The 56,602-nt window shown below is 74.7% G+C and carries 47 protein-coding genes and 3 pseudogenes (2 of these 50 running past the window's edge); 22 read left to right on the forward strand and 28 right to left on the reverse strand.

All coding sequences use genetic code 11. The features are described from left to right. The 10 genes from OG899_RS04605 to OG899_RS04650 all read right to left on the reverse strand — a co-directional run. Positions 1 to 452, reverse strand: the start of a protein-coding gene (locus tag OG899_RS04605) for a glycosyltransferase family 9 protein (RefSeq protein WP_168130893.1). 562 nt of this gene lie to the left of the window's left edge; only the first 452 of its 1,014 coding nucleotides appear in the window; its start codon is at positions 450 to 452; its stop codon lies beyond the left edge, outside the window. Continuing rightward, entirely contained in the window at positions 449 to 1,861 is a 1,413-nt protein-coding gene (rfaE2, locus tag OG899_RS04610; protein ID WP_125495966.1) for a D-glycero-beta-D-manno-heptose 1-phosphate adenylyltransferase, read from the reverse strand. Before rfaE2 ends, OG899_RS04605 begins: the two co-directional genes overlap by 4 nt. A gap of 1 nt (position 1,862) precedes the next feature. Continuing rightward, on the reverse strand, positions 1,863 to 2,447 hold the full coding sequence (locus OG899_RS04615) for an SIS domain-containing protein (RefSeq protein WP_125495965.1): 585 nt from the start codon (positions 2,445 to 2,447) through the stop codon (positions 1,863 to 1,865). A gap of 63 nt (positions 2,448 to 2,510) precedes the next feature. Then, on the reverse strand, positions 2,511 to 3,734 hold the full coding sequence (locus tag OG899_RS04620; RefSeq protein ID WP_125495964.1) for a glycosyltransferase: 1,224 nt from the start codon (positions 3,732 to 3,734) through the stop codon (positions 2,511 to 2,513). Continuing rightward, entirely contained in the window at positions 3,731 to 4,684 is a 954-nt protein-coding gene (locus OG899_RS04625; protein ID WP_406310911.1) for a glycosyltransferase, read from the reverse strand. Before OG899_RS04625 ends, OG899_RS04620 begins: the two co-directional genes overlap by 4 nt. Beyond that, on the reverse strand, positions 4,681 to 5,676 hold the full coding sequence (locus OG899_RS04630) for a glycosyltransferase family 9 protein (protein ID WP_406310912.1): 996 nt from the start codon (positions 5,674 to 5,676) through the stop codon (positions 4,681 to 4,683). The genes OG899_RS04625 and OG899_RS04630 overlap by 4 nt, the downstream gene beginning before the upstream one ends. Next, a complete protein-coding gene (locus tag OG899_RS04635; protein ID WP_251504206.1) occupies positions 5,673 to 6,290 on the reverse strand; it encodes an HAD family hydrolase in 618 nt (205 codons plus the stop codon). Before OG899_RS04635 ends, OG899_RS04630 begins: the two co-directional genes overlap by 4 nt. After that, positions 6,287 to 7,342, reverse strand: a complete 1,056-nt coding sequence (locus OG899_RS04640) for a glycosyltransferase family 2 protein (RefSeq protein ID WP_125495960.1) — start codon at positions 7,340 to 7,342, stop codon at positions 6,287 to 6,289. Before OG899_RS04640 ends, OG899_RS04635 begins: the two co-directional genes overlap by 4 nt. Continuing rightward, positions 7,339 to 8,976 (reverse strand): carbamoyltransferase C-terminal domain-containing protein, encoded by a 1,638-nt coding sequence (locus OG899_RS04645; protein ID WP_125495959.1) that lies wholly within the window; start codon positions 8,974 to 8,976, stop codon positions 7,339 to 7,341. The genes OG899_RS04640 and OG899_RS04645 overlap by 4 nt, the downstream gene beginning before the upstream one ends. A gap of 346 nt (positions 8,977 to 9,322) precedes the next feature. Beyond that, positions 9,323 to 10,285, reverse strand: a complete 963-nt coding sequence (locus tag OG899_RS04650) for a UDP-glucuronic acid decarboxylase family protein (protein ID WP_229813975.1) — start codon at positions 10,283 to 10,285, stop codon at positions 9,323 to 9,325. A 212-nt stretch (positions 10,286 to 10,497) separates the two neighbouring features. Here OG899_RS04650 and OG899_RS04655 point away from each other — a divergent pair, with 212 nt between their 5' ends. From OG899_RS04655 to OG899_RS04665, 3 genes are all read left to right on the forward strand, one after another. Next, a complete protein-coding gene (locus OG899_RS04655) occupies positions 10,498 to 11,262 on the forward strand; it encodes a polysaccharide deacetylase family protein (RefSeq protein ID WP_125496022.1) in 765 nt (254 codons plus the stop codon). Positions 11,263 to 11,347: 85 nt separating this feature from the next. Further along, a complete protein-coding gene (locus tag OG899_RS04660) occupies positions 11,348 to 11,788 on the forward strand; it encodes an SRPBCC family protein (RefSeq protein ID WP_125495957.1) in 441 nt (146 codons plus the stop codon). Between the two features lie 31 nt (positions 11,789 to 11,819). Further along, positions 11,820 to 12,626 carry a type 1 glutamine amidotransferase gene (locus tag OG899_RS04665; protein WP_125495956.1) on the forward strand — a complete coding sequence of 269 codons (807 nt, stop codon included), beginning with the start codon at positions 11,820 to 11,822 and terminating at the stop codon, positions 12,624 to 12,626. 84 nt (positions 12,627 to 12,710) lie between these two features. Here the strand turns inward: OG899_RS04665 and pucD are convergent, their stop codons facing one another. From pucD to OG899_RS04680, 3 genes are read right to left on the reverse strand one after another with little or no spacing between them, the layout of a single operon-like run. Beyond that, positions 12,711 to 15,140, reverse strand: a complete 2,430-nt coding sequence (gene pucD, locus OG899_RS04670) for a xanthine dehydrogenase subunit D (RefSeq protein ID WP_168130891.1) — start codon at positions 15,138 to 15,140, stop codon at positions 12,711 to 12,713. Next, positions 15,137 to 15,670 (reverse strand): (2Fe-2S)-binding protein, encoded by a 534-nt coding sequence (locus tag OG899_RS04675; RefSeq protein ID WP_125495954.1) that lies wholly within the window; start codon positions 15,668 to 15,670, stop codon positions 15,137 to 15,139. Before OG899_RS04675 ends, pucD begins: the two co-directional genes overlap by 4 nt. After that, positions 15,670 to 16,560 (reverse strand): xanthine dehydrogenase family protein subunit M, encoded by an 891-nt coding sequence (locus tag OG899_RS04680; RefSeq protein ID WP_168130890.1) that lies wholly within the window; start codon positions 16,558 to 16,560, stop codon positions 15,670 to 15,672. The genes OG899_RS04675 and OG899_RS04680 overlap by 1 nt, the downstream gene beginning before the upstream one ends. 398 nt (positions 16,561 to 16,958) lie before the next feature. Here OG899_RS04680 and OG899_RS04685 point away from each other — a divergent pair, with 398 nt between their 5' ends. Further along, on the forward strand, positions 16,959 to 18,659 hold the full coding sequence (locus OG899_RS04685; protein WP_406310913.1) for a PucR family transcriptional regulator: 1,701 nt from the start codon (positions 16,959 to 16,961) through the stop codon (positions 18,657 to 18,659). 306 nt (positions 18,660 to 18,965) lie between these two features. Then, complete coding sequence (locus OG899_RS04690) at positions 18,966 to 19,733, forward strand: hypothetical protein (RefSeq protein WP_125495951.1); 768 nt, start codon at positions 18,966 to 18,968, stop codon at positions 19,731 to 19,733. A gap of 51 nt (positions 19,734 to 19,784) precedes the next feature. On the opposite strand, the gene OG899_RS04695 is transcribed toward OG899_RS04690, so the two are convergent. Further along, positions 19,785 to 20,741: a DMT family transporter gene (locus OG899_RS04695; RefSeq protein WP_168130889.1), complete on the reverse strand. Its 957-nt coding sequence runs from the start codon at positions 20,739 to 20,741 to the stop codon at positions 19,785 to 19,787. A gap of 75 nt (positions 20,742 to 20,816) precedes the next feature. Between OG899_RS04695 and OG899_RS04700 the strand changes: the two genes are divergently transcribed. Further along, positions 20,817 to 21,431: a TetR/AcrR family transcriptional regulator gene (locus tag OG899_RS04700; RefSeq protein ID WP_125495949.1), complete on the forward strand. Its 615-nt coding sequence runs from the start codon at positions 20,817 to 20,819 to the stop codon at positions 21,429 to 21,431. Positions 21,432 to 21,491: 60 nt separating this feature from the next. On the opposite strand, the gene OG899_RS04705 is transcribed toward OG899_RS04700, so the two are convergent. Next, a complete protein-coding gene (locus OG899_RS04705) occupies positions 21,492 to 22,253 on the reverse strand; it encodes an SDR family oxidoreductase (protein WP_168130888.1) in 762 nt (253 codons plus the stop codon). A gap of 296 nt (positions 22,254 to 22,549) precedes the next feature. On the opposite strand from OG899_RS04705, the gene OG899_RS04710 reads away from it, so the two are divergent. Next, the gene (locus OG899_RS04710; RefSeq protein ID WP_168130887.1) at positions 22,550 to 23,479 is read left to right on the forward strand and encodes a helix-turn-helix domain-containing protein; all 930 of its coding nucleotides are present in this window, start codon (positions 22,550 to 22,552) and stop codon (positions 23,477 to 23,479) included. Here OG899_RS04710 and OG899_RS04715 read toward each other — a convergent pair. Continuing rightward, entirely contained in the window at positions 23,476 to 24,297 is an 822-nt protein-coding gene (locus tag OG899_RS04715) for a GntR family transcriptional regulator (protein ID WP_406310914.1), read from the reverse strand. The two genes, OG899_RS04710 and OG899_RS04715, sit on opposite strands and share 4 nt — an antisense overlap. A gap of 166 nt (positions 24,298 to 24,463) precedes the next feature. Here OG899_RS04715 and OG899_RS04720 point away from each other — a divergent pair, with 166 nt between their 5' ends. Together OG899_RS04720 and OG899_RS04725 are read left to right on the forward strand one after the other, a co-directional pair. Further along, positions 24,464 to 25,288 (forward strand): (2Fe-2S)-binding protein, encoded by an 825-nt coding sequence (locus OG899_RS04720; RefSeq protein WP_125495946.1) that lies wholly within the window; start codon positions 24,464 to 24,466, stop codon positions 25,286 to 25,288. 432 nt (positions 25,289 to 25,720) lie between these two features. Next, entirely contained in the window at positions 25,721 to 26,764 is a 1,044-nt protein-coding gene (locus tag OG899_RS04725) for a DUF2637 domain-containing protein (RefSeq protein WP_125495945.1), read from the forward strand. A gap of 162 nt (positions 26,765 to 26,926) precedes the next feature. On the opposite strand, the gene OG899_RS04730 is transcribed toward OG899_RS04725, so the two are convergent. Both OG899_RS04730 and OG899_RS04735 read right to left on the reverse strand, forming a co-directional pair. Further along, complete coding sequence (locus tag OG899_RS04730) at positions 26,927 to 27,415, reverse strand: ATP-binding protein (protein WP_125495944.1); 489 nt, start codon at positions 27,413 to 27,415, stop codon at positions 26,927 to 26,929. Positions 27,416 to 27,621: 206 nt separating this feature from the next. Then, the gene (locus OG899_RS04735) at positions 27,622 to 29,364 is read right to left on the reverse strand and encodes a pyruvate dehydrogenase (protein WP_125495943.1); all 1,743 of its coding nucleotides are present in this window, start codon (positions 29,362 to 29,364) and stop codon (positions 27,622 to 27,624) included. Between the two features lie 808 nt (positions 29,365 to 30,172). Between OG899_RS04735 and OG899_RS04740 the strand changes: the two genes are divergently transcribed. Beyond that, positions 30,173 to 31,189 carry a helix-turn-helix transcriptional regulator gene (locus OG899_RS04740; protein WP_168130886.1) on the forward strand — a complete coding sequence of 339 codons (1,017 nt, stop codon included), beginning with the start codon at positions 30,173 to 30,175 and terminating at the stop codon, positions 31,187 to 31,189. Between the two features lie 95 nt (positions 31,190 to 31,284). Here the strand turns inward: OG899_RS04740 and OG899_RS04745 are convergent, their stop codons facing one another. The 4 genes and pseudogenes from OG899_RS04745 to OG899_RS04760 all read right to left on the reverse strand — a co-directional run. After that, a complete protein-coding gene (locus OG899_RS04745; RefSeq protein ID WP_168130885.1) occupies positions 31,285 to 31,812 on the reverse strand; it encodes a methylated-DNA--[protein]-cysteine S-methyltransferase in 528 nt (175 codons plus the stop codon). Further along, complete coding sequence (locus OG899_RS04750; RefSeq protein ID WP_185867763.1) at positions 31,812 to 33,209, reverse strand: bifunctional transcriptional activator/DNA repair enzyme AdaA; 1,398 nt, start codon at positions 33,207 to 33,209, stop codon at positions 31,812 to 31,814. Before OG899_RS04750 ends, OG899_RS04745 begins: the two co-directional genes overlap by 1 nt. A gap of 66 nt (positions 33,210 to 33,275) precedes the next feature. Then, on the reverse strand, positions 33,276 to 34,400 hold the full coding sequence (gene rsgA / locus OG899_RS04755; RefSeq protein ID WP_168130906.1) for a ribosome small subunit-dependent GTPase A: 1,125 nt from the start codon (positions 34,398 to 34,400) through the stop codon (positions 33,276 to 33,278). Between the two features lie 410 nt (positions 34,401 to 34,810). Further along, positions 34,811 to 34,882: pseudogene (locus OG899_RS04760) on the reverse strand (hypothetical protein); the annotation flags it as partial. Between the two features lie 279 nt (positions 34,883 to 35,161). On the opposite strand from OG899_RS04760, the pseudogene OG899_RS04765 reads away from it, so the two are divergent. Beyond that, a pseudogene (locus tag OG899_RS04765) lies at positions 35,162 to 35,944 on the forward strand (GH12 family glycosyl hydrolase domain-containing protein); the annotation flags it as partial. 206 nt (positions 35,945 to 36,150) lie between these two features. Further along, entirely contained in the window at positions 36,151 to 37,236 is a 1,086-nt protein-coding gene (locus OG899_RS04770; RefSeq protein WP_125495940.1) for a lytic polysaccharide monooxygenase, read from the forward strand. Positions 37,237 to 37,328: 92 nt separating this feature from the next. On the opposite strand, the gene OG899_RS04775 is transcribed toward OG899_RS04770, so the two are convergent. Then, entirely contained in the window at positions 37,329 to 38,675 is a 1,347-nt protein-coding gene (locus tag OG899_RS04775) for a radical SAM protein (protein ID WP_125495939.1), read from the reverse strand. Between the two features lie 289 nt (positions 38,676 to 38,964). Between OG899_RS04775 and OG899_RS04780 the strand changes: the two genes are divergently transcribed. The 4 genes from OG899_RS04780 to OG899_RS04795 all read left to right on the forward strand — a co-directional run bounded on the left by OG899_RS04780 (position 38,965) and on the right by OG899_RS04795 (position 43,449). Then, positions 38,965 to 40,209 carry an FAD-binding protein gene (locus tag OG899_RS04780; protein WP_406310915.1) on the forward strand — a complete coding sequence of 415 codons (1,245 nt, stop codon included), beginning with the start codon at positions 38,965 to 38,967 and terminating at the stop codon, positions 40,207 to 40,209. Positions 40,210 to 40,419: 210 nt separating this feature from the next. Next, the gene (locus OG899_RS04785; protein ID WP_406310916.1) at positions 40,420 to 41,004 is read left to right on the forward strand and encodes a TetR/AcrR family transcriptional regulator; all 585 of its coding nucleotides are present in this window, start codon (positions 40,420 to 40,422) and stop codon (positions 41,002 to 41,004) included. Positions 41,005 to 41,209: 205 nt separating this feature from the next. Then, positions 41,210 to 42,616 (forward strand): hypothetical protein, encoded by a 1,407-nt coding sequence (locus OG899_RS04790; protein WP_406310917.1) that lies wholly within the window; start codon positions 41,210 to 41,212, stop codon positions 42,614 to 42,616. Positions 42,617 to 42,687: 71 nt separating this feature from the next. Continuing rightward, complete coding sequence (locus tag OG899_RS04795; RefSeq protein ID WP_125495935.1) at positions 42,688 to 43,449, forward strand: hypothetical protein; 762 nt, start codon at positions 42,688 to 42,690, stop codon at positions 43,447 to 43,449. Positions 43,450 to 43,534: 85 nt separating this feature from the next. Here OG899_RS04795 and OG899_RS04800 read toward each other — a convergent pair. After that, a pseudogene (locus OG899_RS04800) lies at positions 43,535 to 43,948 on the reverse strand (NUDIX hydrolase); the annotation flags it as partial. A 236-nt stretch (positions 43,949 to 44,184) separates the two neighbouring features. Between OG899_RS04800 and mmuM the strand changes: the two are divergent. After that, entirely contained in the window at positions 44,185 to 45,126 is a 942-nt protein-coding gene (gene mmuM, locus OG899_RS04805; RefSeq protein ID WP_125495933.1) for a homocysteine S-methyltransferase, read from the forward strand. 89 nt (positions 45,127 to 45,215) lie between these two features. Here the strand turns inward: mmuM and OG899_RS04810 are convergent, their stop codons facing one another. The 4 genes from OG899_RS04810 to OG899_RS04825 form a co-directional block, all read right to left on the reverse strand. Beyond that, the gene (locus OG899_RS04810; RefSeq protein ID WP_189343430.1) at positions 45,216 to 46,832 is read right to left on the reverse strand and encodes a carboxylesterase/lipase family protein; all 1,617 of its coding nucleotides are present in this window, start codon (positions 46,830 to 46,832) and stop codon (positions 45,216 to 45,218) included. A 276-nt stretch (positions 46,833 to 47,108) separates the two neighbouring features. Next, the gene (locus OG899_RS04815) at positions 47,109 to 47,333 is read right to left on the reverse strand and encodes a hypothetical protein (protein WP_229813972.1); all 225 of its coding nucleotides are present in this window, start codon (positions 47,331 to 47,333) and stop codon (positions 47,109 to 47,111) included. Positions 47,334 to 47,404: 71 nt separating this feature from the next. Then, positions 47,405 to 48,268, reverse strand: coding sequence for an oxaloacetate decarboxylase (locus OG899_RS04820; protein ID WP_125495932.1), 864 nt, complete (start codon positions 48,266 to 48,268; stop codon positions 47,405 to 47,407). A gap of 512 nt (positions 48,269 to 48,780) precedes the next feature. Then, the gene (locus OG899_RS04825) at positions 48,781 to 49,971 is read right to left on the reverse strand and encodes a YihY/virulence factor BrkB family protein (RefSeq protein WP_185867759.1); all 1,191 of its coding nucleotides are present in this window, start codon (positions 49,969 to 49,971) and stop codon (positions 48,781 to 48,783) included. 101 nt (positions 49,972 to 50,072) lie between these two features. Between OG899_RS04825 and OG899_RS04830 the strand changes: the two genes are divergently transcribed. The 5 genes from OG899_RS04830 to OG899_RS04850 form a co-directional block, all read left to right on the forward strand. Further along, on the forward strand, positions 50,073 to 51,707 hold the full coding sequence (locus OG899_RS04830; protein ID WP_125495931.1) for an acyl-CoA dehydrogenase family protein: 1,635 nt from the start codon (positions 50,073 to 50,075) through the stop codon (positions 51,705 to 51,707). Between the two features lie 319 nt (positions 51,708 to 52,026). Beyond that, positions 52,027 to 53,313 carry a GAF domain-containing protein gene (locus OG899_RS04835; RefSeq protein ID WP_229813970.1) on the forward strand — a complete coding sequence of 429 codons (1,287 nt, stop codon included), beginning with the start codon at positions 52,027 to 52,029 and terminating at the stop codon, positions 53,311 to 53,313. Between the two features lie 241 nt (positions 53,314 to 53,554). Beyond that, on the forward strand, positions 53,555 to 54,913 hold the full coding sequence (locus OG899_RS04840) for a hypothetical protein (RefSeq protein WP_125495929.1): 1,359 nt from the start codon (positions 53,555 to 53,557) through the stop codon (positions 54,911 to 54,913). A gap of 70 nt (positions 54,914 to 54,983) precedes the next feature. Next, entirely contained in the window at positions 54,984 to 55,556 is a 573-nt protein-coding gene (locus tag OG899_RS04845) for a GNAT family N-acetyltransferase (protein ID WP_125495928.1), read from the forward strand. A 388-nt stretch (positions 55,557 to 55,944) separates the two neighbouring features. Next, a protein-coding gene (locus tag OG899_RS04850; RefSeq protein WP_168130880.1) for a nitrite/sulfite reductase crosses the window boundary here: on the forward strand, positions 55,945 to 56,602 show its 5' end (the start). The gene runs 1,034 nt beyond the window's last position; only the first 658 of its 1,692 coding nucleotides appear in the window; the start codon lies at positions 55,945 to 55,947; its stop codon lies beyond the right edge, outside the window.

Consider the following 56,602-nt stretch of genomic DNA (forward strand, 5'->3'; position numbering starts at 1 on the left):
TGGAGGCCGTACCAGCGCAGCAGCCGGCACCAGCGGTCGCGTTCGTGCTCGTCGGCGTACCAGGGCGGGCCCGCGATGCCCGGGGTGCCGGGGTGGGCGAAGGCGAACAGCCGGCGCGGGTGCAGGGCGGCGAGCAGGCGGTGGCTGGGCGGGCCGTTGCCGTGCAGGTCGACGGCGACGTCCGGGGGCGGGCCGGTCCAGTGCAGGGTGCGCGGCACGGCGCGGCCGGGCGCGGCGGCGGGCAGCAGCCGGTCGACGGCGCCGGTGGCGGCGGCCGCCTCCCCCAGTTCGGCCGGTGCGGCGAGCACCACCCGGTGGCCGGGGAAGCCGCGGCACAGGGCGCGCAGCGCGGGCACGCCGGCGAGCAGGTCCCCGAGGCCGAGGGCGCGCAGCACCAGCACGGTGCGGGCGTGCTCCGGTGCCGTCGGTGCTGCCGGTGCCGTGCCGGTCATGACGCACCCCCGCCCGCGCGGGCCATCAGGGCGGTGGAGGAGCGGCCGTCGAGGTAGGGCAGCAGCACGGCCTGGCCGCCCCACTTCCTCAGCAGGGCCGCCTCGGGCAGGTCGGCGGCCGCGTAGTCCCCGCCCTTGACCCACACGTCCGGGCGGAGCCGGGACAGCAGCCGCTCGGGGGTGTCCTCGTCGAAGACGGCGACGGCGTCCACGCAGGACAGGGCGCGCAGCACACGGACCCGGTCGGCGAGCGGATTGACCGGCCGTCCCTCGCCCTTGCGACGGCGCACGGAGGCGTCGGAGTTGACGCACACCACGAGGCAGTCGCCGAGGCGCCGGGCCGCCTGGAGCAGGCCGACGTGTCCGGCGTGCAGCAGGTCGAAGCAGCCGCCCGCGGCGACGACGGTGCCGCCGGCCGCCCGGATGCGGGCGACGAGCGCCGCCGGGTCGTCGCAGGCCGGCGGTGCGGCGGGGGAACGCGGCGCACCACGGGTGCCGGCCAGGGCGCCCGCGCCGCCGGCGCCGACGAAGGCGGTCGCCTCACCGACCGCGCGTTCCACGGCCTCGCCGACCAGTGCGCCGTCGGCGAGCAGCCCGGCCGCGGTGGCCGCGAACCGGTCGCCCGCGCCGCAGGCGTCGCCGTGGTGGCCGGCGGGCGCGGGCACCAGCAGCGGGTGCTCCCCGTAGGACAGCAGGGCGCCGCGCGCACCGAGGGTGACGGCGACGGCGCCGGCCCGCCAGTGCCGCAGCAGGGCGGCGGCCTCCTCGGCGACGGCGCGCAACTCGGTGGCGGCCGAGGCGGCCTGGGGGGCCGTGCCGTCGGTCGCCCGGTCACCGGTCAGCGGTGCGGCGAAGGTGCGGGCCTCGGCACGGGCCGGGGTGACCAGGCGGGTGCCGGGCACCGGCGGGCCGCCGCGCGGGTGCGGGTCCCACACCACCGGGGTGCGCCCGCGCAGGTGCGGGCGCAGCACATCGACGGTGCCCCGGCCGTAGTCGGAGACGAGGACGGCGGGCGCGGCGGCGAGCACGGCGCGGGCGGCCGCGGTGGCCTCGCGGGCCCGGCCGTCCCCGCGGTCCAGGCGGGCCACGGGGCGGTCCTGGGCGAGGATGCGGGTCTTCTCCGGCAGGGCGCCGGTCATCGGCAGCGCGACCACCTCCAGCCAGGGCCGAAGCAGCCGGCGCAGGGTGCGGCCGGCCGGGCCGTCGTCCAGGCCGGTGATCAGGGTGACGTCGCGGCCGTCGCGGGCGGCCAGGTAGGCCGCCAGGGCGGCACCGCCGGGACGGGTGCGTTCGGTGCAGCCGGCGACCACCGGCACGGGTGCGTCCGGTGCGAGCCGGTCGGCGTGTCCGGTCAGGTCGCGGTCGAGCAGGGCGTCGCCGACCACGACCAGGGGAGACGTTCCCGCCATGTCACCTCCCGGTCCGCTCGAGGGCGGCGTCGAAGGCCGCGCAGATCATGTGCACCGCGACCAGGTGGAGTTCCTGCACGGTCGCGGTGGAGGACCCGGCCGCGCACAGCGCCTCGTCGCTGCCCGCGCTGAGCGGGTTGGGCGCGGGTCCGGTCAGCGCCCACACCCGCAGGCCGGCGGCGCGTCCGGCGTCGGCCGCGGACAGCAGGTTGGCGCTGGCGCCGCTGGTGGACAGCAGCATCAGCACGTCGCCGGGGCGGCCGTGGGCGCGCACCTGGCGGGCGAACACCTCGTGGACGCCGTAGTCGTTGGCGATGGCGGTGGTGGAGGAGGTGTCGGCGTGCAGGGCGATCGCTGAGTACGGCGGCCGGTCGTCGCGGTAGCGGCCGACGAGTTCGGCGGTCAGGTGCTGGGCCTGGGCCGCGCTGCCGCCGTTGCCGGCGGCCAGCAGCCGCCCGCCGCCGCCGAGGACGGCGGCCAGGTGCTCGCCCCAGCGCTGCGTGATGGGCGCGGACGCGCGGAAGCGGCCGAGGGCGAGCAGCAGTTCGTCGCAGTGTCCGGTGACGGCCGGTGACTCGACGCTCATGTTCGTCACCTCCGTGGGTCGGTGGGATGACGGGCGGTGCGCACGCGGGGCGGCGGTGGGCGCTCAGGCCACCTGCGGCCGCGGTGCGCTCTCGGCCGTCAGACGCCGGTAGACCTGCTCGACGCCGTCGGCGACGCGCGGCCAGGTGAAGCGGGCCAGGACCCGGGCGCGGCCCGCGCTGCCGCAGCGGCGGCGCATCCGGTCGCCGCCCAGCAGGTCGCGGACCGCGCGGGCGACCGCGTCCGGGTCGCCGGGGGTGACCAGGCGGCCGGTACGGCCGTCGGCGACGGAGTCGCGGTGGCCGCCGACGTCGGTGGCGACGACGGGCACCGCGCAGGCCATGGCCTCCAGCGGCACGATGCCGAACGGCTCGTACACCGGGGTGCACAGCACCAGGTCGGCGCTGCGCATCAGGGCGGGCATCCGGTCCGGGGCGACGGCGCCGAGCAGATGCACCCGGTCGCCGACACCGTGTTCCTCGGCGAGTGCCCTCAGCCGCCGGGCCTCGGGCTCGCCGTCCAGCTGTGCGGGCGGCGGGCCGCCGGCGACGAGGAGTTCGGTGTTCGGGATCCGGGTCAGGGCCCGGATCGCCAGGTCGTAGCCCTTGCGGGGGACCAGCCGGCCGCAGGCGAGCAGCCGGTGCCGTCGGGTGCGGCGGGGCGCGGGCGCGGCGGCGGGGTCGGCGCCGGGGTGGAAGCGGACGGGGTCGACGCCGCAGGGCACCACGGACATCCGGCGCGGGGAGACGCCCATCGCGGCGAGTTCGTGGACCTCGTCGGTGCAGGTGGCCAGGACCCGGTCGCAGGTGCGGCCGATCTGCCGTTCCACGGCGATGCGTTCGGGCGGGCTGGTGTCGGCGTCGCCCTGGTGCCGGCGCTTGACGGTGCCCAGGGCGTGGAAGGTCTGGACGACCGGGATGCCGTGCGGTCCCGCGCCGAGCAGGCAGGCCATGCCGGACATCCAGAAGTGGGCGTGCACCACGTCGGGCCGCTCACGGCGCCAGGCGCGCGCCAGGTACGCGCCGAAGTCGGGCATGTACGGGAACAGCTCGTCCTTGGGCAGCACCGTGGGCGGCCCGGCCGGCACATGCTCCACGACGCCGCCGCCGGGCAGCGGCACCCGGTCCGGCAGTGCGGCGTCGTCGCGCCGGGTGTACACGGTCACCTCGTGCCCGCGGCGCGCCAGTTCCTCGGTGAGCCGGGCGACGTAGACGTTCTGGCCGCCGGCGTCGACCCCGCCGATGACGGCGAGCGGGCTGGCGTGCTCGGACACCATGGCGATCCTCATCGGGTCACCTCCTTCAGCAGCCGCTCCCAGTCGTCCAGGAAGCGGGTGAGCCCGTAGCGGGCGAGCGCGGCGGCGCGTGCGCCCTCGCCGGCCGTGCGGGCGAGCAGCGGGTCGGCGACGAAGTCGCGGACGGCGTCGGTGAGGACGTCGACGCGGTTGGAGACCACCCCGGCGCCCGGCGGGACCGCCTCGACGACCTCGGTGGTGGCGAGCGCGACGACCGGCATGCCCAGGTGCATGGCCTCCAGCAGGGACAGCCCGAGGGAGGTCCAGCGCACCGGGTGGACGTACACGCGGCGGCGGGCCATGGCGCGGTGCAGGTCGCGCTGGACCAGTTCGTGGCTGCGGCACCGTTCGGGCGGCAGGCCGAGGTGGTCGGCCAGGCCGTCGGTGCGCATGCCGAACACGTCGAGGGGGGCGGCCCGGGCGAAGGCGGGCAGCAGGTCGGTACCGGTGGTGCGGCCGCGCCGGACCGGTTCGTTGACGACGACGGCGGCGTGCGGCAGTTCGCCGGTCCACAGCGGGCCGGGGTCGACGATGCCGTGCTCGATGACGACGGTCTCGGCGCCGCCCGCGTCCCACATCAGCCGGTTGAAGTGGGTGACGTGGACCAGCGGGATGTCGCCGGGCAGGTCGGCGACCGGGTGGCGGGTGTCGGGCACGTCGCCGTGCGGGGCGTTGTGCTCGAGGTACACCATCGGCGGGGTGCGGCCGAGCCAGCGCCGGACGAGGTCGTGTTCGTGGGGGCGTTGCAGGACGACGACGTCGATGCCGGCGTCGCGCAGCCGCTCCGGCGGGAGTTCGATCACCGACGCGGGCCAGTCGAAGGTGCGGGCGCGGCCGAGGCCGTCGGGTCCGCGGTCGGGGGTGACGGGCACGACGTAGGTGTGGGGGCCCTGGACGAACGCGGTGGTCCAGGAGCCGTGCACGTGCCAGATGAGGATCCTCATGCCGACATCACCTTCTCCACGGCGGCGAGCACGTCCTCGGCGGTCACCGACTCCAGGCAGGGGTGCCCGGGCACCGGGCAGATCCGGGCGCGGCTGTCCGCGCACGGGGCGTTCTGGTCGCCGAGCAGCACGTGCGGCACGCCGTAGGGCCGCCAGCGTTCGGCGGGCACGACCGGGGCGAACAGGGAGACGACCGGGGTGCCCACGGCGGCGGCCAGGTGGGCGGGGCCGGTGTTGCCGGTGACGACGGCGCGGGCCCCGGCGAGCACGCCGGCCAGCTCGGCGGCGTCGGTGCGGCCGCCGAGGTCGAGGGCCGGCTCTCCGGCGACGAGCGCGGTCAGGTCCCGCTCTCCCCTGCCGCCGGTGACCACCACGCGGTGCCCGGCGGCGGTCAGGGCGCGCACGGCCTCCTGGCAGCGGCGGGCGCTCCAGGCGCGGGCGGGGACGCTGGCGCCCGGGTGCAGCACGACGTACGGTTCGGGGCCGGTGAGCCGGGTGGTCGCGGGCGGGGGCAGCACCCGCAGCCGGCCGTCGTCGACGCGCGGGAACCCGGCGGCGCCGGCGAGGTCGAGTCCGGCCTCGGCCTCGTGGGCGTGCGGGGCACGGCGGTGGCGGACGTCGAGCAGGGAGCCGGGGTAGTCCTCGCTGTCCGCGGCGATGTGCCCGACGCCGGCCATGCGCAGCAGCAGCGCGGTGGGCAGCGGCGACTGGTGGAAGGAGGTCAGCACCAGCGCGCTGTCGGCCTCCACGGCGGCGAGGGCGTCGACCAGTTTGTCGACCGAGGCGCGCTCGACGGGCGGCGGTTCGAACCCGGCCCACGGTGCGTCCCAGACGAGGATGTCGTCGACGCCGGGCAGCAGCCGTGCCGCGGGTTCGCCGCGCGGCCCGCACAGCAGGGTGACGTGCTCGGCGCGGGCGGCGACGGCCCGCACGGTGGGGCCGGCGAGCAGCACGTCGCCGAAGCTGTCCAGGCGGGTGACGATCGTCTTCATCGCACCCTCCGTCCGGTGTCGTACGCCACCGGCACGCGCCCGGCCGGTGCCGTTGCGCGGTCCTCGTCGGGGCGGCGGGAGAAGTCCCAGGGCGGGGGCCCGGTGAGCACGGCGCGGACGGCGGCCGGCAGGTCGGGGGCGACATGGCGGGCGGCGGCGGTCTCCTCGGGGCGGGTGGCCGCGGTGGGCACCAGGATGCCCTCGGCGCCGGCCCGGCGGGCCGCCTCCAGGTCGGCGCCGATGTCGCCGATCACCACGATGTCCTCGGGCGCGGTGCACAGCCGGCCCGCCGCCCACAGGATCAGACCGGGCCGCGGTTTGCGGCAGCGGCAGCCGTCGCCGGGGCCGTGCGGGCACACGGCCCACACGTCGAAGGGGCCCAGCAGTGCGTCGATGCGCTCGTTGACGCGGCGCACGTCGGCGGTGCCGATCAGCCCGCGGGCCACCCCGGACTGGTTGGTGACCACGCCGGTGCCGATGCCCGCGTCCCGCAGCAGCCGGACCGCCTCGCGGGCGCCGGCGACGGGGCGGACCCGGGCGGGGTCGCCGTTGTAGGGGACGTCCTCGACGAGGGTGCCGTCGCGGTCGAACAGCACCGCCTGGATCCGGTTCACGGCGCCACCTCCTGCCAGGCGGGGGCGGCCCGGTGCCGCCACAGGCCGCTGAGCCAGTACCAGGTCGCGGCGGGCGGGATGAGCACACTGGTGACGATCATGGTGGTCACCTCGTGCCGGGTGCGCGGCCCGGGGGCGATGCGCGCCCAGGCGAACTCGGCGGTGCCGGCCGCCCAGCCCAGGCCGGCGGCTGCGGCGAGCCGGGGCCGGCGGGCGGCGGCCAGCGCGCAGGCGGCGGCGCCGGCGGCGGTGACCGCGAGGTGGGCGCGGATGCGGCCGCGCGGTGCGCACGCCTTGCGCCACCAGTCGGGGCCGTGCAGACGGACCATCAGGGCGTCGTCGGCGTTGCCGCGCTGGGCGTGCAGCGACACCCAGCGGTCGGCCGGGCGGACGGGGTGGCGGGTGGTGCGGCGGCCCCGGCGGATGCGCCAGCCGGCGTCCATGACCCGCAGCGCCAGGTCGGCGTCCTCGCGGAAGGCACGCCGGAAGCGTTCGTCGAACCCGGCGACCTGCCGCAGCGCGGCGGTGCGGTAGGCCATGTCGGCGGTGATCCAGCGGGCCCGGGCGAGGCCGGCGGTGCCGCGTTCGAAGTCGGTGGGGTGGCGTTCGCCGGGCAGCGGCACGGCGATGACGCCCTGCACGGCGGCGGTGTCGTCGCTCGCCTCGGCGAGGTCCTGCACCAGTTGCGCGCACCAGTGCGGGCCGACCTGGACGTCGTCGTCGAGGAAGGCCACCCAGGGCGTGGTGACCGCGCGCAGCCCGGTGTTGCGGGCGGCGGCCGGGCCCCGGCCGCCGCTGGTGAGCACGGTGGTGCGGTCCCTCAGGTCGCCGAGGACGCTCAGCGGGTGCTCCAGGGCGGCGGGGTCGGGGTCGGACCGGTCGTCCACGACGACGATCTCCTCCGGCCGCGGACCGGTGGCGGCGGCCAGCGCGGCCAGGCAGTCGGCGAGCGTGTCCCGGGCCAGGGTGGGGATCACCACGGCGTAGGCGGGGCCGTCGGCCGTCCGGTGGGGCGGGCCGGTCGTGCGGCGGTCGTGGTCGGTGCGGGTCATGCGTACGCCCTCCCCCTGCGCACCGCGAAGGGGCCGATCGCCAGCAGGTCGACGGGGGCGGACCCGAAGCACTCCAGGGCGTCGCGCGGGTCGTCGACCATGGGCCGGCCGGCGGTGTTCAGGCTGGTGTTGACGACGACGGGCAGGCCGGTGCGCTGCTCGAAGCCGTGCAGCATCCGGGCGACGAGCGGCTCGCGGCGCTCGTCGACGGTCTGGATGCGGGCGGTGCCGTCGACGTGCACCACGGCGGGGATGCGGTCCCGCCAGGCGGGGCGCACGTCGTGCACGAAGAGCATGTACGGGCTGGGCAGCGGGCCGTCGAACAGCTCGGCGGCACGGTCGGCCAGCACCATCGGGGCCACCGGCCGGAACTCCTCGCGTCCCTTGACCCGGTTGAGGCGGTCGAGGTTGGCGGCACGGCCCGGGTGGGCGAGCAGCGAGCGGTGGCCGAGAGCGCGCGGGCCGTACTCGCTGCGCCCCTGGAACCAGGCGACGATGCCGTCCCGGGCGAGTTCCTCGGCGACCGTCTCGGCGATGTCCGCGGGCCGCTCGTAGGGGACGGCGGCCGCCTCGAGCCACTGCCGCAATTCCTCGTCGCTCCAGCCGCGGCCGAGGTCGGCCCCCGGCATGGGCTCGGGCACGACGCCCTCGCTCGCGCTCAGGTACAGGGCGCCGCCGAGTGCGGTGCCCGCGTCACCGGCGGCGGGCTGCACCCACACGTGCCGGTACGGGCCCTTCGCGGCGATCCTGGCGTTGGCGACGCAGTTCAGGGCGACGCCGCCGGCCAGGGTGAGGGCCTCGCCGCCGGCCTCGCGGTGCAGCCAGTGCACGAGGTCCAGCAGCACCTCCTCCAGGGCGGCCTGGCAGCTGGCGGCGAGGTCGGCGTGCTCCCGGGTCCACGGCTCGCCCGGGGCGCGCGGCGGGGCGAGGGCGGCCCAGTCGACGCCGTGGGCGCAGAAGCCGCCGTCGCCGGTGGCGTGCACCTGCTGGCGCAGCCGGGGCAGGAGGCGGGGCGTGCCGTAGGAGGCGAGCGCCATGACCTTGTACTCGTCGCTGCTGCGCAGGAAGCCGAGGTGCTCGGTGAGTTCCTCGTAGACCAGGCCGAGGGAGTGCGGCAGGGCCTGGGCGGCGAGCACGTCGAGCTTGCCGTCGTGGAAGCGTCCGGCCAGGTGGGAGGCGGCCTCGCCGCGCCCGTCCAGCACCAGGACGGCGCTGTCGGGGTACGGGGAGGCGGGGCCGGCGGACGCGGCGTGGGCGATGTGGTGCGGGACGAAGACGACCTTGGCCGGGTCGAGTCCGGGCAGCGCCTCGGCGAGGAAAGCGGGGGCGCGCCGGGCGTACTCCAGGCGCAGCGGGTCCCACGGATCGAACAGGCCCATCTCGCGGGCCGGGCGGGCCAGGGCGGGGTCGAAGGAGTAGGTGACGGCGTCCAGCTTCTCCGGGGTGAGGCCGGCGTGCTCCAGGCACCAGCGGGCGGAGAGTTCGGGCAGCTCCCACGCGGAGAACGGCACCGGGCGTTTGCCGTGCTTGCGCCGGCTGAAGCGCTCTTCCTCGCCGGCCGCGACCGTACGGCCGTCGACGACGAGGGCGGCGGCCGGGTCGTGGAACAGGGCGTTGACACCGAGGATGCGCATGGGCGGCTCCGTCCGGTTCTGCGGTGGCCCGGCGGGAGGGCCGTCGGTCACTTCGGGCATCTGGGTGCCGCGCTGCGGCTGTCGCAAACACGTGAAGCCAACTGCGGCCCGCCCGGGTCGTACCGGCGCGTAGGGCACGCAGGCGGTCACCTACGGTGAGAGTCGCTGGTGGGACGGGGGCGGTACGGTTCAGGTCGCTGCGGTCTGCTGCACGCGACCGGAGTGCGGATGCGGGCGTGCCCCGCGCGCCCGGTGCGGGGCACGCGGCCCCCGTGGCGGGGTGTTCCGAGGGCTCGGGTGGCCGCTTCGGTGACGGCCGAGGCGGGGCCGCGACGGCTCCGGTGGCTCAGGCGGCCGCGGCGCGGGCGAACCAGCCGACGGTGTGCCGCAGCCCCTCCGTCCAGTCCACGCGGGGCGACCAGCCCAGCCTCTCGCGGGCGAGCCGGGTGTCGGGGCGGCGCCGGCCGGGGTCGTCGACGGGTCGGCCGACGAACCGGATCCGGGAGCGGGACCCGGTCAGCTCCACGATGCGGCGGGCCAGCTCCAGCATGGTGATCTCGTCCTCGCCGCCGATGTTGACCGGCCCCGTCTCGTCGGAGGCGACCAGGGCGAGAAGACCGTCGACCGTGTCGTCCACGTAGCACAGCGACCGTGTCTGGCTGCCGTCCCCGGCGACGGTGAGCGGGGCGCCGGCCAGGGCCTGGGAGATGAACGTGGGCACGGCGCGGCCGTCGCCGCTGCGCATCCGGGGGCCGTAGGTGTTGAAGATGCGCACGATGGCGGTGTCGGTGCCGTGGACCGCGCGGTGCGCGGTGACCAGTGCCTCGGCGAAGCGTTTCGACTCGTCGTAGACGCTGCGGGGGCCTACGGGGTTGACGTTGCCCCAGTAGGTTTCGCGCTGCGGGTGTTCCAGCGGATCGCCGTAGACCTCGGAGGTGGAGGTCAGCAGGAAGCGGGCGCCGTCGGCGCGGGCGCGTTCCAGGGCGTTGCGGGTGCCGGTGCTGCCGGCGTCGAGGGTTTCCAGCGGCAGGCGCAGATAGTCGGCGGGCGAGGCGGGGCAGGCCAGGTGCAGCACCAGGTCGAAGCGGCCGGGCAGGGTGCGTATCGCCCGGGTGTCGGTCGCGTCGGCCCGGACGAAGCGGAAACCCGGCCGCCGCTCCAGGGCGGCGATGTTGGTGTACGCGCCGGTGCACAGGTTGTCCAGGCAGACGACGTCGGTTCCGGCCTCGAGCAGCCGTTCGCACAGATGGGATCCCACGAAGCCGGCTCCGCCGGTGACCAGGGCCCGGCGCCAGATGCGTCCGCTCACGGGGCTCTCCTCCCTCTCGCCGACAGGTGCATGTCGGCCTGAGTAACCCGGTGATCGGGCGGCACACATCGAGGTGGCGGGACCGGTCCGGTGCCCCGCACGGACGCGGGCACGATGGATCCGCCTCTGTGCACCCCCTCTCTACACCCCTTGTATACATGCCGTGTATACACGCCGTGTATAGTCCCGGCATGCCTGAAGCGATCAAGAGGATGAAGAAATCGGGGACGCGGTTGCGCGGATGGGCGGCCGTGGCCGCGGCGGTCGGTGTGACCCTCACGCTCGGCGGCTGCACACGCGTCGTGACCACCTCGCCGAGCGACGCCCGCGCGCACGCGGCGGCGGGGGCACCGGCCGCGTTCGGCACGGTGGACTGCCGTCACGCCAAGTGTGTCGCGCTCACCTTCGACGCCGGCCCGAGCCAGAACTCACCCAGGCTGCTGGACATCCTCAAGGAGAAGAAGGTCCCGGCGACGTTCTTCCTCCTCGGCAAGCGGCACATCGAGACATACCCGGACCTGGTCAAGCGGATGGCGGCGGAGGGCCACGAGGTGGCCAGCCACACCTGGGACCACCAGATACTCACCGAGCTGTCCGACGACCGGATACGGGACGAACTGCGCCGCCCCAACGAGGCGATCAAGCGTCTGACCGGCCGCACGCCGGTGCTGATGCGTCCCCCGCAGGGCCGGACCAACGACGCCGTGCAGCGGATCTGCAAGGAGATGGGCATGGCCGAGGTCCTGTGGAGCGTGACGGCCAAGGACTACCAGACCGACGACTCCGCCCTCATCACCAGGCGGGTCCTCGACCAGGTCGATCGCGACGGCATCATCCTGCTGCACGACATCTACCCGGGCACGGTGCCGGCCGTCCCCGGCATCATCGACGCGCTCGAGGGGCGCGGCTACACCTTCGTGACGGTGCCCCAGCTGCTCGCTCCGGGCAAGCCGCAGCCCGGCGCGGTGTACCGGTGACCGTGACCGTGACCGTAGCCGACCGCGCCGTGCGAGCCGCGTGTGAACGGGTCCACGACGGGCTCGCCGTGCCTACGATCATCCCGTGGTCGACTTCTTCCTCGAACGCACGGCACCGCTCCCGCTCGACGAAGCCTGGCGGCGCCTCACCCGGTGGGAACGGCACGCCGACGCCGTGCCGCTGACCCGGATCACCGTGTCGACGCCGGGACCGACCGGCGTGGGCACACGCTTCGTGGCGCGCACGGGGATCGGGCCGTTCGGTTTCGCCGATCCGATGGAGGTGACGCTGTGGCGTCCCCCGGCCGACGGCGAGCCGGGCCTGTGCCGGCTGGAGAAACGCGGACGTGTGGTGCTGGGCCGGGCGGAACTGGAGGTGGTTCCGGGCCCCGGGGGCCGCAGCAGGGTGCGCTGGCGCGAGGAACTGCGGGTGCGCGGGCTGCCGTCCGCGACCGACCCGTTGCTGCACCGCGCCGCCCTGACCCTGTTCGGACGGGTGGTCAACCGGCTGCTGCGCACCCCGTGATCGCCGCCCGCGCCGCCGCTACGATCGACGCATGGAGATACGGCCCGCAGCCTCGCACGCCGTGACCAACCCACGGGTCCCTTCCGCGCCGTGTGCCGGACACGACGACGGTGACACGCCCGCGCCGGCCGTGCTGGTGGTGCAGAACAGCGCCCACTCGGGCCCCGGACGGTGGGAGCGGTGGCTGGCCGAGGGCGGTGTGCGGGTGGACGTCGTCCGCGGGGACCTCGGGCAACCGCTGCCCGGCCGGCTGACGGAACACGGCGGGCTGATCGTGCTGGGCGGTGCCCTGCTCCCGGACGACGACGAACGGGCGCCGTGGCTGGCACCCACGCGGGCCCTGATGCGGCAGGCGCTGGACACCGGCGTCCCGGTGTTCGGCATCTGCCTGGGCGGACAGATGCTCGCCCAGGTGGCGGGCGGTGCGGTCGAACGGGACCACGGGGAGCCGGAGTTCGGCAGCACTCCGCTGACGCTGCGCCACGAGGCGGCCGACGACCCGTTGTTCGCGCGGCTTCCCGAGCGGGTTCCGGCCATCGAGAACCATGTGGACGCGATCGTGCGGCTGCCGGCGGGCGCCCGGTGGCTGGCCTCCAGCGAGCGGTGCCCGTACCAGGCGTTCCGTGTCGGGGACGCGGCCTGGGGCGTGCAGTTCCATCCCGAGGGCGACCCGGAGCGCATCGCCGGCTGGTACGAGGAGCGGCTGGCGCGCCACGGTGTGGACCGCGAGGCCCTGCACCGGGCGGCGGTGCGGGACGACGCGGCCGCCGCACCGGTGTGGCGGACGGTGGCCCGGCGGTTCGCCGCCGTCGTGCGGGCCGGGCGGCGGGCGGCGTGACACACCTGCCTCCCTCGTGACACATCCGACGCGACACGCTCGACGTGACACATCCGAGGGACACACCTGAAGGTGCACACCCGGTCACTCCGTGCCGGTCAGGTGTTCCGGCCGCACCGGTGTGCGGGTCAGCTCCAGTCCGGTGGCGTCCCGGATCGCCGCCAGGACGGCCGGGGTGGACGACAGCGTGGGTGCCTCGCCGACGCCGCGCAGCCCGTACGGGGCGTGCTCGTCGGCGAGTTCGAGCACGTCGACGGGGATGTCCGGGGTGTCGAGGATGGTGGGGATCAGGTAGTCCGTGAAGGACGGGTTGCTCACCTGTGCTGTCTTTGGGTCGACGACGATCTCCTCCATGACGGCGATGCCCAGGCCCTGCACGGTGCCGCCGTGGATCTGCCCGGCCACCGCCAGCGGGTTGAGGGCCTTGCCGACGTCCTGCGCGCAGGCCAGCTCGACCACCTTCACCAGGCCCAGCTCGGTGTCGACGTCGACGACGGCGCGGTGCGCGGCGAAGGCGTACTGCACATGTCCGTCGCCCTGCCCGGTGTGCGGGTCGAACGGCTCCGTGGGCCGGTGCCGCCACTGCTGCTCGACCTCCACCACCTCGTCGCGCAGCACCTCCGCCAGCCCGGCGAGCACCTCGCCGTCCTCGGTGAGGATCTTGCCGTTCTCCAGCAGGAGCCGGGCACCCGTCCAGGCGGGGTGACGTGTGCCGAACCTGCGGCGGCCGAGCTCGAACACCCTCCGGCGCACCTGTTCGCAGGCGTGTTTCACGGCGCCGCCGGTGACATACGTCTGCCGGGAGGCGGAGGTGGAACCGGCCGAGCCCACGCGGGTGTCGGCGGGATGGATCGCCACCTGGGACACACCCAGCTCGGTGCGGGCGATCTGGGCATGGACGGTGACACCGCCCTGGCCCACCTCGGCCATCGCGGTGTGCACGGTGGCGACGGGCTCCCCGCCCAGGACCTCCAGGCGCACCCGGGCGGTGGAGTAGTCGTCGAAACCCTCCGAATAACCGACGTTCTTCATGCCCACCGCGTAGCCGACGCCCCGCACCACGCCCTCGCCGTGGGTGGCGTTGGACAGGCCGCCGGGCAGCTGCCGCAGATCGACTCCCTCGCTGGACTCCCATGGGCGCTGCGGTGGCAGCGGCCTCGCCCGGACGCGGCGCAGCAGCTCGGCGACCGGCGCCGGGGAGTCCACGACCTGCCCGGTGGGCATGACCGTGCCCTGTGTCATGGCGTTGCGCACGCGGAACTCCACCGGGTCCATGCCGAGTTTCCTCGCCAGCTTGTCCATCTGTGCCTCGTAGGCGAAGCACGCCTGGACCGCGCCGAAGCCGCGCATGGCGCCGCAGGGCGGGTTGTTGGTGTACAGGGCGAGCGCCTCGATGTCGACGTGGTCGACGGCGTAGGGGCCGACCGCCAGCGAGGCGGCGTTGCCGACGACCGCCGGTGAGGAGGAGGCGTAGGCGCCGCCGTCCAGGACGATCCGGCAGGTCACGTGGGTGAGTCGGCCGTCCCGGGTGGCGCCGTGCTCGTAGCGGAGTGTGGCCGGGTGACGGTGGACGTGGCCGAAGAACGACTCGAACCGGTTGTAGACCATCTTGACCGGCCTGCCGGTGCGCAGGGCGAGCAGGCAGGCGTGGATCTGCATGGACAGGTCCTCGCGGCCGCCGAACGCGCCGCCGACGCCGGCCAGCGTCATCCGCACCTTGTCCTCGGGCAAGCCGAGCACCGGGGCCATCTGGCGCAGGTCGGAGTGGAGCCACTGGGTGGCGATGTAGAGATGGACGCCGCCGTCCTCCTCGGGTACCGCCAGGCCGGACTCCGGGCCGAGGAAGGCCTGGTCCTGCATGCCGAAGCGGTACTCGCCCCGCACGATGACGTCGGCCCGTTCGCGGGCCCGGGCCACGTCGCCGCGCACCACGGGCTGGCGGTGGACGATGTTGGGGTGCGGGACGCGGGCGTTGTAGGGGTCGGTGCGGTGCTCGTGGACGAGGACGGCGTCCGGGGCGAGGGCGGACGACTCGTCGGTCACCAAGGGCAGGTCCCGGTACTCGATCCTGATCCTCTCGGCGGCACGGCGGGCCGTGGCCGGGTGGTCGGCGGCGACCAGCGCGACCGGTTCGCCGTGGTGGCGCACCTTGCCGTGGGCGAGGACCGGGGTGTCCTGGATCTCCAGGCCGTAGTGCCGCACCTCGGTCGGCAGGTCGTCCCAGGTCAGCACGGCGTGCACCCCCGGGGTGGCCAGGGCCTTCGCGATGTCGATCGAGACGATCTCGGCGTGGGCGACGGTGGAGCGCAGGGTGTGGCCCCACAGCATGTCCTCGTGCCACAGGTCGGAGGAGTACGCGAACCGGCCGGTGACCTTCAGTCCGGCGTCGGGGCGGCGCGTGGACGCGCCGATGCCGCCGCTGGTGTGCGCTCCCTGGACGAGCCGGGTGGGGGCACCGGCGGGGGCGGTGCCCGGCGTGGTCGTGCAGCGGGGCGATGTCCGGGGTGACGTCATGCCCGGGCCTCCTCGGACTGCCGGGCGGCCGCCAGGCGGACCGCGTCCATGATCGTCTCGTAGCCGGTGCAGCGGCACAGGTTGCCCGACAGCGCCTCGCGGATGTCCTCGTCGGTCGGGTCCGGGGTGCGCTCCAGCAGATGGTCGGCGGCGACGATCAGGCCGGGGGTGCAGAAGCCGCACTGGACGGCACCGGCGTCGACGAACGCCTGCTGCACGGGGGACAGCGCGGCGTCGGGCGTGTCCTCGTGCTGCCGGGGGTCGCGGTCGCGGGAGCGGCGCGCGGCGTGGGCGGCCAGGCCCTCGACGGTGAGCACCTCGCGGCCCTCCGCCTGCCCGGCGGCCACCAGGCAGGCGCACACCGGCACGCCGTCCAGGCGTACCGTGCACGAGCCGCACTCGCCCTGCTCGCAGGCGTTCTTGGAGCCGGGCAGGCCGAGGCGCTCGCGCAGCATGTACAGCAGGGACTCGCCCTCCCAGACGTCGTCGACCTGCTCCGTGCGTCCGTTGACGGTGAAGGTGACACGCATCACAGGGCTCCCTCGGTGGTGCGGCGCGTGCCGCGGTACGACTCCCAGGTCCAGGTCAGCGTCCGGCGGGCGAGCACGCCCACCGCGTGGCGGCGGTAGCGCGCGGTGCCCCGGACGTCGTCGATCGGCGCGCAGGCGGCCGCGCACAGCTCGGCGAAGTGCCGGACGACGGACGCGTCGAGCGGTCTGCCGTTGTCCCAGTGGCCGTTCTCGTCCAGTGCCGCGGTCAGGAACTCCTCGGCGGCCGCGGCGCGCACCGGGGTCGGGGCGGCCGAGCCGATGCCGGTGCGCACCGTGCGGGTGGCGGGGTGCAGGGCCAGGCCGACGGAGCACACGGCGATCACCATCGCGTTGCGGGGGCCGGCCTTGGCGTACTGCTGCGGCCCGTCGGCCTTCCGCACGTGCACGGCGCGGATCAGCTCGTCCGGGGCGAGCGCATTGCGTTTGACGCCGGTGTAGAAGGCGTCGACGGGGATGCGGCGCACGCCCCGCACCGACGCGGCCTCCACCTCGGCGCCCGCGGCGAGCAGCGCGGGGTGGCTGTCGCCGGCCGGGGAGGCGGTGCCGAGGTTGCCGCCGACGCTGCCGCGGTTGCGGATCTGCGGGGAGGCGACGGTGTGCGCGGCGAGGGCGAGGCCGGGCAGCTCGGTGCGCAGCCGCTCCAGGATCGTGGTGTAGGGCACGCACGCGCCCAGCCGCACGGTCTCCTCGCCGACCTCCCACTCGAACAGGTCGGGGATGCGGGTCAGGTCGAGGAGGTGTGCGGGTTCGCGCCGGCCGAAGTTGAGGTCGACCATGACGTCGGTGCCGCCGGCGATCGGCACGGCGTCGGGGTGCTCGGCCTTGGCGGCGAGCGCCTCCTCCCAGCCGGCGGGGCGAAGGAAGTCCATGACCGGCTCTCTCCTCCGTGTCGAAGCGTGTCGGGGACGCGTCCGTGCCGGGCCGCTTCCGGTGCGGCGGGCCGGGCTCGTTGCTGTGGTGTTCACGGGGAGCGCCTTCAGTACACCGCCGCTGCTCCGGTGGGGTCAGTCACCGAACCCCTGAAGGGTTTGGCTGGCCACAATGGTCATCTTGTAGATTCGTATGAAAGGAGGCCGTCGGTCACCTCTTCGCTTCCCGCTGGAAACAGGGGTCACGGGAAACGGAGGTCACGGCTCAGGACCGAACCGGGCCCCGGCCGACCGGCCGCTCGTACGGCTCCGCCGACCGGTCGCGTCGACCGCAGCCCCGGCCCCCCGACCCGTAGGACCCCGTAGTTCTCGAGACACAGAAACGGCGGCGACGACAGATGCGGCTGCGCGCACTGCTGGACACCGATGCGCTGGGCCTGAAACTGCTCGGCGGCGAGGAGGAGCTGGACCGCACGGTCCGCGGTGTCATGACCACCGACCTGCGCGACCCGAGCCGCTACCTCTCCGGCGGTGAACTGGTGCTGACCGGGCTCGCCTGGCGCCGGGACGCCGCGGACTCCGAGCCGTTCGTCCGGATCCTGGTGCGGGCCGGGGTGGCGGCGCTGGCGGCCGGCGAGGCCGAGCTGGGTGAGGTGCCCGACGATCTGGTGGTGGCCTGCGCCCGGCACCGGCTGCCGCTGTTCTCGGTGCACGAGTCGGTGGCGTTCGCCACGATCACCGAGCATGTGGCGCGACAGGTGTCGAGCGAGCGCGCCGGTGACCTCGCGGCCGTGGTGGAGCGCCACCGCCGGATGATGACCGGCGGCCCGGCGGGCGGCGGCCCCGAGGTGATCCTGGACCTGCTCGGCTCCGACCTGGACCTGCGGGCCTGGGTGCTGTCCTGCACCGGCCGGCTCATCGCCGGGCCCACCGTGAACGGTGCGGCGCTGCCCGCGGACCGCTGCGTGACGCTGGCCACCGAGCAGCAGGCGGCGGGCCGTGCTCCCCGGCGCGGCCCGCACCGCGTCACGGTGCAGAACACGACGTACTCCCTCTTCCCGGTCCGCAGCGGCGGCCGCGATGCGGAGGCGGCCGCGACGGCCCCGGCCCCGCAGGGCGCCGGCGAGGCGGCCGGGGCGGCGCTGTCGGACTGGGTGCTGGCCGTGGAGGCCGACGCCGGCGACTGGCCGGAGGAGCGGCTGGACCTGCTGCACGGCGTCACCCAGCTGATCGCCGTGGAACGCGACCGGCGCGACGCCGCCCGCACGGTGCGCCGCCGGCTCGCCCAGGAGGTGCTGGAGCTGGTCCAGACCAGCGCGCCGCCCGCCGAGATCGCGGCCCGGCTGCGGGTCGCGGCGCCGGTGCTGCTGCCCGGGCTGGGCGCCGCCCCGCACTGGCAGGTGGTGGTGGCCCGACTGGAGCAGGAGGGCCGCGACGCGGAGACCGGCGCCGCCGCGCAGGCGCTGCTGGAGGAGATCCTGGTCGATCCGCTCGCCACCGGGCCGGAGCCCTCCGACCGCATCGCGGTCGCGCACCTCGGGGACGAGGCCGTCGCCCTGGTGCCGCTGCCGTCCGTGGCCGCCGAGGCGGAGGGCCGGCAGTCCGGCGTTCTCGCCGACGCGCTGCTGGCGGCCGTCGAGGGCCCGCTGTCGGCGGGCCTGGGCGAGGACGGCCGGCTCACCGTCGGCGTCAGCGCGACCGTGCACGCGGCGGAGGGGCTGCGCGGCGCGCTGGAGGAGGCCCGGCACGCCCGGCGGGTCGCCGCGGCCCGCCCCGGGCGGGTGTGCGCGGCCGGCCACCAGGAGCTGGCCTCCCATGTGCTGCTGCTGCCGTTCGTCCCCGACGACGTGCGCCGCGCCTTCACCGCCCGGCTACTGGACCCGCTGCGGGAGTACGACCGCCGGCACCGCGCCGAGCTGATACCGACCCTGGAGGCGTTCCTCGACTGCGACGGCTCCTGGACCCGCTGCGCGACCCGGCTCCACCTGCACGTCAACACCCTGCGCTACCGGGTCGGGCGGATCGAGCAGCTGACGGGGCGCGACTTGTCCCGGCTGGAGGACAAGCTGGACTTCTTTCTGGCCCTGCGCATGAGCTGAGGCCGGCGGGCGGCCCTGTGCTCGCACCGGGCCGGGGCCCAGGCCACCGGCTCCGCGCACGAGCCGAGGGCCCGCCGATCGGCCCTGCGCACCAGTCGAGGGTCCGGCGGCGGACGGCGGCGCTCCCCCGGCCGAAAGGTGCGCCGCCGTGCGCGCACCGCGGCGCGACGCCGCCCACCGCGCGTCACACGAGTTTGTGAAATCTTTCACCCGCCCTCTTGGCCGGGCCGCCCGGTTCGTGCTGAGATGCCGCCACCACCGAAGCTCGATGGCGTGCCAGGGGAGGGCAACGTGGGGCCTGTCGCGATGTCTGGGAACGGAACGACCGCAGGTGACGATCCCCTCCGGACCGCGGTATGGCGGCTGCGCTCCCGCGCCTGCTGGACCGAAGCGGCGAAACTGCTGCCGTCGGGCACCGCGGCCGGTGCGCTGCAGCGGACCACGCTGCTGGTGGAGCGCTGTCTGTACACGGAGGACGGCTGGCAGGACGCGGAGGACGCGCTGCGGACCGCGGAGGCCCTCGCGCACACCGACGAGGAACGCGGCGCGGCCGCTTGTGAACGCGGGTACTTGGCCTACGCGGCCACCCTGCACGGGGTGCGCGACCGCGCGGACGAGGCACGTTCGGCGCTGGGCCGGGCGGCGGCGCTGATCCCTCCGGGGGTGCCGCAGCGGGCCCTGCTGGACTTCCGCCGCGGGCTGATCGCCGAGAACCTGGGCCGCTCCCCGCAGGCGGCGCGCGCCGCCTACTGCCGCGCCCACGCGGGCGCCACCGCGCACTCCGACCGGCTTCTGCTCTCCTTCACCTGGCGGCACCTGGCCGGGATCGCCCTGCGCGAGGGCCAGGTGAGCGAGGCCCGGCACGGGTTCGCCGAGTCGCTGCGGATCCGGGAGGAGCTGGGCTTTCTGGTCGGCACGGCACCCGCGCTGGTGTCGCTGGCCGACACGGAGTCCGAGCCGGAGGCCTCCCGGCTGCGGCAGGAGGCCCGCCGGCTGTTCCGGCTGCTGGGCGGCGTCCCCACCTGGCTGGCCCGGCAGCTGACCCCGCCGGCCCCGGACGCGGCGACCGCCTGACGCGCCGCTCCGGCACGCACACCGCGTCGCACCGGGCCTGCTGTCCCGTCGTCACCCGGTGGACACCGTCGCCGGGACCTCGTCCGCCCTCCGTCCGCCCCTGCTCCCGCCGTCTTCTCCGGTGCCGTCCGTGCCGTCCCGTGCCCTGTCCCCGCGGTGCACGACGACGACCGCCGCGAGGGTGATCGCCAGACCGAGCAGGCTCCGCGGCCCGAGGGGCTCGCCGAACATCACGGCTCCCCAGACCGCGGTGACCGGCGCCATCAGGAACATGAGCGTGTTGACCTCGGTGACGCCCGACCGCCTCAGGATCAGCCAGTACAGGCCGTATCCACCGAAGGTGGCCGGCACCACGAGCAGGGCGACCGCGGCCCAGAACCTCGTGTCGGCAGGGGGCGTCATCCCTCCCGTGCACGCGGCGAGGGCGGTGAAGAGCACCGCGCTCGTGCCGCAGTGCACGGTCAACGCCACGGACGCGCCGACCGGGGCCGGGCGGCGCCGCTCGACGAACGTGGCCGCCACGAGCGACAGCATGCCGAGGAACGGGACGAGGTAGGCCCACCAGGCCTCGGCGGTGCCCGACGCGGCGTCCGCCGTGGTGACCACCAGGACGCCGGTGACGCCCAGCACCAGGCCCAGCCACTGCGCCGGGGCCACGCGCTGCCGCAGCAGCGGGCCCGCCAGAGCCCCGGCCACCAGGGGCTGCACGCCGTCGATCAGCGCGGTGGTGCCGCTGGAGACGCCCAGCTGGATGGCGTAGTAGGCGGTGGCGAGGTAACCGCTCTGCGAGAGCACGCCGATCAGGACCTGCCGGCCGGCCTCCCGCCCGGTCAGGCCCCGCCAAGCCGCCCCGCCCCGCGCGATGCCCACCGCCGCCAGCGCCACGACGAGCGGCAGGAAGCGCCACATCAGGATCGTGGCCGCGCTCGCGCTGCCCGCGCCGAGTTTCGCCCCGATGAACCCGGAACTCCAGCACAGCACGAACGCCGTGGAGAGCAGGAGGTCCATGCCGCCTCCAGATGAGTAGACAGATCGGTTTAGTCGCCGACGGGTGCCCACTATACAGATCGGTATACTCAGCGCATGGGTGCATCACGGGCAGGACGGCAGACCGAGCTGACCCCTGGAGCGCAGCGCGTTCTCCAGGCCGCCTCACGGCTCTTCTACGAGCGCGGTATCCATGCCGTGGGCGTCGATCTCATCGCGGCCGAGGCCGGCGTGACCAAGAAGACCCTCTACGACCGTTTCGGCTCCAAGGAGCAGATCGTCGTGGAGTACCTCAGCCGCCGGGACGAGCGCTGGAAGGAGTTCCTCGCCCGCCGGCTCGATGCCGCGGGGCCGGCACCGCGGGAGCGCATCCTGTCCGTCTTCGACGCCGCCCGGGAGTGGGCGCAGGACCGGAGCGCGAAGGGCTGCGCGATGGTCAACGCGCACGCCGAGATCAGCGACCCCGAGCACCCCGCCCACCCGGTCATCGTCGGGCAGAAGCAGTGGATGCTGGCTCTCTTCGAGGACCTGCTCGCACAGGCCGGCGCGGCGGACCCCGGCCCGGCGGCCCGCACCCTGATGCTGCTGCACGAGGGTGCCCTGGTCGCCCATGGCCTGGATGTCTTCGCCGATCCCGTCGCCCACGCCCGCCGGCAGGCGGAGGCGGTGCTGGACACGGTCCTCGGTCCGGACGGCGGCGGCCTCCGGTAGGGCGGGCCACGGTGCCGGTCGGCGCCGGGCCGCTCGCCCGCGCCGAGGGGCGGGCGCGCCTCAGACCCGGCGGCCGGGGAGCAGGGACAGGGCCTTGGAGCGCTGGGCGACCAGCTCGTCGTAGGTGCCGTCGCGTTCCGCCCAGCGGTGCATCAGGACCCCCTCGACCAGGATCTCCCGCGGGGTGGGGTCGGCCGCGAGCAGGTCCATGACCTCGGTGGCGAAGTCCTCGAGCGGCAGCGCGTGCGGGTTGGCGTTCTGCCGGCCGGGGACGGCGACGGCCGGGGGAACCAGCTCGACGACCTCCACCCCGGTGCCGTCGAGCTGCGCGCGCAGCGCCTCGGAGTAGGCGTGCACGGCGGCCTTCGAGGCGCCATAGCTGGGCATGGGCGGGAACGGCAGGAAGCCGATGCCGGAGGAGACCGTGATGAAGGTGCCGGCGCCGCGTTCCAGCAGGTGCGGGGTGAAGGCGTCGACGACCCTGATGGTGCCGTACAGGTTGGTGTCGATCGTCGTCCGCGCCGTCTCGAAGTGCGCGGGGTCGCGCACGTCCTCCAGCAGCATGACGCCGGACATCGTCACCACCGTGTCCAGCTCGGGGTACCGGGAGATCACGGCGTCACGGCACGAGGCCACACTGGCGGCGTCGGTGACGTCGACGCGGAACGTGCCGAAGCCGTCCTCGGCGAGCCGGGCGAGCGCCTCCGGGTTGCGGCCGCCGACGGCGACCGTGCTGCCCGCGGCGGCGAACCGCCGGGCCATCTCGCGGCCGATGCCGGAGGTTCCGCCGACGACGAGCACGGTGCGATGGGAGAGGTCCACGAGGTCTTCCCTTCTGGGGCGAGGCGAGGAGCGAGGTGCCCGGGCGCGGCGGCGTGCGGGCCGCGGCGCCCAGCGGGCGTGAGGGGCCGCTGTCCGGTCCCGGACCGTGCTCGCAGTCTCGGCCGCACGTCCCGGCGGCGGCAGTGCCCTCGTTTTCCCTGGTCCTGACAGGGCCCCCGTGCCGGGCCCGTACCGCGTCTACGGTGGGGCACAGGCACACGGACGGACGACACGGGCGGTCGACGCGGACGGACGACACGGACGCGTCGCCGGAAGGGCGGCAGGAGGGAGCCGGCATGAGGAACGAGGGCGGCACCGGCACGGGCGACGAGGACTTCGGCAACCGGCTCGGTCGCTATCTGCGGGCCCGGCGTGATCTGGTCCCGCCGGCCCAGGTGGGTCTGCCGTCCGGCGGGAGGCGGCGCGTGCCCGGGCTGCGCCGTGAGGAGGTGGCCCTGCTCGCCGGCATCAGCCCGGACTACTACCTGCGCCTGGAGCGGGGACGGGACAGGAATCCGTCCCCTCAGGTCCTGGAGGCGCTGGCGCGCGTGCTGCAGCTCGACGACGTCGAGCGGACGTATCTGCTGGGGCTCGCCTCGGCCCGCCCGAGAGCCCCGCGCCGCAAGCGGCCCGAGCACGTGCCGGCCCGCGCCCACCAGCTGCTCGCCCATCTGTCCGTTCCCGCGTTCGTCGAGGGGCGCGCGTTCGACGTCCTGGCGTCCAACGCCCTGGCCGTCGCCCTCAACCCCCGCCTCCGGCCGGGCCGGAACCGGCTGCGGTCCCTGCTGCTCGACCCCGAGGAGCGGGCCTTCCACGAGGACTGGGAGAAGGCCACCGCCCAGGCCGTCGCCGTGCTGCGCAGCACCATCGGCGACGACATCGACGACCCCCGGTTCGTCGAGCTGGTCGGCGAACTCGCCCTGGCCAGTGGGCGGTTCCGCACCCTGTGGGCCCGTCACGACGTCCGCCTGCTCGACGGAGGCACCACCACGGTCCACCACCCCGTCGTCGGCGACCTGCGGCTGCACCGCGACAAACTCCCGCTCGACGACGTCCTCCTCGTCGTCTACTACCCCGACAAGGGCAGCGAGAGCGACGAGAAACTGCGGCTCCTCGCCTCGCTCACCGAACCGGAGCCCGACGGTGGGACCCCCGGCCGGGCGGGGGACGACGCCCGGCAGCCGGGCCCGCGCGCCCGGTCCGCTCCGGAGGACCGGAGGTCCTAGCAGCAGGCTTCGCCGTAGTGCCGGCGCAGCACGTCCCGCACCGCGTCCATGTCCTGGGCGATCAGGGCGTCCAGCAGGGCGCCGTGCTCGGCGGCTGCGGCGAGCAGGGCGGTGCGGGCGGGTCCGTAGGCGGTGCCGGGCTGCGGGCACTGGGTGCGGCGGTGCAGGTCGTCGGCGATCCGGACCAGCTGTTCGTTGCCGGACAGGGAGAGCACCGCACGGTGGAAGGCGCGGTCGGCCTCGGCGTAGGAGGCCCGGCGTCCGGAGGAGGCGGCGCGCACGGCGGCCTCGGCGAGCGGGCGCAGCTGCGCCCACCGCTCGACCGGCACGGTGCGGGCCAGCCGCAGCACCACCGGGACCTCGATCAGGGCGCGCACCTCGGCCAGTTCGGCCAGTTCGCGGGCGTCGCGCCGGACCACCCGGAAGCCTCGGTTGGGCACCACCTCGACGGCGCCCTCCAGCGCGAGCTGCTGCATGGCCTCACGGACCGGGGTCGCCGAGACGCCGAACCGCTCGCCCAGGGCGGGTGCCGAGTACACCTCGCCGGGCCGCAGCTCGCCCTCGACCAGTGCGGCACGCAGGGCGTCGAGGACCTGGCCGCGCACGGAGGGGCGCTGGACGGCGGCACGGGGACGGGCGGGAGGCTGCTCGCCGTGCGTGTGCTCGCCGCGGGCGCCGTGCGCCGGCGGGGCGTCGGTCTCCCTCAGGGCCCGCTCGGCCCGCGGCTGCCGGGGCATGCGCGGGGTGCCGCCGCCCGGCCAGGCCGGCGGAACGTCTCCTGCGGCGGCCGTCGCGGAGTCTCGCGCGCCCTGCTTCACGGTTCTCCTCCGGGCCTGGGGTGCTTGGGGTCATTGGGGGCGGGTTGTCACATGCCCGTCCAGCACCTTAGGCGCAGACAGCCCCGGGGTTCACATTCCGGCAGATCTGGGTAAGGTAAGGCTTACTTTCGTCGCCCGTTCGTCGCGTCTGGATCGGTGGTGTCGCATGCCCGTGCCCCCGTCGGCCACAGCGGACGCCTACGCCCGGCTCACCGAGGTGTACCCGTACCTCACCGTGACCGAGCTGGGCCCCGGCGAACGGATGCCGCACGGGGACGGCTGGGTCGACGGCGCCGCGCTCGCCCAGGGCGGGGCGGCCCTGGACGCGTTCCTGGCCTGGGACGAGGCGCAGGTGCTGCGCGACTACGGTACGCGCGCCCGCCCCGACGTGGTGGCGAGCTTCGCCCTGCACCGCTACGCCTGGCCGGTGTGCCTGCTGTTCACCGTGCCGTGGTTCCTGCACCGGCGGGTGCCCCGGCTGCCGGCCGGCCAGGTCGGCTACGACCGCACCACGGGCCGCGCCGCCGTCCGCCTCGTGTCCTTCGCCTGCCTGCCCGGCGACCCCGCCGCCGCGCTGCCCGGTGCCCGGGTGGTGTCCGGTGAGGAGGAGCTGCGCGCCGAGCTGCGCGCCGCCGTCGCCGAGCATCTGACGCCCGTCCTGGCCGCGTTCGGCCCACGCATGCGCCGGCGCGACCGCGCCCTGTGGGGCATGGCGACCGACGAGATCGTCGAGGGCCTGTGGTACGTCGCCGGTCTCCTCGGCGAGCAGGAGCGGGCGCGGCGCGAGCTGGAGTTGCTGCTGCCCGGCGCCACCCGGCCCTACGCCGGCGCGGCCGCCTTCCGTGAGCTGACCGGGCCGAACGGCGAGTGCCTGCCCACCCGGGACCGGGTCAGCTGCTGCATGTTCTACACGGTGCGCCCCCAGGACACCTGCGCCACCTGCCCGCGCACCCGTGACGCGGACCGCGTGACGCGGGCTCTCGCGGCCTGAGCGTCCGACAGCATCCGGCCGTTCACCGGCCGGGGCGCGGTCGCCCGCGAGCCGTCGTCCGCCCGGTCCGGGGCCCGATGCGCACGCCGCGGCCCCGCGTCCGGGCCAGGTGCCGGCGTGGCCGAAGCCGTACCGAGGAACCCGGCCCGCCGGCCGGCATCCCTTAAGATCATCCGTCGGCGGATCGCCGTGCGCCGGGCGGGACTTCACAACTTCCCCACCCGACGCAGCGAGTTTCCACCGAACCACCCGTACGGGTAATCTGACGTCGAACTCAACTCCCGCCCCTCATGCGGCAGTTCGAGCGGAACGCCGTCTTGGGCAGCCCCTCGCGCCTCCTTGGCGGCCTCTTGCCCCGAAACCCCCTGAGGGCCGCCGGGATTGGGCCACCATGGCGGGCGTTACGCCCTATCCCCACGCAAGGGACCCCAGATGAGACTGACCGACATATCGCTGAACTGGCTGCTTCCGGGCGCCGTGCTGCTCCTGGGCATGCTGGTGGCGGTGGCGGTGCTCGCGCGCAGCAAGCGGTCCAAAGGGAACACGAGCGCCGACGACTCGTGGGAGCGCAGCGAGGAGCGCCGTCGGCGCAAGGAGGCCATCTACGGCATCGCCTCCTACGTTCTGCTGTTCTGCTGTGCGGCGGTGGCCGCGGCACTGTCCTTCCACGGTCTGGTCGGCTTCGGCGAGCAGAACCTCGGCCTGAGCGGCGGCTGGCAGTATCTGGTGCCGTTCGGCCTGGACGGCGCCGCGATGTTCTGCTCCGTGCTCGCGGTGCGCGAGGCCAGCCACGGTGACGCCGCCCTCGGCTCCCGCATGCTGGTGTGGCTGTTCGCCGCGGCGGCGGCCTGGTTCAACTGGGTGCACGCGCCCAGGGGTGCCGACCACGCGGGTGCGCCGCAGTTCTTCGCCGGCATGTCCCTGTCGGCGGCGGTGCTCTTCGACCGCGCGCTGAAGCAGACCCGCCGGGCCGCTCTGCGCGAGCAGGGCCTGGTGCCGCGCCCGCTGCCGCAGATCCGTGTGGTGCGCTGGCTGCGTGCTCCGCGTGAGACCTACCGTGCCTGGTCGCTGATGCTCCTCGAGGGTGTGCGCAGCCTGGACGAGGCCGTCGAGGAGGTGCGCGAGGACAAGCGCCAGAAGGAGGAGAAGCGCCGGCTGCGCCGTGAGCGGGAGCGTGTGGAGCGCGCCCAGCTGAAGGCGATCAGCCGCGGTCACCGGTTTCCGGGCCGTGGTGGCCGCGCCGGTGAGACGCAGGCCCTGGAGGCCGGTCCCGGCCAGGCGGCCGCGGAGCCTGCCATAGCGCCGTCGTCGGACCAGCTTCCGGTGCCCGCTCCCCGCGCTTCGCTCCAGCCCGTCCGCCCTGGGGCTTCTGACCCGGTCACCGTGGACCTGACCGCGGAGGACGACACCCAGGCCCTGCCGCGGCTGGACTCGCTGGAGCGCAAGCTGAAGGACCTCGAGCAGCAGTTCGGTTAGACCGCGAGGGCACGCAGCCGAGCTGCGTCGTCGGACAGGGGCGCGAGCCGTACCGGCCGCGCCCCTGTCCGTTCCGGCCCTGTCCGGTCCAGCCCTGTCCGGTCCGGCCCGTTCCGGCGGGCGCCCGCCCCGGCACGTCCGTCGCTGCGTGCCGCGATCCGCTCAGGCGGCCCGGGCGTCACCCAGTTCGAACCACACCGACTTGCCGACCCCGTGCGGGCGCACTCCCCAGGCGTCGGCCAGCGACTCCACCAGGACCAGCCCTCTGCCGCCGGTGTCGTTTCCGGCCTCCGGGATGCGGGGCAGCGGCCCGCGGGCGGTGAAGTCCCGTACCTCCACGCGCAGTTTGTGCGGGGACACGACGGCCGTCAGGATCGCGTCGTCGTCGGTGTGGACGAGTGCGTTGGTGACCAGTTCGCTGGTGAGCAGCTCTGCGACGTCCGACTCCTCCGGCTGCCTCCAGTGCCGCAGCAGTTCGCGCAGGGCCCGGCGCGCCTCGGGCACCGCCTTCAGATCGGCCCGGCCCAGCCGACGGCTGAGCCGGCGCACCTGCTGCGGTCCGCGAGCCGTGCCGTTCACCCCGTCGACGGCGCCTCTCGGCGCGGATGCCCCGGCCGCGACGGGGCCACCCCCTCGTGCCTGACTCGTCATCTCCCCCGCCCACGTCCCGTTGTCGGATCTCTGCCAGTTCGAACAGGTTCACGGGGATGTTTGCCCGAGGGGGCCTCGACCAGTCCTGACGGCCCGTCAGCGAACTGATGAGCGACTGCCGTGGGCCGGAGCGCGGCGTCCGCGCCCTCCGCGCTCCGGCCTCGCCGGGTGCCCCGGCCGTCCGCCCGCGGCCGCGGCATGGTCCGCTACGGCCGCGGCACGTTGCGCAGGTTGGACCGGGCCATCTGCAGCATCCGGCCCACGCCGCCCTCCAGGACGATCTTCGAGGCGGACAGCGCGAACCCGGAGACCATCTCCGCGCTGATCTTGGGCGGGATGGACAGCGCGTTGGGATCGGTGACGACGTCCACGAGCGCCGGACCCTTGTGCCGGAACGCCTCCTTCAGCGCCCCCGCCAGGTCCTTGGGCTTCTCCACCCGCACGCCGTACGCGCCGCAGGCCCGGGCGACGGCGGCGAAGTCCGGGTTCTTGTTGGTGGTGCCGTGCGAGGGCAGGCCCGCCACCAGCATCTCCAGCTCGACCATGCCGAGCGAGGAGTTGTTGAACAGCACGATCTTCACCGGCAGGTCGTACTGCACCAGGGTCAGGAAGTCGCCCATCAGCATGGAGAACCCGCCGTCGCCGGACATCGAGATCACCTGGCGGCTCCGGTCGGTGAACTGCGCGCCGATCGCCATCGGCAGCGCGTTGGCCATCGAGCCGTGCGAGAAGGAGCCGATGATGCGGCGGCGCCCGTTGGGCGAGATGTACCGGGCGGCCCAGACGTTGCACATGCCGGTGTCGACGGTGAACACGGCGTCGTCGTCGGCGACCTCGTCCAGGACGGAGGCGACGTACTCGGGGTGGATGGGGATGTGCTTGTCCACCTTGCGGGTGTAGGCCTTGACGACGCCCTCCAGCGCGTCGGCGTGCTTCTTGAGCATCCGGTCGAGGAAACGCCGGTTCGTCTTCTCCCGCACCCGCGGGATCAGGCAGCGCAGCGTCTCCTTCACATCACCCCACACCGCCAGGTCCAGTTTGGAGCGGCGGCCGAGGTTCTCCGGGCGGACGTCGATCTGGGCGATCTTCACGTCGTCCGGCAGGAAGGCGTTGTACGGGAAGTCGGTGCCCAGCAGGATCAGCAGGTCGCACTCGTGGGTGGCCTCGTAGGCCGCGCCGTAGCCGAGCAGTCCGCTCATGCCCACGTCGTACGGGTTGTCGTACTGGATGAACTCCTTGCCGCGCAGGGCGTGTCCCACCGGTGACTTGATCTTCCCGGCGAACTCCATGACCTCGGCGTGCGCGCCCGCCGTGCCGCTGCCGCAGAACAGGGTCACCTTCTCCGCCTCGTCGACCATCCGGGCCAGCCGGTCGATCTCGGCGTCCCCCGGACGGACGGTGGGCCGGGAGGTCACGATGGCCGTCTCCGCGGCCTTCTCCGGGGCGGGCTCGGCGGCGATGTCCCCGGGCAGCGCCACCACGCTGACACCGCTGCGGCCGACCGCGTGCTGGATCGCGGTGTCCAGCAGCCGCGGCATCTGCTTCGGGCTGGAGATCAGCTCGCTGTAGACGCTGCACTCCTGGAACAGCCGGTCGGGATGGGTCTCCTGGAAGTAGCCGAGGCCGATCTCGCTGGAGGGGATGTGCGAGGCGAGCGCGAGGACCGGGGCCATCGACCGGTTGGCGTCGTACAGACCGTTGATCAGGTGCAGGTTGCCGGGTCCGCAGGAACCGGCGCAGGCCGTCAGCTTGCCGGTGATCTGCGCCTCGGCGCCCGCGGCGAAGGCGGCGGTCTCCTCGTGGCGGACGTGGATCCAGTCGATGGCGGAGTTGCGGCGGACGGCGTCGACCACGGGGTTGAGGCTGTCCCCCACGACGCCGTACAGCCGCTTCACCCCGGCGCGGACGAGGATGTCGACGAATTGTTCGGCGATGTTCTGTTTGGCCATGGGTCAGGAATGCCCCCAGGTTCCCGGCGGGAATCCTGTACGGCCATGAAGTCACAGACCCGGCGGTCACGCCTCCGGACGGCCACCGCCGTGCGGGGCACCGCCGTGCGGTCGTCGTCGCGCCGGAGGGGCGCGCAGCCCGCGTGCTGTCCGCGCAGCGGGCCGGCCGGTCCGTCGGCGCTCATCGGCGGCGTGTCACCCGGCCGGGCGAGACAGGCACGGAAGCGGGAGAGCGACAGGGGCGGAGCGGACGGCGGGACGGCACCGGCGGGGACGGTGCTCCTGCCGTGGATGCCGCCGGGCGGTCCCACCCCCCACGGGAGAACCGCCCGGCGGCACCCGAGTGGCCCCGTCCGGGCCGGTCCGTGCGCGGTCCGGGGCGCAGACCGCCACAGGACCGTGACCCGGGCGCGCGACGGCCGGGACCGCCGTTCGAGCCGTCCTCGGCAGCGGCGCCGCTCCGTCCCGCAGCGGGACCACTCCGGGTCCGCGCGCCGGCCGGGCCGCCGCCGCCCGGGGCGGCAGACGGCCGCACGCCGCCGGCGCCCACGCGGACCACACCCAGGGGACCGGGGCTGTGGCCTGCCGCCGGTCCTTCGGTCGGCCGCACGCCGCCGGCGCCCACGCGGACCACACCCAGGGGACCGGGGCTGTGGCCTGCCGCCGGTCCTTCGGTGAGCCCACCTTGTCAGGACCACCCGGGTCACGGCGATGATGTCCGGCGGCGGGTTTGCGTCGTGGCCGGTTTCCGCCACCGCCGCAGGACCGCCGGGACGGTCCCGGGCTCGGACGGAAAGGGCGGCAGCCGATGCTGGCAGCGATAGGACTGGACGCAAGACACGAGTCGGCGTACCGGGCCCTGGTGTCCGTGGGCGCCGCGGACGTGCCGGATCTCGCCCGGCGGCTGATGCTCGGCGAACGGGAGACCGAGAGCGCCCTGCGCGACCTGGAACGGCAGGGGCTCGCCGCCCGGTCCTCCGCGAGCCCCGGCCGCTGGGTGGCCGCTCCGCCGGGGGTGGCGCTGGGCGCGCTGCTCGCCCAGCGGCGCCACGAACTGGAGAAGGCCGAGCTGGCCGCCGCGCTGCTCGCCGAGGAGTACCGGGCGGCGGCACCTCAGCCCGCGGTGCACGACCTGGTGGAGGTGGTCACCGGAGCCTCCGCGGTCGCCCAGCGTTTCCTGCAGGCCCAGCTGGGCGCGTCCCAGGAGGTGTGCGCGCTGGTCACCGGGACCCCGATGGCCGTGTCGGGGACGGAGAACGACGCCGAGGAGCAGGCGGCCGGGCGGGGGGTGCGCTTCCGTGTGGTGGTGGAGCGCGCCGTGCTGGAGAAACCGGAGAACATGCGCGAGCTGACGGCCGCGCTCGGCCGGAACGAGCAGGTCCGGGTGCTCGACGAGGTGCCGACCAAACTGGTGGTCGCCGACCGGGCGCTGGCCATGGTCCCGCTGACCGCGCACAGCCCGGAGCCGGCCGCGCTGGTGGTGCACGCCAGCGGGCTGCTGGAGGTGCTGTCCGCGCTGTTCGAGTCGGTGTGGCGGCAGGCGCTGCCGTTGCGCCTGGGGGCGTCGGGCGTCGTCGAACAGACCCCGGACGCCCCCGACGCCACCGACCTGGAGGTTCTGTCCCTGCTGCTGGCCGGACTGACCGACGCCAGCGTGGCCAAGCATCTGGACCTGGGGCTGCGCACGGTGCAGCGCCGGGTGAAACGGCTGATGGAGCTGGCCGGCGTGACCACGCGCCTGCAACTGGGCTGGCACGCCTACGAGCGCGGCTGGGTGACCCGGGAGCACCCGGTCGGCCGAGCCGCACCCCGGCGGCAGGCGTGACGCCCGGCCGGGATCCCTTCCGACGCTCCCGGGAACGTGCGCGGTCAGCCCCCGTCCCCGGACGCCGGACACCCCAGTCCGGACGCCCCCGTGCCCTACAGCACGCCCTCCAGGGTCAGCAGCCGGACCTTCGCGTCCAGGCCGCCCGCGTAGCCGGTGAGGGTGCCGTCGGCGCCGATGACCCGGTGGCAGGGGCGGACGACGAGCAGCGGGTTGGCGCCGATCGCGCCGCCCACGGCCCGCACGGCGGCGCGGGAGGCGCCGATGCGGGCGGCGATCTCGCCGTAGGTCGTGGTCGTCCCGTAGGGCACGTCGTCGAGGGCGGCCCACACCCGTTCGCGGAACGCGGTGCCGTGCGTGCGCAGCGGCAGGGTGAACTCCTTCAGTTCTCCGGCGAAGTAGGCCTCGAGCTGTTCCTCGGCGGCGCGGAACGGGCCGGGGTCGTGCCGTCGGCCGTCCTGGACGGTGCGGCCGCCCTTCTGCCCGGGCAGGGACAGGGAGGTGAGGGCGCCGGTGCCGTCGGCGGTGAGCAGCAGCGGGCCGAGCGGGCTGTCCAGCCGGGTCCAGTAGGTCGTCGGATCGCCGGTGGCGGTCGTGGCCTCGGGGCCTGCGGCGGTCGTCATCACAACTCCAACTCCCCTGCCACGCGCAGGTGATCGAGGGCGTACGAGCGCCAGGGGCGCCAGCTGTCGGGGGCGGGCGTGCCCGGCGGGGCCACGTCCGGGTCGCCGAGGGCGCGGACGCGGATCTCGGCGACGGTGGCGGCGTCCAGGCCGTCGAGTGCCCGCAGCGCGCGGTGCGCCGCGTCCCGGTCGGCGCCCGGGTCGAGCCGCACGGTGCCGTCCGCGAGGGCGGCGGCCAGGGCGCCCAGGGTACCCTCCGCTCCGGCCTCGGCGAGGACGGCCGGCTCCGGGAACAGGTGGGTGAGGGTGCCGTCGGGGGCGTCCAGCACCTTGCCGTGGCGCCGGACCAGTGCGCCGGCCTCCGCCGGGCCCACCAGGGCGCGGATCGCGGCCTCGTCGGGATCCACGGCGCCGGGCGACCGCAGTCCGGGGCGGGCCGCGACCAGCGGGGCCAGCCGGGGGTCCGCACCGAGCCGCTCGTCGACGGCGTACGGGTCGGCGTCGAGGTCGAACAGGCGCCGCAGCCGCTGCACGGCCGTGGTCAGGTCGCGCGGGTCGGTCAGATGCAGCCGTGCCTCCAGCCAGCCGCCGGTCCGTGTCCCGCGCCCGGTGCGCGGGGCATGGGGGCGTTCGTGGACGGCGGCGATCCCGGTGCCGTGCGGCAGCCGCAGGGTGCGCCGGTAGATGCGTCGGCCGGGCCGGCCGGTGACCTCCTCCACCGCGGGCACGGCCTGGCGCTGGAGCAGGTCGAAGACGGATGCGGAGTGGTACGGGCCCCGGTGGGCGAGACGCAGCGGGATCCCCGCCGCGTGCGTCGTCGCCGCGCCGTGGTCCCGGGCGGCGGGCGCCGCGTTGCGCAGCTCGCTCGGGGTCGCGGCGTACACCGCGCGGATCGTGTCGTTGAACTGCCGCACACTGGCGAACCCGGCGGCGAAGGCGATCTCGGTGACCGGCAGGCGGGTGGTCTGCAGCAGCACCCGCGCGGTGTGCGCGCGCTGCGCCCGGGCCAGCGCGAGCGGCCCGGCGCCCAGTTCGGCGGTGAGCTGCCGCTGCACCTGCCGGGTGCTGTAGCCGAGCCGTGCCGCCAGCCCGGTCACACCCTCCCGGTCGATCACCCCGTCGGCGATCAGCCTCACGGCCCGTGCCACCACGTCCGCCCGCACGTTCCACTCGGCGGAGCCCGGGACGGCGTCCGGGCGGCAGCGGCGGCAGGCCCGGAAGCCGGCGCCCTGGGCGGCGGCGGCCGTGGCGAAGTAGCGCACATGATGTCGGCGCGGGGTGACGGCCGGGCAGCTGGGGCGGCAGTAGATCCCGGTGGTGACGACGGCGAGGAAGAAGATGCCGTCGAACCGGCCGTCCCGGCTGCGGACGGCCTCGTACCGGGTGTCGTCGTCCATCACGCTGTCCAGTCTCCGCCCGCCGAGCACCCTCCGCTGGCGGAAATCGGACATGGCGTTCCGGGCTCAGCGGTACGGCCGTCCCCGCTTGACCGCCACGGCCGCCCGGCCCTCGGCGTCCCGGCGTCTCCACGCGCGCCGCCTCTCCGCACGCAGCCGGGCGTCGCTGCGGGCGGCGATCCGCTCGTTCTCCCGCATCAGCTTGCGGTAGCTCTCCAGGCGCCGCACCGGCAGGTCACCGGCGTCCACGGCGGCCAGCACGGCGCAGCCGGGCTCCCGCTCGTGGGCGCAGTCGTGGAACCGGCACCGCGCGGCCAGGTCCGCGATCTCGGCGAAGACCTGCCCGACACCGTCGCCGGCGTCCCACAGGCCGACCCCGCGCAGTCCCGGGGTGTCGATGAGGACACCGCCGGCGGGGAGCACGAGCAGGTCGCGGGACGTGGTGGTGTGCCGGCCCTTGCCGTCGGCGTCCCGGACGGCGCCTACGTCCCTGGCCCGCTCCCCGAGCAGCGCGTTGACCAGGGTCGACTTGCCCGCGCCGGACTGCCCGAGCAGGACGGACGTGCCCGCGGCGAGGCAGGCGGCGAGCGTGTCGAGCCCGCCGCCCGTCAGGGAGCTGACCGGCAGCACCGGCACACCGGGTGCGGCGGCCTCCACGTCCTGCACGAGGTGGGCCAGCACCACCGGGTCGGTGACCTGGTCGGCCTTGGTGAGGGCGACCAGCGGCCGGGCGCCCGACTCCCAGGCCAGCGCGAGGAAGCGCTCGATGCGGGCCAGGGGCAGGTCCCCGGTGAGCGGCACGCAGACGACGGCATGGTCGATGTTGGCGGCCAGCACCTGACCCTCGGACCGTTCGGAGGACGTGGACCGCACGAACGCGGTGCGCCGCGGCAGCAGTGCCCGCACCGGGCGCGGGTCGCCGTCGGGGTCGACCGCGGCCCAGTCACCGGTGCACACGGCCTCGGCCGGGTCGTGGGGGACGAGCCGGCCGGTGCCGGCGCGGACCGGGCCGGCCGGGGTGACGAGATCGCACCGGCCGCGGGCGACCCGCACCACACGGCCGGGCAGCAGTCCGCGCCCGGTGTACGGAGCGAACGCCGCGGCCCAGTGCTCGTCCCAGCCGTACGGGGCGAGCGGGTGCGGCCCGGCGGAGGAGGCCGGGCAGGAGTCGGCGAGGGACGCCGGAGACAGATCGGTGGAGGCCGGAGACAGATCGGCCGGTGTGAACGAGGTGTTCAACGGGAGACCCTTCGCAGGGTGGCCCCGGCGGCACGCCCTCACGGCGCGGGACGAACCGCGCGCCGGGATCCTGAGGCGTCAGCCGGTGACCACGGAGGTGGAGTGGACGAACGTCCGGGCGCGGACAGCGCCCTGTGCGGTGACCGTCATCGCGTCCTCACCTCCTGCTTCCGCGCATCCTGCGCGCATGCACGCACCGCGCGCGGCATGCGGTGCCGAGCGTAGGCGGGGCGGACGCCGCGCCGCCACCGATTTCCGGTGCGCGGCCGCCCCCTGTTCCGGTGCGCGGCCGCCCCCTCGGGGCCCCGGCGCCGCAGCGGGCGCCGGGGCCGCCGGCCCCCTGCGTCGGTCTCCCTCCTCGGTCAGGGCCACAGCCGCTGGTGCCGCCGGCCGTCGCCGCCGTCCCGCTGGTAGCGCAGTCGGCGGTGCAGGCGGTCCGGACTGCCCTACCAGAACTCGACCGGCTCCGGCCGCGGGACGTACCCGGTCCACCCCTCGGGCCGGCGGGTCGGAGCACCGCCGTCGGCCGGCGCCGGCCGGTGTGCCACCGCCGATTTCCGGCCGTTCCGGACGAGCGCGTGCCCACAGTCTTGTCAGGGGCATGCACGACTCCTACAGTCCGTGCCAACAGCCATGGGAGCGCTCCCAAGGCATCGCGCGCGCCCGGAGCGCCCCCTTCCCCCCACAGTCGTTCCTTCGTCGAAGAGGTCCCCATGCGACCGCTGTCCCACCGGATCGACACCACCCGCGGGCTGCTCGGTGCCCTCCTCGCGGCGTTCGCGCTGCTGGCCGCCGTCACGGTGGCCGCCCCGCCGGCCCGGGCCGACACCGAGATCTGCGACGCCTTCGGCTGGACCACGATCCAGGGCCGCTACGTCGTCCAGAACAACCGCTGGGGCACCGACGCCCCCCAGTGCGTCACCGTCACGGACTCCGGTTTCCGGGTCAGCCGGGCCGACGGGGCGGTGCCCACCGACGGTGCCCCGAAGGCGTACCCGTCCGTCTACTACGGCTGCCACTACGGCAACTGCTCCCCGGGCACGGCGCTCCCGGCCCGGATCGGCTCCGTCTCCGGCGCACCGACCGGCATCTCCTACAGCTACGTGGGCGACGCGGTCTACGACGCCGCCTACGACATCTGGCTGGACCCCACGCCCCGGACCGACGGCGTGAACCGGACCGAGATCATGATCTGGTTCAACAGGGTCGGGCCGGTCCAGCCGGTCGGCTCGCAGACCGGCACGGCCACGGTGGCCGGCCGCACCTGGGAGGTGTGGACCGGCAACAACGGCTCCAACGACGTCCTGTCGTTCGTCGCTCCCTCGGCGATCGACAGCTGGAACTTCGACGTCATGGACTTCGTCCGCCAGGCGATCGCTCGCGGGCTCGCCACGGACGACTGGTACCTGACGAGCGTGCAGGCGGGCTTCGAGCCCTGGCAGAACGGCGCCGGTCTCGCCGTGACGTCGTTCTTCTCCGAGATGCACACCGGCGGCTATGCCGCGCACGGCACGGCATGACGTACGGCAGCGACGCACCGGCTCGGACGTGCGGCATGGACGTCCGTGCCGGACAGACCCCGCGGACCCCGGACGCCGCCCGTCCCGCACCGGATGCCGCGCCCGCCGGGCCGCACACGTACCGGACCGCACACGTACCGGACAACACACGTACCGGCTCCGACACCAGAAAGGACAGTGCTGTGACACGACGCAGCAGACTCATGTCGGTGGCGGCGGCGTTCGCCACCTTCCTGACGGCCCTGGGCCTGACCTTCCTCGGTCAGGGCCGTGCCGAGGCGCACGGGGTGGCGATGCTGCCCGGTTCGCGCACCTACCTGTGCTACCTGGACGCCCGTACCTCCACCGGCAGCCTGGACCCGACCAACCCCGCCTGCCAGGACGCCCTGGCGAAGAGCGGCGCCAGCGCGCTGTACAACTGGTTCGCGGTGCTGGACTCCAACGCCGGCGGCCGGGGAGCGGGGTATGTGCCCGACGGCACCCTGTGCAGCGCGGGCGACCGCTCCCCGTACGACTTCTCCGCCTACAACGCCGCCCGCGACGACTGGCCGCGCACCCACCTGACCTCCGGTGGCACGATCCAGGTGCAGTACAGCAACTGGGCGGCGCACCCGGGTGACTTCCGGGTCTACCTGACCAAGCCGGGCTGGTCGCCGACGTCCCCGCTGGGCTGGGACGACCTGGAGCTGATCCAGACGGTGACGGACCCGCCGCAGACCGGTTCGCCGGGCACCGACGGCGGTCACTACTACTGGAACCTGACGCTGCCCTCCGGCCGCTCGGGTGACGCGCTGATCTTCATCCAGTGGGTCCGCTCCGACAGCCAGGAGAACTTCTTCTCCTGCTCCGACGTCGTCTTCGACGGCGGCAACGGCGAGGTGACCGGCATCCGCGGCTCCGGCTCGCAGACGCCCAGCCCGGAGCCGACCCCGACGCCCACGCCGACGGACCCGCAGGCCGGTGAGTGCATGGCCGCGTACACCGTGGAGAACTCCTGGAACGGCGGCTTCCAGGCCTCCGTCGAGGTGATGAACCACTCCACGGCCGCGCTGAGGAACTGGGCCGTGTCCTGGCAGCCGGGCGACGGCACGAAGATCAGCAGTGTCTGGAACGGCACGCTGTCCACGGCCGACGACGGCACGGTCACGGTGCGGAGCGTGGACCACAACGCGGCGGTGCCGGCCGACGGCAGTGTGACGTTCGGGTTCACCGCCACGTCCACGGGCAACGACTACCCGGTGGGTTCGGTCACCTGCACCACGGGGTGACACCCGCTCGGCGGTGACCGTCCGGTGTGCCGTGCCGTCCCGTCAGCCCGGCGGGGCGGCACGGCACACGCGCGCGTGGATGTGCGCGGGGCTCAGTCGCCCGTGCCCGCACTCTGCTGCGTCTCGTCGTCGGCCGGGAGGCTGTCCATGAAGGAGCTGACCGAGAAGACGGCGCGTCCGGCGCCGGCCGGGCCGTAGCCGGGGGGCGAGGACAGGCCGAAGTCCTCCATGGTGGAGCGGTAGGCGTCCAGCAGCCGGATGTGGTACTCCAGCGGGGCGCCCTCGGGGTTGGCCTTGCCGAGCGGTGTAGTGGGCTCGGGGCACCACGTGGTGAAGCGGGGCGTGATGCCGTGCGACATGAAGAACCGCAGGCCCTCGGTGGTGGAGGCGATGGCCTCGTCGACGGTGGTGAAACCGTGCGGCTGGGCCATCTCCACGCCGGCCACGAAGTTGGGGATGACGTTGCGGGCGCCGAAGACGTCGGCCGAGTCCAGGATCCGCTTGTGCCACTCGTCGCGGCCGATGTACCGCTCCTTGCCGGGGCAGTACAGCTCGAACAGGCGGCGGTCCCACACCTCGAAGTTGGGGTGGTAGATCTGCACGCCGTAGTCCTTGAACCGCTGCACGTCCGCCTTCGGCAGCGCCTGGGCGACCACCTTGCCGATCCACCGGCCCGGGAAGCGCTCCTCGATGGCCTTGGCGTAGTGGCCGTAGAAGTCGGCCTCGTCCCGGCCGGCGACCTTGGAGGTGATGGCACCGCCGGTCAGCGTGTAGGCGGTGGACGCCTTCTGGGTGTCGTACCGGTCGATGATCTCCAGGGCCTCGAGGACCTCCTCGACGTCCTTCACCCCGGTGTAGGGACGTCCGGCGGCCTTGTGCTGGCGCCAGTTGTGGTTGATGTCGCAGTACTGGCACTCCTCCTTGGCGCCGAAGTACTGGCACACCCGGAAGACGGTGAGGTAGATGAGGTAGCCCCACTGGATGGTGGGGGCGACCTCCATCACGGACTTGCCGTTGGCGAGGGTGTGCCGGTAGTACTCCGGCATCGGCGGCACACCCACGTCCGCGATCCGCTTCCCGTCGAGGTACAGCCCGAGCAACCCCTCGTCGTCCGCGGCCACCCGGTAGGGCGAGCGGGGGTTCACGCGCACGGAGACCACGGTGCGCCGCAGGCCGTACGGTCCGCCGGTGAGGACGATCTCCTCCGGCGGGCGGCGCAGCGCGGCCTCGCCCAGCTCCGGCAGGGTGCCGTGGTCGAAGGAGAAGATGAAGTACGACTTCGGCTTGACCTCGCCGGCCGCCTCGTTGGCGGTGTCGCTCAGCGCGGACGAGTCGAAGGCCACACCACCACGCAGCAGGTCCTCTTTGAAGACGGCTTCCCGCGGTACGTGGGGGAAGCGCTCCATCAGATCTTCGACCAGCGCGGTACGGCTGCCCATCGGCCTCTCTCCTCCCGGCCTCGACGTTCGGCCTTCCACCGTATGCCCCCGCTCACCGGCCGGCCGTGCCGGGTCCCCGCTCGGCGCGGTGCCCGGTGCCCGCGCGGTTCCGGGTGCCCGGGCCCGGTCGCGGGGAGGGCGGCCGTCCGGGTGTGCGCCGGGCGGCGGTGAGGCGGGCGTGTCGTCAGGGCCACGGGGAGGCGGGCGGGCGTGCCGGGCCGTCGGTGGCGTCGGGTAGGTTCACCCCGGAACACGTGGCCGGGGTGCCGCGGGAGGAAGGGGTGTCGGCATGAGCACAGCCGTGACCAACTGGGCGGGGAACATCACCTACACCGCCAAGGAGGTGCACCGGCCGGCCACCGCCGAGGAACTGGCGGACGTGGTCGCGCGCAGTGCATGGGTGCGTGTGCTGGGCAGCGGCCACTCGTTCAACGAGATCGCCGACCCGGGTCCCGACGGCGTCCTGCTGCGCCTGGACGCGCTGCCCGCCGAGACCGACGTGGACACCACGGCCCGCACGGTCCGGGTCGGCGGCGGTGTCCGCTACGCCGAACTGGCCCGCGTGGTGCACGCGCACGGGCTGGCCCTGCCCAACATGGCGTCGCTGCCGCACATCTCGGTGGCCGGGTCGGTGGCCACCGGCACCCACGGCTCGGGGGTGACCAACGGTCCCCTGGCGGCACCGGTGCGCGAGGTGGAGCTGGTCACGGCGGACGGCTCGCAGGTACGCATAGCCCGGGGCGACGCCCGCTTCGGCGGGGCGGTCACCTCCCTCGGCGCGCTCGGCGTCGTCACCGCGCTCACCCTGGACCTGGAGCCCGCCTTCGAGGTGGAGCAGCATCTGTTCACGGAGCTGCCGCTGCGAGGGCTGGACTTCGAGACGGTCGCCGCCGCCGCGTACAGCGTCAGCCTGTTCACCGACTGGCGCGAGCCCGGCTTCCGGCAGGTGTGGCTCAAGCGGCGCACCGACCAGGAGCTGCCCGACTTCCCGTGGGCGCAGCCGGCGACCGTGGCGCTGCACCCGGTGCCCGGGATGCCCGCGGAGAACTGCACGCAGCAGTTCGGGGTGCCGGGCCCCTGGCACGAGCGGCTGCCGCACTTCCGGGCGGAGTTCATCCCGAGCAGCGGTGCCGAACTCCAGTCCGAGTACCTGCTGCCGCGTGCCCACGCCCTCGACGCGCTGGACGCCGTGGACCGGATCCGGGACACCGTCGCGCCCGTGCTGCAGACCTGCGAGGTCCGCACCGTCGCCCCCGACGAGCAGTGGCTCGGCCCGAGCCACGGCCGGGACACCGTGGCCCTGCACTTCACCTGGGTGAAGGACACCGAGGCGGTGCTGCCGGTGGTGCGGCGCCTGGAGGAGGCGCTGGACGCCTTCGACCCGCGCCCCCACTGGGGCAAGGTGTTCACGACGTCCGCCGCCGCCCTGCGCGCCCGGTACCCGCGGCTGGCGGACTTCCGGGCCCTGGCCCGCGAGCTGGACCCGTCGGGGAAGTTCACCAACGCCTTCCTGCGGGACCTGCTGGACGGCTGACCGGCACGGTCGCCGGTCGGCGAGGTTCCACGGCGGCCGGGTGTCACGGGGTCAGGGGCCGGACGTCACGCGGCAGGTGGCACGGGTCCAAGGGGCGCAGGGCCAGGTGGCACGGGGCCCGGTGGCACGGGGGTCCTGCGGGCGCACGGCGCCGGGAGGCGAGTCCGTAGGATCCGTCTCCGGCCGGACACCCCAGTGAAGGAGCATCGCATGCCCCGTGCCGGGCTGACCGTCGAGCGGATCGTCGCGGCGGCGGCCGAACTCGCCGACGAGGAGGGCTTCGAGAACGTCACCGTCTCCGGTGTGGCCCGCCGCTTCGGCGTGAAGGACGCCAGCCTGTACTCGCACATCAAGAACCTGCGGGAACTGCGCACCCGGCTCGCGCTGTTCGCCGGGGCGGAGATGACCGAGCGGATCGCGGACGCGGTGGCGGGACGGGCCGGCAAGGACGCGCTGGCCGCGTTCGCGGGCGCCTACCGGGAGTACGCCCTGCGGCATCCGGGGCGGTACGCGGCCACCCGGACACGTCTCGACCCCTCCCTCGCCGCCGACTCCCCCGCCCTGCGGCGCACCGCCGAGATCACCTACGGCATGCTGCGCGCCTACGGGCTCGACGAGCCCGACCTCACCGACGCCGTACGTCTGCTGCGCAGCACCTTCCACGGCTACTGCGCGCTGGAGGCCGCCGACGGCTTCACCGCGCCCCGCGATGTGCGGGCGTCCTGGAACAAGGCGGTCGAGGCGCTGCACATCACCCTGCTGAACTGGCCGCGCGAAACCTGTCGCGGCACCTGACGCGAGGACACCGCCGGCCGCCCGTGCACCGCCGTCGACCGGCCCCGACACGACTCCGGTGCCGGGGTCCGTCCGGCCGCTCCGGGCGGGGTGTGAAGGGGCGGAAACAGCGGTACGAACGGTGAGAGGGAGACCCGTTCACACGGTGGCCTCGTCGCGCCGGGCGGTGGACGCCCGGCGCCGCCTCGGGGGGAGGGAGCGCCTGTTGTCCTCGCAGCAGCTCGGAAGCGGCCCCCTGCACGCCGCGGGCCCCGGTCCGCGTCCCGAGCCGGCGGGAGCGGGCGACGGCGCCGCGGCCCCCTCGCCTCCGGCGCGTTTCGTCGGCTGGCTGGGCGGCCTGGGCGGTGCGGCCGCCGGGTACGGGGTGTTCCAGTTCCTGTTCGAGGTGCTGCCGGACTCGTTGAGCGGGCAGCTCGCGAAGTATCTGATCGCAGGCGTCAGCGGGCTGGGGACGGCGGCCGCGGGCTGGCTGGCCGCCGCGCTGCTGCGGGCCCGCGCCCAACGTCCGGCGTACGGCACCGCGTCCGGCTCCGCCTCCGCGCCGGCGGTGCCGGCGGCACTGCCGCAGGTGTGCCACGACGCCTACGCGGCGCTCGTCGAGCAGGTGACGGTGGTCGACGACCCGGAGCTGGGGCGGCTCACCGGCTGGGCGCACTCGCTGGGCGAGACCGTCCCGCCCCGTCCCACCCCGGTCGGCACCGCCTACGGCCTGCACATCGTGCTCGACCTCGGGGTGCCCGACGGCCGGCTGCGCGCCGGTGACCTGGTCGACACCCTGTGGCGGCTGCGGCTGCCCGACGGCGGCTGGTCGGCGCGCAGCCAGGGGCTTCAGGCCCGGCCCGAGATCACCGCGCTGGTGCTGGGCGCGCTGGCCCGGGCGGGCGTGTCCGAGGACCGGCTCGCACCGGAAGTGGCGCGCTGCGCGGCCCGGTTCACCCCGGACGGGGATCCGGCGGGGTGGGCGTCGGTGCACGTGGTGACGACAGTGCTGCGCGGGCTGCTGCGGGCCGCGCCCGGTTCCGCACTGCTGCCCGAGCTGCGCGAGGCGGTGGTGGACGGTGCGCTCGACGATCCGGGCCGGGACCATCTGCGCTGCTGGGGCTACCGGTTGCGGGCGCCGTACGGACCGCCGTCGCCGGTGCACACCGCGCAGGCGGTGGTCGCCCTGGACCGGGCCGGGCGTGTGCTCGGGGAGAACGCGGCGGCGCGGGCGGCCCGCGAGGACGGCGTGCGCTGGCTGCTGGCCTGCCCGGAGCTGCGGCACGACGTGTGCGGGGACCTGGCACACCTGCGGGAGGAGGTGCGCCGTCCCCGCGCCGACGACCCCACGCGTCACGAGGTGCTGAACGTACGGCACTTCACGGCCGCCTGGGTGGTCCGCGCACTGCTGACACCGACCGCCGGTCAGGTGGCCCGCGCCGACGGGCTGGAGGAGGCCTGGCGGGAGCGGCTGGCCGGTGCCGTGGCGGCGGTGTGGGCCGGGCAGTCGGGCGGCATCTGGACCTGGGGGCCGGGTGAGCAGGGGGCACCGCGGCAGCCGCTGTGGATGACCTATCAGGGCCTTTCCGCGTTGCGGGCGCATGCCGTATCCATGTACCGGCCGGGCCGCTGACCGGGCCGGTCCCCGCCGCCGAACGACCGGGACACGGCGGACGGGCCGGGAACGAGGCGGAGGGGGCGGTGATGGACGGCCGGCAGGTGCCGGCGGCCAGACGGCTGCTGACGAGGTCACTGGACGGTCCGCTGTCCGAGACGGAGCGGGTGGCCGCGGCACGCTCGGTGGTCGTCGCGCTGGGGGCGCGGGAGCGGCTGCGGGACCTGGTCGCGGAGCTGGCCGCGGGCGGGCAGGACACGCAGGAGTGCGCGCGGCTGTCGTACCGGCATGTGCTCGGTTTCGACAAGCTGCTGTTGCTGCGGGACGGCACCCGGCACATGCTGCGGGCCCATGTGTGGCACCCCGGCGCGAGCGACGCGGGCGCGGAGGACGTCCACAACCACCGGTGTGCGCTGGCCTCGTACGTGGTGCGCGGGCGGCTGTCGATGGAGCTGTACGAGCACGAGATCTGCGCACCGGACGACCCGGACGCCCCGCCCGGGCCGGACGACGGTGTGATCCGTGCGGTCCGGTACCGGGAGTCGCTGGGGCCGGGCCCGGTGGCGCAGTGGCGGCTGGAGCCCGTGGGCCGGGCGCGGCTGCGGCTGGCCCACACGGCACGGTACGCGGCGGGCAGCGACTACGGCCTGCCCGCGCGCACCCTGCACCGGGCCTGGTGCGACACGGCCGCGCCGACGGTGACGCTGTTCCTGGAGACGGGCGTCGGACGGCGCTCCCACACCGACGTCTTCACGACGGCGGGCCCGCACCCGCACACGGTGCCGAAGGCGCCGCTCGGCGTGCCGGAGTACCTGGCGGCGCTGGACGCGCTGGCCCGGCTGCTCAGGTGAGCCCGAGCGCGAGCTGCGTCCGCACGGAGGGGTCGGCGTGCCCGAGCCGGACCTTCCGCAGGTCCCGGTCGGCGTCGCAGGCCCGCAGCGCCTGCCGGACGACGTCCAGGTTGTAGGCGTCGATGTCCACTGCGGTCAGCTCGGACGGAAGCAGCCAGGCGTAGGCCTGGTCCGGTTCGGGGAGGTGGACCGACCGGGTCAGCGGGCGGACCAGGAAGTTGTCCTGGACGTTCTTGATCTCGTGACCGTGGTAGTCGCTGACGAAGGAGGACTCGCCGACCTTGCGGACGATCTCGCCGAGCAGCCCGGTCTCCTCCTTCAGCTCGCGCAGGGCGCCGTCCGCGGGCAGCTCCCCCGCCTCCAGCTTGCCGCACGGCACGCCCCACACCCGCGGCAGGAACCGCTCGCGTGCACTGCGGCGCACCAGGAGCACCCGGCCCCGCTCGTCCCGTACCACGGCGGCGGCCAGCCGCTTCATGCCGGGGATCTCCATGTCCATGGCTCCCTCGGTTCCTCGCCGGTGATGGGTCAGGGTGTCTGGTACCCGGGGAGTCCGTCACGCTACCAGGACCGGCTGCCACGTTCCGTACCCTTTGCGCGGTACGTCTGATTCCGGGCGGCTGAGGGTCGCGTTCCGGGCCGGGCCCTCGGCCGGGGCTCGTGCGGCCCGCTGCCGCCGGCCGACCGGTCCGTCCCGGCGGACCGGCACCGCGCGCAGACGGCTACGGTCGTTGCATGACCAGCGACACCTCCCCCACGTTCACCGAGGCGCTCGCCGCCGGGACGCTGGTGCTCGACGGCGGCCTGTCCAACCAGCTGGAGGCGGCCGGGCACGACCTGGGCGACGCCTTGTGGTCGGCGCGGCTGCTGGCGGACCGGCCCGAGGCGCTCACCGAGGCCCATCTGGCGTACCTCGAAGCGGGCGCCGACGTGGTGATCACGGCGAGCTACCAGGCCACGTTCGAGGGGTTCGCGCGGCGCGGGACCGGCCGGGAGGAGGCCGCCGCGCTGCTGGCGTCGAGCGTGGCACGGGCGCGGGACGCGGTGGCACGGGCGCGGGCGCGGGGTGTCGACCGGCCGCTGTGGGTGGCCGCGTCGGCCGGGCCCTACGGGGCGATGCTCGCGGACGGCTCGGAGTACCGGGGGCGGTACGGGCTCGGCGTGGATCGGCTGGAGCGGTTCCACCGGCCCCGCCTGGAGGTGCTGGCCGCCGCCCGGCCCGATGTGCTGGCGCTGGAGACCGTGCCGGACACCGACGAGGCGGTCGCGCTGCTGCGCGCGGTGCGCGGGCTGGGCGTGCCGGCCTGGCTGTCGTACACGATCGACGGTGCGTACACCCGCGCCGGACAGCCGCTGCGGGAGGCGTTCGCCCTGGCCGCCGACGTGCCGGAGGTGATCGCGGTGGGCGTCAACTGCTGCGCGCCGCGGGACGTGGAGGCCGCCGTGGCAACGGCCGCCCGCGTCACCGGCAAACCGGTCGTCGTCTACCCGAACAGCGGTGAGTCCTGGGACGCCCGCACCGGCTCCTGGAGCGGCCGGCCCACCTTCGCCGCGGACCAGGTCGCGCGCTGGCACGCCGCGGGGGCCCGTCTGATCGGCGGCTGCTGCCGCGTGGGCCCGGACGTGATCGCGCACATCGCGCGGACTGTTCGGGGGGCGGCGCGGGGCCGCTCCTGAGCGACGGCGCTGCTTGGGAGGGGAACAGCGGGCGGTGCCCGGCGTGGGAGCCGACGCACGGTCGGACGTGGCCGGGCCCCGGGGCGGGGTCAGGCTCCGCGCACCCCGGTGGAGCGGCGCAGGCGGCGGATCGCGGCGCGCAGTTCCGCCGCCCTGGGCACGGGCGTGCCCTCGGGTGCGTCGCCGTCCGCACCGGTCGCCGTGCCGGGGCGCGAGGTCCCGCCGGCCGCTCGACAGGCCGCGCGTGGTGCCGTCCACAGGGCGAGTTCGGCGTCCCGCGGTCCGTGCACGGTGTGCGGGGGGCCGTCGCCGAAGACACGGACCGGGTGCGTGTCGTCCCACGCCTCCCAGCCGGGGTCGCCCTCGGTGGCGAAGCGGACCCAGGCGGCGTGCATCCGGTCGGCGAGTTCCTGCGGGGCGCCCTCGCCGGCGAGTTTGCGGGACTCGGGGACGTCACCGGTGTCGAAGACGAAGCCGAGTTCGAGGGCGTGGCAGGCCTTGAGACCGGGCAGCCGGGACGGCCAGGCGAACTCGTAGACGTAGGCGCTGCCGGGGCGGGCGTCGGCCAGGCGGTGCAGGGGGCGGCGCAACAAGTGGTCGGTGACCATCTGGCCGACGATGTCGGCGGCGCCCTCGCCCGGCCGCAGGGACCGGTAGCCGCGGACCACCTCGGGCCCGCAGCGGCAGCGGGCCATCGCGCCGGCGAGGGCGACGGGTCCGAGCCGGTCGACGTGGTCGAGAAGACCGCCGGGCACCAGCCACAGCCGGTGTTCGTCGCGGGTCCAGCCCATCAACAGGTCGGCGCCGCGGGCCGCGTCCCCGTCCACCAGGGCCCGCAGCGGGTCGCGGGGCACGAGGTCGCCGTCGACGACGATGCCGAAGGCGGGACCGCCGAGCACCGGGCCGCTGAGCCGGCCCACCTCGGCCTGGGTGCGCAGCAGCAGGTCCCGGTCGACGGCGGCGAACGCCTGCGCGGTGGCCGGCACTTTCAGCCGGGCGGCCATCCGGCGCACCATGCGCCGCACCTTGCCCCGGTCGAGGGCCTCGGGCGGCCCGCTCTGCAGCACGGCCCGCCGGAACAGCCCCTGGGCCTGCGGGGCGGCGATCAGGGCGCCGACGCTGATAGCGCCCGCCGACTGGCCGCACAGGGTGACCCGGTCCGGGTCGCCGCCGAACGCCTCGATCGCCTCGTGCACCCAGCGCAGCGCGGCGAGCTGGTCGCGCAGGCCGGGGTTGGCGGGCGCGTCCGGGAAGAGGCCGTAACCCTCCACGCCCAGCCGGTAGTTGACGGAGACCAGGACGACGCCGTCGCGGGCGAAGGAGTGGCCGGCGTACACGGGGACGGCCGAGGAGCCCCGGGTCAGCGCCCCGCCGTGCAGCCACACCAGGACGGGCAGCCGGGCGCCGGGGCTCGGGTCGGGGGTCCAGACGTTGAGGTTGAGGCAGTCGTCGCCGGGCACGTCGGGGTCGGACAGGTACCGGGCGAAGGCCTCGGAGTACGGGGGTTTGGGGGCGGTCGGTCCGAAGGAGCCCGCGTCACGCACCCCGTCCCAGGGTTCGGGCGGCTGCGGGGGCCGGAACCGACGGGGGCCGAAGGGCGGGGCGGCGTAGGGGATGCCGCGGAAGGCGGCCACCCCGTGCTCGTATCTGCCGCGCACCGCCCCGTACGGCGTGCCGACCACGGGATCCGTCCGCCCTTCCGTCATGGATGCCACCAGCCCTTCGCCGCATTCGTGCACCATCGCACCCGGTGACACCGGAACACCACAAGAGGGCCTCGTGTTCCGGCACGCACGGCCGCGGCGGGGCCGGGCGGATGTGGCCCCGGTGTGCCTCGCTTTGCGCCCTGCCTGTCGCGTCGTGCGTGGGCGGTCCGCGCGCGGCCCCTGCGAGCCGCACACGCCGTTTCGTGCACGGCGCTCGCCGGACGGCGGCGGCACGGCCCCGGCACACGCGAACGGGCCGGGACCGTGCCGGGACGCTCAGTCGCCGTCGGAGCCGCCCCGGGTCCCCTCCACCAGGGCCTCCATCAGGTCCACGGCGCTGCCCTCGTGGTCGCTTCCGGCGGTGCCGCTGCCGTTCTGCACGTTGGCGGTGCGGTCGACCTCCAGGATGGAGTCCGCGTGGGAGTTGTCGAGGACGGTGATCAGGCTGCCGGTGTCGGCCGCGGCCGGGGAGGCGGCACCGGCCAGCAGAGCCGCCGTCACGGCAGTCACGGTCCGCAGCCGGGGGACACGTCCGTTCACGCACTCGTTCCTGCGTCCGCTCGTACGCCCGCTCACACGCCCGCTCCGGCCGGCTCGGGCCGCCGGTGCGCCAGGTTGCGCTCCAGCAGGCGGGTGGAGGCCTGCACGCCGATGCCGCGGTCCGCGTCCACCTGGGGCAGCCGGCCGTCGGCCCGCTTCAGCTCGGCGAGTGCGGCGTCCATGGCCTCGTGGGCGGCGAACAGGCAGGGGGTGCTGTAGATGGCGACGTTCACGCCCGTCTCGGCCAGCTCCGTCAGCGACAGCCGCGGGGACTTGCCGCCGGCGATCTGGTTGAACAGCAGCGGCTTGTCGCCGACGACGTCGCGCACCCGGCGGATCCACTCCACGCTGCGGATCCCGTCGACGAGGACCACGTCGGCGTCGGTGGCCGCGAGCGCCTTGGCACGGCGCAGGATGTCCTCCTCGTCGGTGGCGTCGGTGCGGGCCACCACGACCAGGTCCTGCCGGGTCGCCAGCACCTGCTCCAGCTTGGCCAGGTACTCCTCCAGCGGCAGCACCTGCTTGCCGTCGGCGTGCCCGCAGCGACGGGGCCGCTTCTGGTCCTCCAGGATCACCCCGGAGGCGCCGATCCGCTCCAGGGCCTTGACCACATGGCAGGCCACCTCGGGGTCGACGTAGCCGTCGTCGATGTCGACGAGGAGATGGTGGCGGGGGAAGGCGCCGCGCAGCCGCTGGACGAAGGCCACCATGTCCGGCCAGGCGATGAAGCCGATGTCCGGCAGGCCGTAGTACGACGCGGCGAAGCCGAACCCGGAGACGAACATGCCGTCGTAGTGCGCGGCGGCGATCGAGGCCGAGTACATGTCGTGGACGCCGATCAGCGGGGTGGTGCCCGGTGCTGCGATCTGCTCGCGCAACATCTTTCCGTACGTCACAGCAAAGCTCCTGATGGATGAGGGATCGGAGGCGCGGCGCGGAAGGCGACGGTGCGCGGACGGTGCGCTGCCGCCCGCACTGCGCGTTTTTGCCGGGACAAAAGGATCTCTAGATCGATGCGTTACGCACGCATGATGTGCGCTTTACTCACTCGGACAGCACAATGCCGCAAGCGAAGAAACGTCACTGATCGGCGTGTCGCCTCACCCGTTCGCCGCAGCGGTGCAGGTCGTGGTGGACGGAGGGTGTCGTCCGGCGAGTGCATCGCGGGCGAGCCCGACGCGGAACGCGGTGCCGGGCGAAGGTCCGCCCCGCGCTGCCCCGTGCCGGCCCTTTGCCGCCGGTCACCCGCTGACGCGGCCGGTGTCCGCCGCGCGCCGTCCCGTGTCCCGCCCGGTCGTCCGTGAGCGCGCCGCGCACCCGGCGGGCCGGGTGTGTTCTCCCGCCGTACGCTGCCGGGCATCCGACGCACGCGGGCCCGGGCACCCGCGGGTGCCCGGGCCCGGTCCTGTCAGGGGGCGGCCGGCGGTGGCCCGTCGTGGCCGGTGTGCCGCGCCTCGGCGGCCACCCCGTCCGTGCCCTGCCGGGGCGGGGTGTTCTTCGCGTGCGCCCGCAGCCGTGCGGCCACGTCCTCCGGGGGCAGGAAACGGGACCAGCGCTCGGGGAACTCCGACGGCATGTCGGGGTCGTCCGGGTCGCTGTCCCGGGCGACCGTACGGGCCCAGGCGACGTACTCGGCGATCTGCGCCTCGCGCACCCGCTCGTTGGCCTCGCGGGCCGCTGCCGTCGCGGCGGCCGGCCAGACCCGGTCGATGGCGGCGTTGACCGCGGCCCCGACGAGCACGGCGAACGCCGACACCCCGATCCACAGCAGCACCGCGACCGGTGCCGCCAGCGAGCCGTAGATGGTCGGCCCCTCCACGGTGTTGGTGAGGTAGATGCGCAGCAGGAAGCTGCCCACCACCCACATGGCCAGGGCGACCAGCGCGCCGGGCACGTCCTCGACCCAGGGGGAGCGGACCGGGACCGACACGTGGTAGAGGGTGGTCAGGAAGGCGATCGACAGCAGGATCACCACCGGCCAGTACAGCACCTGCACCACCGTGGTCGACCACGGCACGACCCGCAGCACCGCGTCCGGCCCCACCACCATCAGCGGCAGCGCGACCGAGCCGATCAGCAGGGCCACGACGAACAGCAGGAAGGACATCAGCCGGGTCTTGACGATGCCGCGCACCCCGTCCAGGCCGTACATCACGGTGATCGTCTCGACGAAGACGTTCACCGCGCGGGAGCCGGACCACAGCGCCAGGACGAACCCGAGGGAGATGACGTCGGGCCGCCCGCCCTTCATCACGTCCTCCAGGATCGGTTTGGTGATCTCCTCGACGCCCTGGTCGGACAGCACGGTGCGGGAGAAGTCCAGCAGGTTGCGCTGCAGGCTGTCGATGGTGTGCGCGCCGGTCCAGCCGTCCACGTAGAACAGCAGCGCGATCAGGCTGAGCAGCAGCGGCGGCACGGACAGCAGGGAGAAGAACGCCGCCTCCGCTGCCAGGCCGAGGATCCGGTACTCCATGCAGGAGTTGACCGTGTCCTTCAGCAGCAGCCAGGCTGTCCTGCGCTTGGAGACGTTCCGGTAGAGCACGCGGGCCCGGTGGAGACGGCCGGACGGGTGGTCGGGGAACTCACTGGCTTGCTGCACGACGAAAAAAATAACCCCGCGGGTTCACTCGCCTCGCTGCCGGGGCGTCCCGCACCCGTCCCCGGGTGACCGGCGCGGTACCAGCGGGTAGGTTCCACGGCATGGCAGCCCGCACGCACATCGTGACGAATCAGCCCCCGCCGCTGACCGGCGTCGACCTGTTCACCACCGACCGCGCCCTGGTGGAGGCCGTGGACCGGTACACCGAGGCGGACCTGCGGCAGGCGGTGCGCGAGGAGCTGTCCGGGCTGGGCCTGTCCGCGGGCAGCGCGCAGGTGCAGCAGTGGGCCGCGCAGGCCGACGACAACCCGCCGCGGCTGCGCACCCACGACCGCTACGGCCACCGGATCGACGAGGTGGACTTCCACCCGGCCTGGCACCGGCTGCTCGGCAAAGGCGTCGCGGCGGGCCTGACCGCGGCCTGGACGCGTCCGGCGGGACATGTGCGACGGGCGGCCGCCTTCCTGGTGTGGACACAGGCCGAGGCCGGCACCTGCTGCCCGCTGTCCATGACGCACGCGGCGGTGCCCGCGCTGCGCGCCGACCCCGAGCTGGCCGCCGTGTGGGAGCCGCGGCTGACGTCCCTGGTCTACGACCGCGGGCTGCGCCCGGCGCACCGGAAGGCCGGGGTGCTGTTCGGGATGGGCATGACCGAGAAGCAGGGCGGCAGCGACGTGCGGGCCACCACCACCGTCGCCCGGCCGCTCGCCGAGGACGGCACCTACGAGCTGACCGGCCACAAGTGGTTCTGCTCGGCACCGATGTCCGACGCCTTCCTGATGCTGGCGCAGGCGCCGCAGGGGCTGACGTGTTTTCTCGTCCCGCGGGTGCTGGACGACGGCACCCGCAACGTGTTCCTGATCCAGCGGCTGAAGGACAAGCTGGGCAACCGGTCCAATGCCTCCGCGGAGGTCGAGTTCGACGGCACCTGGGCGCGCCGGGTCGGCGAGGAGGGCCGCGGGGTGCGCACCATCCTCGAGATGGTGGCGGCGACCCGGCTGGACTGCGTGCTCGGATCGGCCGGGCTGATGCGGCAGGCCGTGGCGCAGGCGGTGCACCACTGCACCCACCGCGAGGCGTTCGGCGGGCCGCTCGTCGACAAGCCGCTCATGCGCAATGTCCTGGCCGACCTGGCGGTGGAGTCGGAGGCGGCGACCGTGCTGGCGATGCGGCTGGCGGCCGCCTGCGACGACGGCGGCGAGCAGGAGCGGGCCCTGCTGCGGATCGCGGTGCCGGCCGCCAAGTACTGGGTGACCAAGCGGTGCGCGCCGGTCGTGGTGGAGGCCGCCGAGTGTCTGGGCGGCAACGGGTATGTGACGGAGTCGGGGATGCCGCGCCTGGTGCGCGAGTCGCCGCTCAATTCGATCTGGGAGGGCGCGGGCAACATCCAGGCGCTGGACGTGCTGCGGGCGTTGCGGCGCGAGCCGGGGGCGTTCGACGCGTATCTGCGGGAGGTGGGCCGGGCGCGCGGCGCCGACCACCGTCTCGACGCGGCGATCCGGGACCTGCTGACCGCGCTGGCGGACCTGGAGGGCGCCGAGGCCGGGGCCCGCCGGCTGGCCGAGCGGCTGGCCCTCGTGCTGCAGGGCGCGCTGCTGGTGCGGCACGCGCCGCCCGAGGTCGCGGACGCCTTCTGCGCCTCCCGGCTGGGCGGCGACTGGGGTCCCACCTTCGGCACCCTGCCGCACACCCTGGATTTGGCGTCGGTGGTGGAGCGGGCCCGGCCGGCGGCCTGAGCCCGCCGGGCCGGTCGCGGCGGCGGTGAGCGGGCACGACGCAGGGGTGGTGCCGCGCCGACACGGCACCACCCCCGGTGGCCGGCCCGTTGCGGGCCAGGACCGCCGCACGAGGCGGCACTGCGGCCAAGTCTGGTCCGGCGGCCGGTCGTTCACCAGGGTTGCGCGGAGGTTGCAACGCACCGTTCCGGCGCGCCGGGACCGTGTCGCGGGAACGGCGACCGACGGCACTATGAACCGCACAGTGGTCGCGGCCCCGGCAGACGACCGGGCAGGGGGAACCGGTCGCCGGCGGGCCGCTCGGAGGGGGGAGGATCCAGTGGCGAAGGCGTCGACGGACTTCGGACGGCCGGCCGCCGTCGACACGGCGCGGGCGGCGCGGGAGCTCAGTGAGGTGCGTGCGGCGCTCGCCGGGCGGCGCACGCACCGGGCTCCGCGTCCGGTGATCGGGCAGTCCTGGGAGCGGGTGCGGCGCAGCGGTGTCGACCCCGACCGCGACGCGCACACCCGGCTGCTGAGCCGGGAGGAGGTGGAGCAGCGGCGCGCCGCGACGCCGTTGCGGCATGTGCTGCCGGTGCTGCGCCAGGGCCTGCTGCCGGTCGCGGGCGTCACCCGGCACATCATGGTGGTCGCGGACGAGGACGGCCGGGTGCTGTGGCGGGAGGGGCATCCGTCGGTGCTGCGCCGGGCCGACCGGCTCGGCCTCGCACCCGGGGCGGACTGGCGGGCGGAGGTCGTCGGCACCAACGGCGTCGGCACCGTGGCGGTGGTGGGCCGACCCGTGCAGGTGTTCGCCGCCGAGCGCTTCGTGCGCTCGCACACCACCTGGACCTGCACCGGCGCCCCCGTCACCGACCCGCGCGACGGCCGGCTGCTGGGGGTGGTGAACGTCAGCGGCCCGCTGGACACCATGCACCCGGCGACCGTGGCCTGGGTGGACTCGGTGGCGAAGCTGGCCGAGGCACGGCTGCGGGAGCTGCACCTGGCGTCGCTGGAGCGGCTGCGCGCGGTGGCCGCGCCGGTGCTGGCCCGCCTGACGGGCCGGGCGGCGGTGGTGGACCGGGACGGCTGGACCGCGGCGGTGACCGGGATGCCGTACCTCCCGCGGATCGCGCTGCCCGCACCGCCTGCTCCGGGCCGGCGGTGGCTTCCCGCGCTCGGCCTGTGCCTGCTGGAGCCGCTCGCGGACGGCTGGCTGGTGCGCGCGGGCAGGGACACGGACCCGCCCGGCGCCACCCGTGTGGTGCTCGACCTGGCGCGGCCGCGCCGCTGCTCGGTGGCGGTGACCTCGGACGTGGGCAGCTGGTCGCAGCGTCTGACGCCGCGCCATGCCGAACTGCTGTATCTGCTGGCCGTGCACCGCTCCGGCCGCACGGCCGCGGACCTGGCCGCCGAGGTGTTCGGCGACCCGGCCAGGACGGTGACCGTGCGCGCCGAGATGTCGCGGATACGGCGCTATCTGGGGGCGCTGCTGGAGCACCGGCCCTACCGCTTCCCGGAGGACACCGAGGTGCGGGTGGTCCTGCCGGAGGATCCGCGCGATCTGCTGCCGCACTCCACGGCCCCGGCGATACGGCGGGGACGCACGCCGTGCACCGTGTCCTGACCGGCGCACGAGGGGCCTGTCCGAGCCCGGGTCGTGCGCCGGAGGGCACGGCGGTCGCCCGTGAGTGACAACTTCTCGCATATTTGCAGGGTCTTCGTCGTGCGCCGTAGTGCTCTGCCGTAGCATCGCCTGCGGGTCGCCCCGCTGCACGCCGGTCAACGCTCGGATGCTCCGGAGCAGTTGACCCGCCCGGCAGGCGGGCGTCCCGCGGACGGACCGAGCCCTGGACCAGGGGGGTTGGATGCAGCATCGCGGCAGACACCGCCGACGCAGGCGGGGCAGGGCGCTGCGGGCCGTCCTGGCCGGCGCCGGTCTGGCGCTGACCGCCGCCGCCACCCTGATCAGCACCTCGCAGGCCGAGGTCGCCGACGACCCCGGCGCGCTGCAGCCGCTCACCTCCCGCGCCGATCTGGACCGGCTCGGCCTGCGGGAGGAGCCCGTGCCGGCGAGCACCCTGGACCGCCTCGCCTCGCACATGGGCCGGCCGGTGGGTGTGGAGGCGGTGCTGGAGCGCGCCGACCGGACGCTGCGCCCCGCCGACGACTGCCCGGCCGAGGAGACCGAGGCGCTGCCGGTGAAGCCGGCCGCCACCCGGGCGTACTGCTGGGCGCCCGTCGACGCCGACGACTCCGCCTGGCAGCCGGAGTCGGTGGCCACCTCCGGGGACGGCGGCACCGACGGCCGCGGCGGCTCCCGCCGGGTGCTGCTGTCCGGCTGGACGCACCACGGCGGCGGCCCCTACCGCGACCTGGCCCGGGTGGCGTTCGTGGACGCCGACGACCCGGAACGCCCCTCCTACAGCTGGGCGCTGCTGGCCGTGCCGGTCGACGGCGGACGCGACTTCCGGGGCCTGACCGCCCATGTGACGGGGATGGTCTGGTACCGGGACAAGCTGCTGGTGACCACCTCCGGCGGCGAGCCGGAGGCGCTGTACGTCTACGACCTGGACCGCATCCAGCGCGCCACGGTCGACTCCGACGCGATCGGCCGGGTGCCGGGCGGCTGGTCGGCGCACGGCTACCACTGGGTGCTGCCGGCCGTCGCCGCCTACCGTCCGACGACCGGCAGCTGCGCGCGGGCCGACCGCGGGCCGTCCGGCGGCGACCCGTCCGGTCCGGCCTGCCCGACCGGCCTGTCCCTGGACAGCGGTTCGGCGTCGGCGAGCCTGGTGCTGAGCGAGAGCGCGCCCCGGGGCAGCGGCCGGCACACGCTGCTGTGGCGCTATGCCTTCAGCGCCGACCCCGCCCGCTCCGGCCTGCTGGCCGCCGACGCCACCGGGACGGTCACCGCGACGGAGGCGTACAAGACGAAGACCGACGGGGTGCGGGGGGTGCTCGCGCACCGCACCGGCCCGGCCGGCCCCACCGACTGGTACCTGGGCCGGCCCGCCGGCCCGCACGGCGAGCACGGCACCCTGTGGCGGCAGAACACGCACGGCTCCCGGACGACGGAGTGCGGCACGTCCGACGACACCCGGCACTGCTGGGGCGACGGCCGGGGCTCGCTCGCCTACTGGCGGCAGACCGGCGAGGTGTGGTCGCTGTCCGGACGGATGCTGTTCGCGGTGCCGCTGCCTGAGGTGGAGCGGGAACTGGGCTGACGCTTCGGCGCCCCGCTCCCCGCAGGGCGCCGATCGACACGGGCGCGCCCCGGATGATTCCCTGGCCGGCATGACGAACATCGCCGTGACCACCTGGTCCCTGGAGCAGACCGCCCCGACCGACCTGCTTCCGGCCGCCGCGCCGGAGGGGGAGGTGAGGATCGTCCGCTCCGAGGTGCCCTCGCCCGAGTTCAGCCGGTTCCTGTACACCGCGGTGGGCGGCGACATCCACTGGACGGACCGGCTCGGCTGGACGTACGCGCAGTGGCAGGAGTACCTGGAGCGTCCGGGTGTCGAGACATGGGTGGCCTACGAGAAGGGCACCCCGGCCGGTTACGTGGAACTCCAGGCCCAGGACGACGGGGTGGTGGAGATCGTCTACTTCGGACTGCTCCCGGCCTTCCGCGGCCGCGGGATCGGCGGGCATCTGCTGTCCTACGGCACCGCCCGCGCCTGGGACCTCGCCGACCGGTGGCCCGGACTGGCGACGACCAAGCGGGTGTGGCTGCACACCTGCAGCAAGGACGGCCGGTACGCCATGGACAACTATCTCCGGCGCGGCTTCACGCTGTTCGACACCCGGGTCGAGGAGGAGGCGGAGGTGGCCGCTCCCGGACCCTGGCCCGGGGCATACCCCGCCTGACCTGCGCAGAAACCAGGACCGCCGAACCCTGTGACCCAACGACACCCTTGTCTCGACTCACGAGACAAGGGTGTCCACATATCGGATCATGCTGGACTGTGTCCGAATCACCGTGCGACGCTGCGTCCATGCCTGGAACCGGAACCGCCTTGGTGAGCCGACGGCACGTCGACCACGGCCGCATGTCCAGCGCCATCTGTCCGGCTCACTGACGCCCGACGGTGGCCTGAGAGTCGCGGGCCGAGCACCGCCGGTTTCCCCTTTCTTCCCTGCTCAGCCTTCTCCCCTGCTCAGCGCAACGACGCGCACGTTCGCCCCCCGTGTCCGCGCGTATCGCGCAGGCGCTGGTCGAAGCCGCATCCCTCGTTGTCCCGAAGGACGTATCACCATGGCCACCACTCCCCGGAACTCCGTCGCGCCCCGCCGCAAGGTGAGTCGTCACCGCGGCGAGGGACAGTGGGCCGTGGGGCATCTGACCCCGCTCAACGGCAACGAGCAGATGAAGAAGGACGACGATGGTCTCAATGTGCGGACACGCATTGAGACGATCTACTCCAAGCGCGGTTTCCACGGCATCGACCCCAACGACCTGCGCGGACGCTTCCGCTGGTGGGGTCTGTACACCCAGCGCCGGCCCGGGATCGACGGCGGCCGCACCGGTCTGCTGGAGCCGGAGGAGCTGGAGGACGAGTACTTCATGATGCGCGTCCGCATCACGGGCGGACGTCTCACCACCGAACAGCTGCGGGTGATCGGCGAGGTCTCCGAGCAGTACGCACGCGGCACCGCGGACATCACCGACCGGCAGAACATCCAGTTCCACTGGGTGCGCATCGAGGACGTGCCCGCCATCTGGGAACGTCTGGAGGCGGTGGGCCTGTCCACCACCGAGGCGTGCGGCGACTGCCCGCGCGGCATGCTCGGCTCCCCGGTCGCCGGTGTCGCCGAGGACGAGATCATCGACGGCACCTGGGCGCTGAACGAGATCGTGCGCCGCTACATCGGCGACCCGCGCTTCTCCAACCTGCCGCGCAAGTTCAAGACGG

The sequence above is a fragment of the Streptomyces thermoviolaceus genome (genome assembly GCF_045209695.1).
Lineage (GTDB): Bacteria > Actinomycetota > Actinomycetes > Streptomycetales > Streptomycetaceae > Streptomyces > Streptomyces thermoviolaceus.

Excerpts from the sequence above, each read along its gene's own strand:
- OG899_RS04620 (WP_125495964.1), bottom strand. The coding sequence starts at position 3,734 with ATGAGGATCGCCATGGTGTCCGAGCACGCCAGCCCGCTCGCCGTCATC.
- mmuM (WP_125495933.1), top strand. The coding sequence starts at position 44,185 with ATGACCAGCGACACCTCCCCCACGTTCACCGAGGCGCTCGCCGCCGGG.
- OG899_RS04735 (WP_125495943.1), bottom strand. The coding sequence starts at position 29,364 with ATGGCCAAACAGAACATCGCCGAACAATTCGTCGACATCCTCGTCCGC.
- OG899_RS04615 (WP_125495965.1), bottom strand. The coding sequence starts at position 2,447 with ATGAGCGTCGAGTCACCGGCCGTCACCGGACACTGCGACGAACTGCTG.
- OG899_RS04720 (WP_125495946.1), top strand. The coding sequence starts at position 24,464 with ATGCCCGTGCCCCCGTCGGCCACAGCGGACGCCTACGCCCGGCTCACC.
- OG899_RS04700 (WP_125495949.1), top strand. The coding sequence starts at position 20,817 with ATGGGTGCATCACGGGCAGGACGGCAGACCGAGCTGACCCCTGGAGCG.
- OG899_RS04745 (WP_168130885.1), bottom strand. The coding sequence starts at position 31,812 with ATGACGACCGCCGCAGGCCCCGAGGCCACGACCGCCACCGGCGATCCG.
- OG899_RS04690 (WP_125495951.1), top strand. The coding sequence starts at position 18,966 with ATGTCTGGGAACGGAACGACCGCAGGTGACGATCCCCTCCGGACCGCG.
- OG899_RS04830 (WP_125495931.1), top strand. The coding sequence starts at position 50,073 with ATGGCAGCCCGCACGCACATCGTGACGAATCAGCCCCCGCCGCTGACC.
- OG899_RS04675 (WP_125495954.1), bottom strand. The coding sequence starts at position 15,670 with ATGCGTGTCACCTTCACCGTCAACGGACGCACGGAGCAGGTCGACGAC.
- OG899_RS04695 (WP_168130889.1), bottom strand. The coding sequence starts at position 20,741 with ATGGACCTCCTGCTCTCCACGGCGTTCGTGCTGTGCTGGAGTTCCGGG.
- OG899_RS04780 (WP_406310915.1), top strand. The coding sequence starts at position 38,965 with ATGAGCACAGCCGTGACCAACTGGGCGGGGAACATCACCTACACCGCC.
- OG899_RS04640 (WP_125495960.1), bottom strand. The coding sequence starts at position 7,342 with ATGACCCGCACCGACCACGACCGCCGCACGACCGGCCCGCCCCACCGG.
- OG899_RS04750 (WP_185867763.1), bottom strand. The coding sequence starts at position 33,209 with ATGGACGACGACACCCGGTACGAGGCCGTCCGCAGCCGGGACGGCCGG.
- OG899_RS04775 (WP_125495939.1), bottom strand. The coding sequence starts at position 38,675 with ATGGGCAGCCGTACCGCGCTGGTCGAAGATCTGATGGAGCGCTTCCCC.
- OG899_RS04685 (WP_406310913.1), top strand. The coding sequence starts at position 16,959 with ATGCGGCTGCGCGCACTGCTGGACACCGATGCGCTGGGCCTGAAACTG.
- pucD (WP_168130891.1), bottom strand. The coding sequence starts at position 15,140 with ATGACGTCACCCCGGACATCGCCCCGCTGCACGACCACGCCGGGCACC.
- OG899_RS04680 (WP_168130890.1), bottom strand. The coding sequence starts at position 16,560 with ATGGACTTCCTTCGCCCCGCCGGCTGGGAGGAGGCGCTCGCCGCCAAG.
- OG899_RS04740 (WP_168130886.1), top strand. The coding sequence starts at position 30,173 with ATGCTGGCAGCGATAGGACTGGACGCAAGACACGAGTCGGCGTACCGG.
- rfaE2 (WP_125495966.1), bottom strand. The coding sequence starts at position 1,861 with ATGGCGGGAACGTCTCCCCTGGTCGTGGTCGGCGACGCCCTGCTCGAC.
- OG899_RS04655 (WP_125496022.1), top strand. The coding sequence starts at position 10,498 with ATGAAGAAATCGGGGACGCGGTTGCGCGGATGGGCGGCCGTGGCCGCG.
- OG899_RS04730 (WP_125495944.1), bottom strand. The coding sequence starts at position 27,415 with ATGACGAGTCAGGCACGAGGGGGTGGCCCCGTCGCGGCCGGGGCATCC.
- OG899_RS04625 (WP_406310911.1), bottom strand. The coding sequence starts at position 4,684 with ATGAGGATCCTCATCTGGCACGTGCACGGCTCCTGGACCACCGCGTTC.
- OG899_RS04845 (WP_125495928.1), top strand. The coding sequence starts at position 54,984 with ATGACGAACATCGCCGTGACCACCTGGTCCCTGGAGCAGACCGCCCCG.
- OG899_RS04785 (WP_406310916.1), top strand. The coding sequence starts at position 40,420 with ATGCCCCGTGCCGGGCTGACCGTCGAGCGGATCGTCGCGGCGGCGGCC.
- OG899_RS04810 (WP_189343430.1), bottom strand. The coding sequence starts at position 46,832 with ATGACGGAAGGGCGGACGGATCCCGTGGTCGGCACGCCGTACGGGGCG.
- OG899_RS04725 (WP_125495945.1), top strand. The coding sequence starts at position 25,721 with ATGAGACTGACCGACATATCGCTGAACTGGCTGCTTCCGGGCGCCGTG.
- OG899_RS04630 (WP_406310912.1), bottom strand. The coding sequence starts at position 5,676 with ATGAAGACGATCGTCACCCGCCTGGACAGCTTCGGCGACGTGCTGCTC.
- OG899_RS04645 (WP_125495959.1), bottom strand. The coding sequence starts at position 8,976 with ATGCGCATCCTCGGTGTCAACGCCCTGTTCCACGACCCGGCCGCCGCC.
- OG899_RS04710 (WP_168130887.1), top strand. The coding sequence starts at position 22,550 with ATGAGGAACGAGGGCGGCACCGGCACGGGCGACGAGGACTTCGGCAAC.
- OG899_RS04795 (WP_125495935.1), top strand. The coding sequence starts at position 42,688 with ATGGACGGCCGGCAGGTGCCGGCGGCCAGACGGCTGCTGACGAGGTCA.
- OG899_RS04665 (WP_125495956.1), top strand. The coding sequence starts at position 11,820 with ATGGAGATACGGCCCGCAGCCTCGCACGCCGTGACCAACCCACGGGTC.
- OG899_RS04840 (WP_125495929.1), top strand. The coding sequence starts at position 53,555 with ATGCAGCATCGCGGCAGACACCGCCGACGCAGGCGGGGCAGGGCGCTG.